The 56,253-nt window shown below is 63.3% G+C and carries 54 protein-coding genes (1 of these 54 only partly in view); 39 read left to right on the forward strand and 15 right to left on the reverse strand.

Annotated features, from left to right (window positions below; all coding sequences use genetic code 11):
• Both RA21_RS00005 and RA21_RS00010 read left to right on the forward strand, forming a co-directional pair.
• Positions 1-180 (forward strand): NAD(P)(+) transhydrogenase (Re/Si-specific) subunit beta (locus tag RA21_RS00005; RefSeq protein ID WP_039145368.1); only part of this gene is annotated, 180 nt, incomplete at its 5' end.
• 224 nt (positions 181-404) lie between these two features.
• Positions 405-1,685 (forward strand): DUF3422 family protein, encoded by a 1,281-nt coding sequence (locus tag RA21_RS00010; RefSeq protein WP_039145369.1) that lies wholly within the window; start codon positions 405-407, stop codon positions 1,683-1,685.
• 70 nt (positions 1,686-1,755) lie between these two features.
• On the opposite strand, the gene RA21_RS00015 is transcribed toward RA21_RS00010, so the two are convergent.
• From RA21_RS00015 to RA21_RS00025, 3 genes are all read right to left on the reverse strand, one after another.
• Positions 1,756-2,727: an ABC transporter permease gene (locus RA21_RS00015; protein WP_039145371.1), complete on the reverse strand. Its 972-nt coding sequence runs from the start codon at positions 2,725-2,727 to the stop codon at positions 1,756-1,758.
• Positions 2,720-3,727 carry an ABC transporter permease gene (locus RA21_RS00020; protein WP_019296023.1) on the reverse strand — a complete coding sequence of 336 codons (1,008 nt, stop codon included), beginning with the start codon at positions 3,725-3,727 and terminating at the stop codon, positions 2,720-2,722. The genes RA21_RS00015 and RA21_RS00020 overlap by 8 nt, the downstream gene beginning before the upstream one ends.
• A 146-nt stretch (positions 3,728-3,873) precedes the next feature.
• Positions 3,874-5,577 (reverse strand): peptide ABC transporter substrate-binding protein, encoded by a 1,704-nt coding sequence (locus RA21_RS00025; protein WP_039135918.1) that lies wholly within the window; start codon positions 5,575-5,577, stop codon positions 3,874-3,876.
• A gap of 338 nt (positions 5,578-5,915) precedes the next feature.
• On the opposite strand from RA21_RS00025, the gene RA21_RS00030 reads away from it, so the two are divergent.
• The 4 genes from RA21_RS00030 to RA21_RS00045 all read left to right on the forward strand — a co-directional run bounded on the left by RA21_RS00030 (position 5,916) and on the right by RA21_RS00045 (position 11,481).
• A complete protein-coding gene (locus RA21_RS00030) occupies positions 5,916-7,736 on the forward strand; it encodes an ABC transporter ATP-binding protein (protein ID WP_019296021.1) in 1,821 nt (606 codons plus the stop codon).
• 2 nt (positions 7,737-7,738) lie between these two features.
• Positions 7,739-8,920 (forward strand): acetylornithine deacetylase, encoded by a 1,182-nt coding sequence (argE, locus tag RA21_RS00035; RefSeq protein WP_039145372.1) that lies wholly within the window; start codon positions 7,739-7,741, stop codon positions 8,918-8,920.
• A gap of 196 nt (positions 8,921-9,116) precedes the next feature.
• The gene (locus RA21_RS00040; protein ID WP_039145374.1) at positions 9,117-10,283 is read left to right on the forward strand and encodes a M20 aminoacylase family protein; all 1,167 of its coding nucleotides are present in this window, start codon (positions 9,117-9,119) and stop codon (positions 10,281-10,283) included.
• A 34-nt stretch (positions 10,284-10,317) separates the two neighbouring features.
• Positions 10,318-11,481, forward strand: coding sequence for a M20 aminoacylase family protein (locus tag RA21_RS00045; RefSeq protein WP_039145376.1), 1,164 nt, complete (start codon positions 10,318-10,320; stop codon positions 11,479-11,481).
• A 95-nt stretch (positions 11,482-11,576) separates the two neighbouring features.
• On the opposite strand, the gene RA21_RS00050 is transcribed toward RA21_RS00045, so the two are convergent.
• From RA21_RS00050 to moaA, 3 genes are read right to left on the reverse strand one after another with little or no spacing between them, the layout of a single operon-like run.
• Positions 11,577-12,635, reverse strand: a complete 1,059-nt coding sequence (locus RA21_RS00050) for a glycosyltransferase family 4 protein (RefSeq protein WP_039145378.1) — start codon at positions 12,633-12,635, stop codon at positions 11,577-11,579.
• Positions 12,635-13,942: a 3-deoxy-D-manno-octulosonic acid transferase gene (locus RA21_RS00055; RefSeq protein WP_039145379.1), complete on the reverse strand. Its 1,308-nt coding sequence runs from the start codon at positions 13,940-13,942 to the stop codon at positions 12,635-12,637. The genes RA21_RS00050 and RA21_RS00055 overlap by 1 nt, the downstream gene beginning before the upstream one ends.
• A gap of 1 nt (position 13,943) precedes the next feature.
• Positions 13,944-14,954, reverse strand: a complete 1,011-nt coding sequence (gene moaA / locus RA21_RS00060; RefSeq protein ID WP_039145380.1) for a GTP 3',8-cyclase MoaA — start codon at positions 14,952-14,954, stop codon at positions 13,944-13,946.
• A 91-nt stretch (positions 14,955-15,045) separates the two neighbouring features.
• Between moaA and RA21_RS00065 the strand changes: the two genes are divergently transcribed.
• Positions 15,046-15,498 (forward strand): hypothetical protein, encoded by a 453-nt coding sequence (locus RA21_RS00065; protein WP_019296014.1) that lies wholly within the window; start codon positions 15,046-15,048, stop codon positions 15,496-15,498.
• 84 nt (positions 15,499-15,582) lie between these two features.
• Here RA21_RS00065 and RA21_RS00070 read toward each other — a convergent pair whose 3' ends face one another.
• From RA21_RS00070 to glmU, 4 genes are read right to left on the reverse strand one after another with little or no spacing between them, the layout of a single operon-like run.
• Complete coding sequence (locus tag RA21_RS00070) at positions 15,583-16,263, reverse strand: DNA alkylation repair protein (protein ID WP_039145383.1); 681 nt, start codon at positions 16,261-16,263, stop codon at positions 15,583-15,585.
• A gap of 21 nt (positions 16,264-16,284) precedes the next feature.
• A complete protein-coding gene (locus tag RA21_RS00075; RefSeq protein ID WP_039145385.1) occupies positions 16,285-16,827 on the reverse strand; it encodes a pyridoxamine 5'-phosphate oxidase family protein in 543 nt (180 codons plus the stop codon).
• Between the two features lie 3 nt (positions 16,828-16,830).
• Complete coding sequence (gene glmS, locus RA21_RS00080) at positions 16,831-18,654, reverse strand: glutamine--fructose-6-phosphate transaminase (isomerizing) (RefSeq protein ID WP_039145387.1); 1,824 nt, start codon at positions 18,652-18,654, stop codon at positions 16,831-16,833.
• Complete coding sequence (gene glmU / locus RA21_RS00085) at positions 18,654-20,009, reverse strand: bifunctional UDP-N-acetylglucosamine diphosphorylase/glucosamine-1-phosphate N-acetyltransferase GlmU (RefSeq protein WP_039145388.1); 1,356 nt, start codon at positions 20,007-20,009, stop codon at positions 18,654-18,656. Before glmU ends, glmS begins: the two co-directional genes overlap by 1 nt.
• A gap of 131 nt (positions 20,010-20,140) precedes the next feature.
• Here glmU and RA21_RS00090 point away from each other — a divergent pair, with 131 nt between their 5' ends.
• Positions 20,141-20,803 carry an HAD-IA family hydrolase gene (locus RA21_RS00090; RefSeq protein ID WP_039146389.1) on the forward strand — a complete coding sequence of 221 codons (663 nt, stop codon included), beginning with the start codon at positions 20,141-20,143 and terminating at the stop codon, positions 20,801-20,803.
• Positions 20,804-20,882: 79 nt separating this feature from the next.
• Positions 20,883-22,076: a DegT/DnrJ/EryC1/StrS family aminotransferase gene (locus RA21_RS00095; protein WP_039145390.1), complete on the forward strand. Its 1,194-nt coding sequence runs from the start codon at positions 20,883-20,885 to the stop codon at positions 22,074-22,076.
• Here RA21_RS00095 and RA21_RS00100 read toward each other — a convergent pair.
• Positions 22,064-22,522 (reverse strand): CreA family protein, encoded by a 459-nt coding sequence (locus tag RA21_RS00100; protein WP_039145393.1) that lies wholly within the window; start codon positions 22,520-22,522, stop codon positions 22,064-22,066. The two genes, RA21_RS00095 and RA21_RS00100, sit on opposite strands and share 13 nt — an antisense overlap.
• Positions 22,523-22,826: 304 nt before the next feature.
• Here RA21_RS00100 and RA21_RS00105 point away from each other — a divergent pair, with 304 nt between their 5' ends.
• A complete protein-coding gene (locus tag RA21_RS00105) occupies positions 22,827-23,987 on the forward strand; it encodes an isovaleryl-CoA dehydrogenase (RefSeq protein WP_019296006.1) in 1,161 nt (386 codons plus the stop codon).
• A gap of 96 nt (positions 23,988-24,083) precedes the next feature.
• Here RA21_RS00105 and RA21_RS00110 read toward each other — a convergent pair whose 3' ends face one another.
• On the reverse strand, positions 24,084-24,686 hold the full coding sequence (locus RA21_RS00110) for an OmpW/AlkL family protein (protein WP_039145395.1): 603 nt from the start codon (positions 24,684-24,686) through the stop codon (positions 24,084-24,086).
• 149 nt (positions 24,687-24,835) lie between these two features.
• Between RA21_RS00110 and RA21_RS00115 the strand changes: the two genes are divergently transcribed.
• From RA21_RS00115 to RA21_RS00255, 29 genes are all read left to right on the forward strand, one after another.
• Positions 24,836-26,362, forward strand: coding sequence for an AMP-binding protein (locus RA21_RS00115; protein ID WP_039145398.1), 1,527 nt, complete (start codon positions 24,836-24,838; stop codon positions 26,360-26,362).
• Positions 26,362-26,865, forward strand: a complete 504-nt coding sequence (locus RA21_RS00120; protein ID WP_039145400.1) for a hypothetical protein — start codon at positions 26,362-26,364, stop codon at positions 26,863-26,865. Before RA21_RS00115 ends, RA21_RS00120 begins: the two co-directional genes overlap by 1 nt.
• Before the next feature lie 100 nt (positions 26,866-26,965).
• Positions 26,966-28,570, forward strand: coding sequence for a carboxyl transferase domain-containing protein (locus RA21_RS00125; RefSeq protein WP_039145402.1), 1,605 nt, complete (start codon positions 26,966-26,968; stop codon positions 28,568-28,570).
• A 9-nt stretch (positions 28,571-28,579) separates the two neighbouring features.
• A complete protein-coding gene (locus tag RA21_RS00130) occupies positions 28,580-30,517 on the forward strand; it encodes an acetyl-CoA carboxylase biotin carboxylase subunit (protein WP_039145404.1) in 1,938 nt (645 codons plus the stop codon).
• Between the two features lie 78 nt (positions 30,518-30,595).
• The gene (locus tag RA21_RS00135) at positions 30,596-31,453 is read left to right on the forward strand and encodes a hydroxymethylglutaryl-CoA lyase (RefSeq protein ID WP_039145405.1); all 858 of its coding nucleotides are present in this window, start codon (positions 30,596-30,598) and stop codon (positions 31,451-31,453) included.
• Positions 31,454-31,473: 20 nt separating this feature from the next.
• The gene (locus RA21_RS00140) at positions 31,474-32,256 is read left to right on the forward strand and encodes a crotonase/enoyl-CoA hydratase family protein (RefSeq protein ID WP_039145406.1); all 783 of its coding nucleotides are present in this window, start codon (positions 31,474-31,476) and stop codon (positions 32,254-32,256) included.
• A 233-nt stretch (positions 32,257-32,489) separates the two neighbouring features.
• The gene (locus tag RA21_RS00145) at positions 32,490-32,855 is read left to right on the forward strand and encodes an NADH-quinone oxidoreductase subunit A (RefSeq protein WP_019295998.1); all 366 of its coding nucleotides are present in this window, start codon (positions 32,490-32,492) and stop codon (positions 32,853-32,855) included.
• Positions 32,846-33,379 (forward strand): NuoB/complex I 20 kDa subunit family protein, encoded by a 534-nt coding sequence (locus RA21_RS00150; RefSeq protein ID WP_019295997.1) that lies wholly within the window; start codon positions 32,846-32,848, stop codon positions 33,377-33,379. Before RA21_RS00145 ends, RA21_RS00150 begins: the two co-directional genes overlap by 10 nt.
• A gap of 18 nt (positions 33,380-33,397) precedes the next feature.
• Positions 33,398-34,003: an NADH-quinone oxidoreductase subunit C gene (locus tag RA21_RS00155; protein ID WP_039145407.1), complete on the forward strand. Its 606-nt coding sequence runs from the start codon at positions 33,398-33,400 to the stop codon at positions 34,001-34,003.
• A complete protein-coding gene (locus RA21_RS00160) occupies positions 34,003-35,226 on the forward strand; it encodes an NADH-quinone oxidoreductase subunit D (RefSeq protein WP_193386823.1) in 1,224 nt (407 codons plus the stop codon). The genes RA21_RS00155 and RA21_RS00160 overlap by 1 nt, the downstream gene beginning before the upstream one ends.
• 284 nt (positions 35,227-35,510) lie before the next feature.
• On the forward strand, positions 35,511-36,692 hold the full coding sequence (locus RA21_RS00165; protein WP_039145409.1) for an NADH-quinone oxidoreductase subunit E: 1,182 nt from the start codon (positions 35,511-35,513) through the stop codon (positions 36,690-36,692).
• 44 nt (positions 36,693-36,736) lie between these two features.
• A complete protein-coding gene (locus RA21_RS00170) occupies positions 36,737-36,964 on the forward strand; it encodes a DUF5337 domain-containing protein (RefSeq protein WP_019295993.1) in 228 nt (75 codons plus the stop codon).
• Between the two features lie 6 nt (positions 36,965-36,970).
• Positions 36,971-38,269, forward strand: coding sequence for an NADH-quinone oxidoreductase subunit NuoF (gene nuoF / locus RA21_RS00175; protein ID WP_039145411.1), 1,299 nt, complete (start codon positions 36,971-36,973; stop codon positions 38,267-38,269).
• Between the two features lie 3 nt (positions 38,270-38,272).
• Entirely contained in the window at positions 38,273-38,689 is a 417-nt protein-coding gene (locus RA21_RS00180; RefSeq protein ID WP_039145413.1) for an MAPEG family protein, read from the forward strand.
• A 2-nt stretch (positions 38,690-38,691) separates the two neighbouring features.
• Entirely contained in the window at positions 38,692-39,051 is a 360-nt protein-coding gene (locus RA21_RS00185; protein WP_237754595.1) for a hypothetical protein, read from the forward strand.
• Positions 39,052-39,152: 101 nt separating this feature from the next.
• Complete coding sequence (locus tag RA21_RS00190) at positions 39,153-39,557, forward strand: DUF5333 domain-containing protein (RefSeq protein WP_029204797.1); 405 nt, start codon at positions 39,153-39,155, stop codon at positions 39,555-39,557.
• Between the two features lie 3 nt (positions 39,558-39,560).
• Complete coding sequence (gene nuoG / locus RA21_RS00195; protein WP_039145415.1) at positions 39,561-41,585, forward strand: NADH-quinone oxidoreductase subunit NuoG; 2,025 nt, start codon at positions 39,561-39,563, stop codon at positions 41,583-41,585.
• Entirely contained in the window at positions 41,582-41,968 is a 387-nt protein-coding gene (locus RA21_RS00200; RefSeq protein WP_019295987.1) for a hypothetical protein, read from the forward strand. Before nuoG ends, RA21_RS00200 begins: the two co-directional genes overlap by 4 nt.
• A 6-nt stretch (positions 41,969-41,974) precedes the next feature.
• Positions 41,975-43,012 carry an NADH-quinone oxidoreductase subunit NuoH gene (gene nuoH / locus RA21_RS00205; RefSeq protein WP_039145417.1) on the forward strand — a complete coding sequence of 346 codons (1,038 nt, stop codon included), beginning with the start codon at positions 41,975-41,977 and terminating at the stop codon, positions 43,010-43,012.
• A gap of 3 nt (positions 43,013-43,015) precedes the next feature.
• The gene (nuoI, locus tag RA21_RS00210) at positions 43,016-43,510 is read left to right on the forward strand and encodes an NADH-quinone oxidoreductase subunit NuoI (RefSeq protein ID WP_019295985.1); all 495 of its coding nucleotides are present in this window, start codon (positions 43,016-43,018) and stop codon (positions 43,508-43,510) included.
• Positions 43,507-43,938, forward strand: a complete 432-nt coding sequence (locus RA21_RS00215; protein WP_019295984.1) for a carboxymuconolactone decarboxylase family protein — start codon at positions 43,507-43,509, stop codon at positions 43,936-43,938. The genes nuoI and RA21_RS00215 overlap by 4 nt, the downstream gene beginning before the upstream one ends.
• Complete coding sequence (locus RA21_RS00220; protein ID WP_039145419.1) at positions 43,935-44,537, forward strand: NADH-quinone oxidoreductase subunit J; 603 nt, start codon at positions 43,935-43,937, stop codon at positions 44,535-44,537. Before RA21_RS00215 ends, RA21_RS00220 begins: the two co-directional genes overlap by 4 nt.
• A 4-nt stretch (positions 44,538-44,541) precedes the next feature.
• Positions 44,542-44,847 (forward strand): NADH-quinone oxidoreductase subunit NuoK, encoded by a 306-nt coding sequence (gene nuoK / locus RA21_RS00225; RefSeq protein ID WP_008553673.1) that lies wholly within the window; start codon positions 44,542-44,544, stop codon positions 44,845-44,847.
• 6 nt (positions 44,848-44,853) lie between these two features.
• Complete coding sequence (gene nuoL / locus RA21_RS00230) at positions 44,854-46,986, forward strand: NADH-quinone oxidoreductase subunit L (protein WP_039145421.1); 2,133 nt, start codon at positions 44,854-44,856, stop codon at positions 46,984-46,986.
• Positions 46,986-48,536, forward strand: coding sequence for an NADH-quinone oxidoreductase subunit M (locus tag RA21_RS00235; RefSeq protein WP_039145423.1), 1,551 nt, complete (start codon positions 46,986-46,988; stop codon positions 48,534-48,536). Before nuoL ends, RA21_RS00235 begins: the two co-directional genes overlap by 1 nt.
• Positions 48,537-48,551: 15 nt before the next feature.
• Positions 48,552-49,991, forward strand: coding sequence for an NADH-quinone oxidoreductase subunit NuoN (nuoN, locus tag RA21_RS00240; protein ID WP_039145425.1), 1,440 nt, complete (start codon positions 48,552-48,554; stop codon positions 49,989-49,991).
• Positions 49,992-50,059: 68 nt separating this feature from the next.
• A complete protein-coding gene (locus tag RA21_RS00245) occupies positions 50,060-50,806 on the forward strand; it encodes a biotin--[acetyl-CoA-carboxylase] ligase (protein WP_019295978.1) in 747 nt (248 codons plus the stop codon).
• A 12-nt stretch (positions 50,807-50,818) separates the two neighbouring features.
• Positions 50,819-51,601: a type III pantothenate kinase gene (locus tag RA21_RS00250; RefSeq protein ID WP_019295977.1), complete on the forward strand. Its 783-nt coding sequence runs from the start codon at positions 50,819-50,821 to the stop codon at positions 51,599-51,601.
• Positions 51,598-53,265 carry a ribonuclease J gene (locus RA21_RS00255; RefSeq protein WP_039145426.1) on the forward strand — a complete coding sequence of 556 codons (1,668 nt, stop codon included), beginning with the start codon at positions 51,598-51,600 and terminating at the stop codon, positions 53,263-53,265. Before RA21_RS00250 ends, RA21_RS00255 begins: the two co-directional genes overlap by 4 nt.
• Positions 53,266-53,470: 205 nt before the next feature.
• Here RA21_RS00255 and RA21_RS00260 read toward each other — a convergent pair whose 3' ends face one another.
• The 3 genes from RA21_RS00260 to RA21_RS00270 all read right to left on the reverse strand — a co-directional run.
• Positions 53,471-53,665: an RSP_7527 family protein gene (locus RA21_RS00260; RefSeq protein ID WP_039145429.1), complete on the reverse strand. Its 195-nt coding sequence runs from the start codon at positions 53,663-53,665 to the stop codon at positions 53,471-53,473.
• A gap of 189 nt (positions 53,666-53,854) precedes the next feature.
• The gene (locus tag RA21_RS00265; protein ID WP_029204795.1) at positions 53,855-55,258 is read right to left on the reverse strand and encodes a DEAD/DEAH box helicase; all 1,404 of its coding nucleotides are present in this window, start codon (positions 55,256-55,258) and stop codon (positions 53,855-53,857) included.
• Positions 55,259-55,441: 183 nt separating this feature from the next.
• Positions 55,442-56,253: the 3' portion of a glycosyltransferase family 2 protein gene (locus RA21_RS00270; protein WP_039145431.1), read on the reverse strand. It continues 130 nt past the right edge of the window; 812 of the gene's 942 nt are visible here — the last part of the coding sequence; its start codon lies off the right edge, out of view; its stop codon occupies positions 55,442-55,444.

The raw sequence follows: 56,253 nt of genomic DNA on the forward strand, positions 1-56,253 counted from the left end.
CCGATCGCCGGCATGCCGGTGCTGGAGTGCTGGAAGGCGAAACAGGTGTTTGTCTCCAAACGCGGCCAGGGCACGGGGTATTCCGGCATCGAGAACCCCCTGTTCTTCAAGGAAAACACCCGCATGTTCTACGGCGACGCAAAGCAGAGCCTCGATACGCTGCTGGGCCTGGTTCAGTAAACAGGACATCAAACCAACAGAAAGGGCGCTCCATCCGGGGCGCCTTTTCCTTTGCCGCTTCTTCCTGGTCCCAAGTACCTCGGGGGAGGCCGCAGGCCGGGGGCAGCGCCCCCAGATGGTGCTTATGTATACCGTTGCATTCAGCTAACGTGTTGAAATAAAACATTTCTGTACATGTTTTCCCGGCTGCAGTATGGTCCGCGGCATTGCCCCGGAGACCAAGAATGCCGCCGATCCAGGATCACCCGCTGCGCTACCAGCTGACCAATGAGCTGCACGCCCGCCCGTTCCCGACCATGACCAGCCCTTGCACGGTGGTCTACCTGGCTGTGAAACAGCCGCAGGAAGCCGTGCACCGCGACCGGATGCAGGACATGCAGCACCTGATCCAGCTGCTGGACCGCCACGGCGCGCCGCATCCCAAACCGGGGGCAACCCATCACACTGCCCAGATCGGGCGGCACATGCTGAAGTGGGAGCAGCACACTGAGTTTGTCAGCTACACCGTTTACAGCGATGGGGTCAGTGCGCGCGCTTTTGATCCGGCGGATTTTGATGTCTTCCCGGTGGACTGGCTGGCTGAGGCGCCGGGCCAGCGGATCACCTCGGCGCTGATCCGGGTGGTGCCGCGCGCCGCGCCGGCGGTGCTGAAAACCACCATGCACGACTGGTTCGTGCCGGAAAGCCTGACCGCTTCGCAGGTGCTGGACGACAGCGCGGTGGTGGCCGGTGATTTCCGCATCGACCCGGCGGGCCATGTGCGCTTTGCCATCTTCCCAAACACCGATACCGGCGCCCAGCGGGTGGGCCGGATCGTTCAGCGGCTCTGCGAGATCGAGACCTACCGGGCGATGTCGATGCTGGGCTTTTCCCGCGCCCGCGGCCTGTCGCCGGTGATCGGCAAACTGGACAGCCGTCTCAGCGAGATGATGGCGGAGATGACAAGCGGCACCAAGCCTGCCGAGGAAATCCTGACCCAGCTGCTGGCAGTTTCGGCTGAGCTGGAGGCGATGGCGGCGCAATCCGCCTTCCGCTTCGGGGCGACCGGCGCTTATGACGCGCTGGTCAGCCAGCGCATCAGCCTGCTGCGGGAAGAACGCCACGAGGGGTTCCAGACCTTTGCCGAGTTCATGCTGCGACGGTTTGATCCTGCGATGCGGACGGTGAATTCCACCGAGAAACGGCTGGACACACTGGCCAGCCGGGCACGCCGGGCAGGGGAGCTGCTCAGGACCCGGGTGGATGTGGAACGCTCCGCCCAGAACCAGGCGCTGCTTGCCAGCATGGACCGCCGCGCCGACATTGCCTTGCGCCTGCAGCACACGGTCGAGGGATTGTCAGTGGTGGCAGTCAGCTATTACGCGGTGTCGCTGGTTTCCGACTTCCTGCTGCCGCTGGCCGAACGCTACGGGCTGACCAAGAAGGTGCTGATCGCAGCTGTTACCCTGCCGGTCATTGGCCTGGTGTGGCTTGGCATCCAGCGGATCCGCAAGAAGCTGCACTAAGCGCTGCTGCATCCGCGCAAAAGAAAAGGGCCGCCCGATGGGACGGCCCTTTGCCTTTCTACGTGTCTGTTCAACGGCCCCGGATCCGCGGGTCCAGCGCGTCGCGCAGACCATCGCCCAGGTAGTTCACGCTCAGCACCGTCAGCGAGATCGCCATGCCGGGCCAGAACACCCGCTCAGGATACTGCTGCAGGTAGTCGGTGGCATCAAACAGCAGCCGTCCCCAGGTCGGGAAGTCCGGCGGGAAGCCGAGGCCGAGGAACGACAAGGACGACTCGGTGATGATCGCGGTGGCAATGCCCAGGGTGGCCGAGACCATGATCGGCGACAGCACGTTGGGCAGGATGTGCCGGGTGATCAGCCCGCTGTTGGTGGTGCCGATGGAGCGCGCCGCCATCACGAACTCGCGCTCCTTCAGCGCCAGCACATCGCCGCGCACGATCCGTGCGGTGGGCATCCAGCTGGTCACCCCGATGGAGATCACGATCAGGATGAAAATCCCCTGTTCCGGCCCGAAAGCGGCGTTCAGCGGCTCACGGAACAGCAGCATCATGACCAAGAGCAGCGGCAGCAGCGGCAACGCCAGGAACAGGTCGGTCAGGCGCATCAGCGGTCCGTCCAGTTTCTTGAAGAAACCGGCCATCACCCCGATGAAGGAGCCTAGGAACAGCGCCAGCAGCATAGCCGTCAGCCCGACTGAGACCGAGGTTGCCCCGCCTGCCATCATCCGGGCCAGCATGTCGCGGCCCAGCTGGTCGGTGCCGAAGGGATGCGCCCAGCTCGGGCCCTGATTGCGGGCGCGGATGTCGATCTGGGTGGCCTCAAGGTCCCACACCAGCGGACCGGCATAGACCGCCAGGATGATCAGCAGGAACAGCGCCCCGCCCATCAGCGCGCAGCGGTGGGACTTGAACTGGTCCCAGACGTCCAGCCACTGGCTGCGCGGCGGCTGGTGCAGCTCTTCCATCTGCCCGGCGGCCGGAACCGCGGTCGAGGCCGGAGCCATGCCTTCATCCGGCACAAAGCGTTCCTTGTCAGTCATAGCGGATCCTCGGGTCAAGAATGCCGTACAGCACGTCGGCGATCAGGTTGAACAGCACGATCAGCACCGCAAAGATGAAAGTGAGCGTCTGCACCATCGGCAGATCGTTGGCCTGGATGGCGCCGATCAGCAGCTGGCCGATGCCGTTCACCTTGAACACCTGCTCGGTGATGATGGCGCCGCCAAAGATCGACGGGATCCCCAGCGCAATCACCGTGACCACCGGGATCATCGAATTGCGCAGGACGTGAACCATTACCACCACATATTCGCTGAGGCCCTTGGCGCGGGCGGTGCGGACATAATCCTGATTGAGGTTGTCCAGCATCGAGGCGCGCATGAAGCGGCTTAGCTGCGCGGTGATCTGCAACGCCAGCACCATCACAGGCATGATCATCTGCTTCAGCTGGTAGACAAAGCTGTCCCAGCTGTCGACCACATGGGTGGTGTCATAGATCGACGGGAACCAGCCCAGCTGCACCGAGAAAATCACGATGACCAGCACCCCCGAGAAGAACGGCGGCACCGAGAAGCCGACCATCGACACAAAGGTGCCCATCTGGTCGAACCAGCTGTACTGGCGGTAGGCGGAGTAGATGCCGATCGGCAGCGCGATCAGGATCGCAACCACATAGGCAGTGCCAACCACCCACAGGGTCTGCGGGATACGCTGGACCACGATGTCCATCACCGGCGAGCGGGTCTGCCAGGAGATCACCCGCAGCTGCCCTTCAGCAAGGCTGGTGCCGAAGATATTGTCGATCAGCACCTGCGGCTCGATCCAGAAGAACTGCACCAGCCATTTCCAGAACCGGATATGCATCGGCTCGCCCAGGCCCAGGGCCAGGCGCATCTTTTCTTTGACTTCTGCGGGGACGGTCAGGGGAACCTGCGCCATCGGGTCGCCGGGGGCGAGCTCCAGCAGCAGGAAGATCACGAGGCTGATGAACAGCAGTGTCGGAACTGCCAGGATCAGCCGCCGGATTGTAAAGGTCAGCATCTGCTAAGCGCCTTTGCAACTTGTATTGAATTCGGAACAGGCGGGGAGAAGGCCCCGCGTCCAGCCTCGCGCAGAGCTGCACGGCAGCTCTGGCAGATGGCAAGAGGCCCCGGCATCTGCCGGGGCCCCGGGAAGCAAGCCCGAGCTTACTTGATGCGGTACCAGTCAGCTGCGTTCCACAGCTCGCTGTCCCAGACGTTCAGGTCGACACCGCCCAGGGTGTTGGAATGCGCCGACAGGCGGCCGCGGTGAACCAGCGGGATCATACCGCCGTTTTCGACCATGATGTCGTTCAGGCGGCGGCCGATCTCGGCACGCGCTTCCAGACCGGCGGTCTTGCTCAGCTCGGCGTGCAACTGGTCGAACTCCTCGTTGCAGAAGCGCGAGATGTTCTCACCCTGCCACTGGGATTCCGGCTTCGGCGCCTTGTCGCACAGACCGTTGCCCAGGTAGGACTGCGGGTCGGTGCCGTCGAAGTTGTTGGCGTACATTTCAACGTCAGCATAGAAGCGCTGGAAGGTGTCGGGCGAGCCCGGGTCGCCGCCAAAGAAGACGGAGGCGTTCACGTTGCGCAGCTCGGTCTCGATGCCGATCTGGCTCCACCATTCCTTGATCAGTGCCTGGAAATCCTGGCGGACAGCGTTGGTCGAGGTCTGGTACAGGATCTTCATCGGCTTGCCGTCCGGGGTCTCCCGCACGCCGTCGCCATTGGTGTCCTTATAGCCCGCCTCTTCCAGCATTGCCTTGGCACCTTCGATGTCCTGCGTGTCGCACTGGAAGGTGTCAGAGGCAAATGCCGCAGGAGCAGGCACCCAGTTGCAGCTGACCTTGCCGGCCTTGCCGTAACCGATTTCCACCAGCAGCGGACGGTCGATGGCCATCGACATCGCCTTGTAGACCGCCGGGTCCTTCAGGAACGGGTGCGGATGCTTGGCGGTGGCGCGCTCGCCTTCCGGCAGCTCCGGCGACGGGTCGGTCTGGTTCAGCATGATGCGTTCAACCAGCGAACCGAAGCCCGCAACCGGCTTGCCTTTACCGCCTGCTTCCATCTGCGCAATCACTTCCGGCGCCAGCTGCAGGTTCCAGGCATAGTCGAACTCGCCGGTCTCCATCACTGCGCGGCCAGCCGCGGTTGCATCCCCGCCGCCCTTGAACAGCACCTTGGCAAACGCCGGCTTGGCCGGGTCTCGGTAGTTCTGGTTGGCGGACATGGTGATCACGTCGTTCGGCTTGAACTCATCCACCACAAACGGGCCGGTGCCGATCGGGCCAAAGTTGGCCTCAGTGCATTCCGGCGCCTTGGCGCCCATGCAGTTCTCGAACTGGGCCTTCTGCAGGATCGGGCTCTCGCCGCCGACAAACGGGCCGTAGGGGAAGGGGGTCGGTTTGTCGAAGGTGACCTTGACGGTCAGATCGTCCACGACCTCAACATTGGTGACACCCTGGAACTTGGTCAGCTGGGCACAGCCGCCTTCGGGATGCATGCAGTAGTCGGCGGTGAACTTCACGTCATGGGCGGTGAAGTCGGTGCCGTCGGACCATTTGATGCCCGGTGCAACTTTCCAGGTGATCGAGGTCAGGTCTTCGCTGACGCCGCCGTTTTCCACGGTCGGGATTTCCGACGCCAGATAGGGGATCATGTTGCCCTGCGGGTCATAGCGCGCCAGCGGCTCGATCACCAGCGAGGCCGATTGCACATCCTTGGTGCCGCTCGACAGGAACGGGTTCAGGATCGACGGCGCCTGCCAGTAAATGATGTTGACCTGGCCGTCGGACCCGCGCTCAGCAAAGGCTGCAGGCGCAAGCGAGGCCGCGGCAACGGCACCCATCAATAGGGATTTCAATTTCATCACACACTCCTTGTCGGACACGTTTCGTGTCTTTTTGTTGCCCGGGCCCGATCAGGCCCGGAGGGTTGCCGCATTGCTGCGGAAGTGTAGCTCTGGGCCTGCAAGCAAAGGGAAAACCTTGAGACTGTAACCTCTTAACACCTTGCCGGACGCACCGGCACGTGACAGCCTGCAGGCAACCACAGGGGTATCGAAACGCTTTTGCCGGGAAATTGCAAATTCCAATTTCGAAGGGGCCATGCATTATTTGCATGAGCATTTTTGTGCAAAGTAGAGTTAACTCCGGAACCTGAGGCCGTCTTTTCAGGCGGGCCAGGCAAGAAAAACAGGGAGCCGTCATGCTGGACAACGCCATTGCATCCATCAGAAATCTGCGGGTGGAGTTTCAGACCAAGGACGGCCCCGTGGTCGGGGTGGAGGATGTCTCCTTTGACGTGAGCCCCGGCGAAACCGTTTGTATCGTTGGCGAATCCGGCTCCGGCAAGTCGGTGTCCTCGCTGTCGCTGATGCGGCTGGTGGAGTTTGGCGGCGGCGAGATTGCGGGCGGCGAGCTGCTGTTCAACCGCCGCGAGGGCGGCGATACCAACCTTGCCACCTCCGAACAGGAGATGATGAAGCAGATTCGCGGCAACGAGATCGGCATGATCTTCCAGGAGCCGATGACCGCGCTCAACCCGGTGTTCACCGTCGGCCGCCAGCTGACCGAGGGCCTGCGCATCCACAAGAAGATGTCGCAGTCCCAGGCAGAGGAGCGGGCGCTGGAGCTCTTGCGCCAGGTCCGCATCCCGGAACCGGAACGCCGCCTGAAGCAGTATCCGCATGAACTCTCGGGCGGCATGCGCCAGCGGGTGGTGATCGCCATGGCGATGGCCTGCGAGCCGCGGCTATTGATTGCAGATGAACCGACCACCGCGCTGGATGTGACCATCCAGGCGGAGATTCTGGCGCTGATGGACCGGCTGAAGCGTGAGACCGGCACCGCGGTGATGTTCATCACCCATGACATGGCGGTGGTGGCCCAAATGGCCGACCGCGTCGTCGTCATGTTCCGCGGCAACAAGGTTGAGGAAGGCACCGTCGAGGAGATTTTCGAAAACCCCAAGCACGACTACACCAAGGCACTGCTGGCGGCGGTGCCGAAGCTGGGCGAGATGCGCGGCAAGCATTACCCCGAACCGATGAAGCTGATGGGTGTCGAGAACCAGAAGATCGAGCCGATCAAGGGCACCGACGAGGTGCTGCTGGATGTAAAGCACCTGACCACGCGCTTCCCGGTCAAGGGCGGCCTGCTGCGCCGCACCATTTCCAACGTGCACGCGGTGGAGGATGTGTCTTTCAAGGTGTTCAAGGGCCAGACCCTGTCGCTGGTCGGCGAATCCGGCTGTGGGAAATCCTCTGCCGGCCGCTCGATCCTGCGCCTGGTGGAGCCGCAATCCGGCCAAGTGAACTTCGAAGGCCGCGATGTGCTGCAGTTCAGCCCGTCCCAGATGCACAAGGCGCGCCAGGACATGCAAATGATCTTCCAGGATCCCTTTGCCTCCCTCAATCCGCAGATGCAGCTGATCGACCAGGTGGCGGAACCGATCCGGAACTATGGCCTCGCCTCCGGCTCCGAGTTGCACGACCGGGTTGCCAGCCTGTTTGACCGCGTCCATCTGCCGCGCAGCTTCATGCGCCGCTACCCGCATGAGATGTCCGGCGGCCAGCGCCAGCGGATCGCCATCGCCCGCGCGCTCGCCCTGAACCCCAAGCTGATCGTCGCGGACGAGGCTGTCTCCGCACTCGACGTCTCGGTGCAGGCGCAGGTGCTGAACCTGATGATGGAACTGCAGGCGGAACTGGGGCTGTCGTTCCTGTTCATCAGCCACGACATGGCGGTGGTGGAGCGGGTCTCCCATCAGGTCGGCGTCATGTACCTGGGCCGCATCGTCGAAATCGGCCCGCGTGAGCGCGTCTTTGAAAACCCGCTGCACGCCTATACCCAGGCGCTGATGAAGGCGGTGCCGATCGCCGATCCGCGCCAGCGCAAGTCTGAGAAGGAACTGAACTTCAAACCGATCCCGTCGCCGATTCACGAGGTCGGCTATCAGCCGGAGCCGTCGGAATACCTGGAGCTGGAGCCCGGCCATTTCGTGCTGACCACCGACAGCGGTTACTGATCATGGCAGAAAAACTGACCCCGCTGGAGATCATGGCGCAGCTGGTCTCCTTCCCGACGGTGAGCCGCGACACCAACCTGCCGCTGGTCGATTGGGTGCAGGACTATCTGTCGTCCCACGGCATCGAAAGCCACCGCTGGACAGACCCGGATCAGCCCCACAAAGCCGCCGTCTTTGCCCACGTTGGCCCGTGGGAAGAGGGCGCCGTGGTGCTGTCGGGCCATACTGATGTGGTGCCGGTCGACGGCCAGCCTTGGGAGACTGATCCCTTCACCGTGGTGGAGAAGGACGGCAAATACTTCGGCCGCGGCACCTGCGACATGAAGGGCTTTGACGCTCTCGCCATCTGGGCGCTGGTGGAGGCCCATACCGGGGGTGTCACCCGGCCGCTGCAACTGGCGCTGAGCTTTGACGAGGAGATCGGCTGCACCGGCGCCCCGCCGATGATCGAAGCGATGCAGAAAGTGCTGCCCAAGGGCTCGGCGGTGATCGTGGGCGAGCCTTCGATGATGCAGGCGGTCACCGGCCACAAGGGCGGCACCGGCTATGACACCCATCTGATAGGCTTTGAGGTGCACTCTTCGCTCATGCACACCGGCGTCAGCGCCATTATGCAGGGTGCGAAACTGATCGATTGGGCCAACCAGCAGAACGCCGCGAACATGGCCAGGGAGCCGGGTGAGATGCAGGCGATGTTCACTCCGCCCTGGACCACCTGCCACGTCGGCATGATCGAGGGCGGCACCGCCCACAACATCACCGCCAAGGACTGCCGCTTTCTGATGGATTTCCGGGTGGTGCCGGGCGAGCATGCCAGCGATTGGGAGGCGGCCTATCTGGCCAAGGTGCGCGAGGTCGAGGCGGAAATGCAGGCCATCCATCCGGAGGCCCGCATTGATGTGTCCAAGCACTTCGACGTGCCCGGACTGGTGCCGGAACAGAACGGCGAGGCTGAGGCGCTGGTGCGCCGGGTGACCGGCGACAACGGCTCTCATGTGGTCAGCTACGGCACCGAGGCGGGCCAGTTCCAGCAGGCCGGTTACTCGGCGGTGATCTGCGGTCCCGGCGACATCGCCCAGGCGCATCAGCCCAACGAGTATATCACGGTGGCCCAGTTCGAGGCGGGCCATGACTTCATGCGCAAGCTGGTGGAGAAACTGCGCGGCTACTTCCCGCTGCCTTGAAACCGCGCGTTTCGTGCTCAGATTGGTGCTGAAGGTGTATCAGGTGGTGCACAGACGGTGCACAGGGGGTGCACGCATGGCACCCCCGCTCTGGCGCGTTCCGCCACGTCCCGGCGGAGCCGGATACTTGCGAAGCTAAGTTTTTTCGCGGACAGTTTGCCGCAACGGAACCTGAAACAGTAAAGGGGAGGGGAAAATGCCGGCCAAGAACCGCTTTGCCGAGATGCACCAGGAGATCACAGCCTGGCGCCATCACCTGCACGAGAACCCCGAACTGATGTACGAGGTGCATGAAACCGCTGCCTTTGTGGTGGAGCGGCTCAAGGAGTTCGGCATCACCGATATCACCACCGGCGTCGGCCAGACCGGCGTGGTCGCGGTGATCGAAGGCAAGACCAACACCTCAGGCCGCGCCATCGGCCTGCGCGCCGACATGGACGCGCTGCCAATCCCCGAGGCCTCGGGTGTGGACTATGCCTCCAAGACGCCCGGCGTGATGCACGCCTGCGGCCACGACGGCCACACCTCGATCCTGCTGGGCGCGGCTAAGTACCTTGCAGAGACACGGAATTTCGACGGTAAGGCTGTGCTGATCTTCCAGCCGGCCGAAGAAGGCGGCGCCGGCGGCAAGGCGATGTGTGACGACGGCCTGATGGACCGCTGGGGTATTCAGGAGGTCTATGGCCTGCACAACATGCCCGGCCTTCCGGTGGGCGAATTTGCCATCCGCCCCGGCCCGTTGATGGCGTCCTCGGACGAATTCATCATCACCGTCACCGGCAAGGGCGGCCACGCCGCGGCCCCGCATGAGGCGATTGATACGACGCTAGTTGCCTCCCAGATCGTGGTTTCGCTGCACTCGATCGTGTCGCGCAACGTGGACCCGATCAAACGCGTGGTGCTGACCGTCGGCACCTTTGAAACCGACAGCACGGCGTCGAACGTGATTGCCCATACCGCCAGGCTGCAAGGCACCGTGCGCACGCTCGACCCCGAGTACCGCACCCAGGCCGAGGAATGGGTGCGCCGGGTTGCCGAAAGCACTGCTGCCGCGTTTGGTGCCACGGCTGGTGTCGAATGGGTTCCTGGCTATCCCGTTACAATCAATGATGAAAACGGCACTGCACATGCAGTGGAGGCGGCGCAGGTGGTCTCTGCAAAGGTCGATGCCGAGACCCCGCCGATCATGCCGTCCGAGGATTTCTCCTACATGCTGGAGCAGCGCCCCGGCGCATATATCTTCCTCGGCAACGGCGACACCCAGATGTGCCACCACCCGGCTTATGTCTTTGACGACGAAGCGATCCCGCTGGGATGCAGCTGGTTTGCCGAGCTGGTGGAACGAAGAATGCCCGCGGCCTGAGGCTGCGGGGAACAGATAACCAAAGGAGTGAGAAATGCCGGTCAAGAACCGCTTTGCCGAACTGCAGGATGAAATCACCGCCTGGCGCCGTGACATCCACGAAAACCCGGAAATCCTGTTCGAAACCCACCGCACCAGCGCCCTGGTGGCGGAGAAGCTGCAGGAATTCGGCTGCGACGAGGTGGTGACCGGCATCGGCCGCACCGGCGTGGTGGGCGTCATCAAGGGCAAGGCGGACACCTCCGGCAAGGTGATCGGCCTGCGCGCCGACATGGACGCGCTGCCGATCCATGAGCAGACCGGGCTGGACTATGCCTCCAAGACCCCCGGCGCGATGCATGCCTGCGGCCATGACGGCCACACCGCGATGCTGCTGGGCGCCGCCAAGTACCTGTCGGAAACCCGCAATTTCGACGGCACCGTGGTGGTGATCTTCCAGCCCGCCGAGGAAGGCGGCGGCGGCGCCAAGGTGATGTGCGACGACGGGCTGATGGACCGCTGGGGCGTGCAGGAAGTCTATGGCCTGCACAACTGGCCGGGCCAGCCGCTGGGATCCTTTGCCATCCGTCCGGGATCCTTCTTTGCCGCGACCGACCAGTTCGACATCACCTTTGAGGGCCGCGGCGGCCACGCTGCCAAGCCGCATGAGACCATCGACACCACCGTTCTGGCGGCCCAGGCCGTGCTGGCGCTGCAGACCATCGCCTCGCGCAATGCCGATCCGGTGCATCAGATCGTGGTATCCGTGACCTCCTTCGAGACCTCCTCCAAGGCGTTCAACGTGATCCCGCAGAAGGTGCAGATCAAGGGCACCGTGCGCACTATGTCGGGGGAGATGCGCGATCTGGCAGAAAAGCGCATCAACGAGGTTTGCACCGGCATTGCCGCGACCTTTGGCGGTACCGCGGACATCACCTATCACCGCGGCTATCCGGTGATGGTGAACCACGAGGAGCAGACCGAGTTCGCGGCCAAGGTGGCCGCCAGCGTGTCCGGCTCCTGCGGGGATGCGCCGCTGGTGATGGGCGGCGAAGACTTTGCCTTCATGCTGGAAGAGCGCCCCGGCGCCTATATCCTGATGGGCAACGGCGACACCGCGATGGTGCATCACCCGGAGTACAACTTCAACGACGACGCCATTCCTGCAGGCTGCAGCTGGTGGGCGGAAATCGTTGAACAGCGGATGCCGGCTGCCTGAATGATATTGGAGAGGGGGCTGTCTGCCCCCTCTTGAACCTGCGGCTCAATTCACCCCCGAGAATATTTTTGACCAGAAAGAAGCGGCGGCGGGCGTCAGTGCTCCAGCAATTCGCGGTAGATAGTGACGAGCGTTTCCGCTTCTTTCTCCAGCGCGAAGTTGGTCATGGCGTGTTTGCGCGCGGCCTCTGACCAAGCCTGCAGGCGGCCCTCGGTGGAGAGCACCGCGCTGATGGCCTCCACCATCTGGGTGGTTTCGCCCGGATCGATCAGCAGGCCGGTTTCCCCTGGCGCAATCAGTTCCTCAAAAGCACCGACGCGGGTGGCTACTGCAGGCACGCCGCAGGACATCGCTTCGAGCGGGGTGAGGCCGAACCCCTCCCATCGCTGCGGCGCCACGTAGAGGTCCAGCGCCTGATACCAGCGGGACACCTCCCAAACCGGCACTTCCGGCGGGAACCGCAGGCGGTCCGATAGGCCAGAGGCTTCCACCTTGGCGCGCAGTTCCTTCTCGAAAGCAACGTGTTTTTCGGTGGCGCGGCCCATCACGATGCCAACCGCCTTGGGGTGTGCTTTCAGCACCTCCAGCATGGCGTCGACAAAAACGTCGGTGCCTTTCTGCGCCCGGATACGGCCGTAGCAGCCGATCAGGAGCGCATCCTCCGGCAGGCCCAGTTCGCGGCGCAGCGCCGCCTTGTCAGCAGGTGGAGCGAACTCTTCGGTGTTGATCCCGTGGTGCACCACCTGCGCAGGTTTCTCCAGGTAGGCTGCGCCCTTGGCGGAGGTGGCGATCACCCGGTCCATCTGCGAGATCAGCCACTTGGTGTAGCCGGAGTGATGGCGCTGCGAGGCGGAGGTGAACAAGAGTTTCAGCCGCTTGCCCAGCAGGTATTTCAGCGCCAGGCCGCCTAGCATTTCCAGATTGCGCCGGGCGTGCCAGACGCGGGCGCCGGATGGGCCGTTCCGGCGCATCAGGATGAGCTGGGACACCGACAGATGCGGCATGTTCCCCGGCAGGCCGCTGCCCGCGGTGGCGATGGCGATCTGCTGGCGCTGCAGCGGCACCAGCCGCACGATAGTGGAGGTGACGCCGGACAGGCGGCGCTTGAAGTTCGGCGCAATGACTTCAATTTTTTTGGCGTCAACTTGTGCCATCACGGCCTCCTATCGGACAGCAGCGCCAGCAGGGCGTCCACTGTCTTGTCCAGTTGATCCGATTGGCGGGATATGAATTGCCCGGCGGCTTCACGGGCGGCCTGAAAGACCTCCGGCTGCTCCAGCCATTTGGCAACCTGATCTGATAGTTCCGCCGCTGAGCGCACTTCTGCCGCGGCACCTAGGGCGGACAGTTCGGCATAGGTCTCGGCGAAATTGTAGTGTCCCGTGCCGGTGATCACCGCCGCACCTGCCTGCATCGGTTCAAACGGGTTGTGGCCGCCGATTTCGCGCAAGGAGCCGCCCAGGAACACCAGCGGGCAGAGCGCGTACCATGTGCCGACCTCGCCCAGCGTGTCTGCCAGATAGACCTGGGTTTGGGTGCCGGGCAGCACGCCCTTGCTGCGCCGTGCGCAGCTGAGGCCCGTGTCCTTGATCAGCGTTTCAACCGCATCGCCGCGTTCCGGGTGGCGGGGGGCGAGCAGCAGGCAGAGGTCCGGGTGCTGTTTCAGCAGCGCCTCATAGGCGTCCAGCACGGTTTCCTCTTCGCCTTCATGAGTCGAGGAGGCGACCCAGACAGGCCGCTCGCCAATGCTGCTGCGCACCTTGGCGAGGGTGTCCTGATCCACCGGCAGCGGCGCGGAAACGGCCTTGAGATTGCTGCCGGGGCGGATGCGCTCCGGTGCGGCGCCCATCGCCTGCAGGTTGGCGGCGGTTTTCTGGTTCTGGGTCACCAGCAGAGTGAACTGGTCGAGGATATACCGCGCGGTATCCGGGCGCTTTGTCCAGCCCTGCACCGATTTGTCCGAGAGGCGCGCGTTCAGCAGCACCAGCGGGCAGCCGGTCTTGCGGGCGCGCACCAGCATCTGCGGCCACAGCTCGCTTTCTACAAATACCCCCAGATCAGGTTTCCAATGGGCGAGGAAGCGGTCCACGGCGGCGGCGGTGTCCAGCGGCGGGAATTGGTGGCGGCAGCGCGGCGGCATCCGCTTGGCGATCAGCTCAGCCGAGGTGGGGGTGCCGGAGGTGATCAGGAACTCCGCATCCGGCATCTGTTCGCCCAAACGGGCAATCAGGGTCAGCACCGACAGGCTTTCGCCGACCGAAGCCGCATGAAACCAGATCAGCTGCCCGGCCGGGCGGGGCAGGGAGGCGTGGCCGAGGCGTTCACGCACCCGTTCCTCTGGCAGGCCGTAGTCGCGCAGCTTGCCCGCGACCTTGCGCCAGGCGAGGGGGGCAATCAGCGCGCTGACGCCGCAGTACAGGGAGTAGAGCAGCGTCCGTTGCGCTGGAGCGGTCCCGGGCATGTCAGCCGCCGGTATGGCTCATGTGGCGGGACATCTGGCCGCCGGCCTCTTGCCGCGAATAATCAAAATCATGGCCGCGGGGCTTGTCGCCGATGGCGGCGCGGATCGCAGCCTCCAGCACGCCGGCGCCTTCCTCATTGGCGCGCAGGGGCGCCCGCAGGTCGGATTTGCCCTCCTGGCCGAGGCAGGTGTAGATCTCGCCGGTGCAGGTCACCCGCACCCGGTTGCAGCTTTCGCAGAAATTATGGGACAGCGGGGTGATGAAACCGATCTTCTGGCCGGTTTCCTCCAGCCGCACATAACGGGCCGGGCCGCCGGTGCGTTCGGCCAGATCGGTGACAGTGTAGTGGCTTTCGTATTCCTTGCGCACGTCCTTCAGCGACCAGTACTGGCCGATGCGCTCCATGGCGCCGATATCCTCGCCCATCGGCATCACCTCGATCCAGGTGAGGTCGAGGCCGCGTTCAGCGCACCATTCGGTGATGCGGGGCAGTTCTTCCTCGTTGAAGCCCTTAAGCGCCACCGCGTTGATCTTGACCTTGAGGCCTGCTTTCTGCGCCGCATCGATGCCCTTCATCACTTGGGGCAGGCGGCCCCAGCGGGTGACATCGGCAAACTTCTGTTCGTCCAGCGTGTCGAGCGAGATATTCACCCGGCGCACCCCTGCGGCATAGAGATCATCTGCGTATTTCACCAGCTGCGAGCCATTTGTGGTGAGCGTCAGCTCCTTCAGGGCGCCGGAGTCCAAATGGCGGCTCATCGACTGGAAGAAGGTCAGGATGCCGCGCCGCACCAATGGCTCGCCGCCGGTGATCCGCAGTTTCTCGACGCCCAGCCGGATGAAGGTGGAGCAGAGGCGGTCCAGTTCCTCCAGCGTCAGCAGATCCTTCTTGGGCAAAAAGGTCATGTTTTCCGACATGCAGTAAACGCAGCGGAAATCGCAGCGGTCGGTGACCGAGACGCGCAGGTAAGTGATTGCGCGGGCGAAGGGATCAATAAGCGGAGCCGTCATGCCTCCTAGGTAAAGCGGGGCACCGCCCGCGGCAAGGGGGAGACGGCATTTGTGACTGGCAAAGAGTTTCGCAGCTGGCTAGGGTCGCCTCATGCGTATGACAGTCATTTCCCTTGCTTCGATTTCCCTGCTGGCGGCCTGTAACGGGATCCAGCTGAACTCTTCCATTCTGAACGGTTCCGGCGGACCAGCGGCGGCTGAGCCGCAGGACCCGGTGCTGCAGCCCTCACCTGGCGTTGATGTTGCTCCGGCGGAGCCGCTGGCGCCAACGTCGCCTTCCGCGCCTTCGTTCCTCGGTTCCGCCACCACAGTGGCCTCGCTGGGCGATCCGTCGCTGCCGGGGTTGTGGATGGAAACGCCGCTGGTGGCAGCAGAGCAGCAGGCGCTGATCCGTTCCAACCGAAATACCCAAGTGGTGTTGACGCTGAAACCGATCCCGGGCGAGGCTTCCGGCGGCAGCCGCCTGTCGATTGGCGCAATGCGGGCGCTGGGCCTGCCGCTGACAGAACTGGCTGAGGTGCAGGTGCTGCCCCCCGCAGGTTGAGCCTCTAATCAATAGGGAAAGCGCCCGCTTGCTTCGGCGGGGCGGGCGCTGCCCGGCGGGTGCCGGGCGGGACCTTTTGCTGGCCTAGATATCTTTCAGGTATTTCGCCGCTTCCTTGCGGGCAAACCCCTTCATGTCTTGCCCATGTTCCGCCAGGAACGCGCGGGTGCGGTCTGCGTCGTGCTTACTGAGGTCGCGCAGCCACCAAGCCACTGCTTTCTGCATGAACCAGTCGCGGTCGGGCACATAAGCTGCGGCCCAGCCCAGGATGCGTTCGCGGGCTTGTTGATCAGCGGGCTTCAGATTGTTCATCTTGGCCCAGGGCAGGGTTGCGACCAGCGCCGCGCGGCGGGTCCACATGTGGTCCGATTGGCACCAGCTTTCTACCGCGTCCAGACGCGCCGGATCCGCCAGCAGCCGTTTAGAAATGGCAGAGCAGGCATGGTCGGCAATCGCCCAGCTGTCAAACTGCGGCACCCAGGACTGCAGCAGCTCCCAGACCGCCTGATCCTCCTTGATCCGCGCTTGTGTGAGCAGCTTGCCCGCGGCGATGCGGGCCTCGAAGATGTCGGTGTGCCACAGGGCGCGGGCCAGATCGACGCGCTCCGCCACGCTTAGGGACTGACGCCAGGATTTGGTCAGGTCGTTGGTGGCCGGGTTCGGCACCCCCAGAACTTCGCGCGCCTGCTTGTGATAGGCCGCCATCTGCTCTGCCCGGCCGGGTTCGGCCTGGGCTTTGAGCGCGTCAAGATAGGGATCAATCATGTGTTTCCTTGACCGCGACCGTCACACCGGCACGCCTGTCGGCTTGCCGTCGATGGTGGTCTGGTTCTTCTCTTCCCAATAGGCGCGGATTTCCGCGTCCGACTTCCCGTCCACCCATTTCTGCATGGTGTCGCGGTCGGACTGGTATTCCATGAAAGGCACCGCATAGCCGCAGGAGGTCTGAACCATATCGACCGAAACATCGAAAATCTGACGGGCGCTGCGGTGCGCGGGGAACAGGGCGGCCAGTTCTTCCCAGCCGTCATCACCCGCGTGCAGGACCTTGGCGGTGCCATAGGTGCGCAGGATCATCGGGCGGGTGGTGAAGGAGCACCACATCAGGGTCATCCGGTTCACCTCCATGAGGTGGCCCGCGGTTTCATTGCCGCTGCCGGTCAGGTTCATCCAGACAATCCGGTCCGGTCCCAGTACCCGCAGCGAGTCCATTCCCTTGGGGGAGATGTTCACGCGCCCCTCCGGTCCGGCCGAACCGGTGAAGAACATGTGCTGCTCTTCAATGAACTTGCGGTGGGCGTCTTCGATATGCGGGAACTGCTTGGCCATGGCTCACTCCACCGTTACTGATTTCGCGAGGTTGCGCGGCTGGTCCACGTCGGTGCCTTTGGCAACTGCGGTGTGATAGGCCAAGAGCTGCGCCGGAATGGCATAGAGGATCGGTGACAGCGCCTCTTTGACCTTTGGCATCCGGATCGCGCACCAGACGTCGTCGCCTGCCTCGTCAATGCCGTCCTGGTCGGAGATCATCAGCACCTTGCCCTTGCGGGCCAGCACTTCCTGCATGTTGGAAACCGACTTGTCGAACAGCGAGTCCTTGGGCGTCAGCACCACCACCGGCATGTTCTTGTCGATAAGCGCGATGGGGCCGTGCTTCAGCTCGCCGGAGGCATAAGCTTCGGCGTGGATGTAGCTGATTTCCTTCAGCTTCAAGGCGCCTTCCAGCGCCAGCGGAAACATCAGGCCACGGCCCAGAAACAGCACGTCGCGCGCTTCGCTGACCTTTTGCGCCGCCAGCCGGATCGCCTGGTTCTGCTCCAGCGCTGAGGACAGCACATTGGGCAACCCGCGGATTGCGGTGGCGTACTCCGCCATTTCATCGGCACTCAGATGGCCGCGGTCGCAGGCAGCCTTGAGCGCCAGCGCCAGCAGCACCGTCAGCTGGCAAGTGAACGCCTTGGTGGAGGCGACGCCGATTTCCGGCCCGGCAAAGATCGGCAGCGCCAGATCGCTTTCCCGCGCAATGGAACTTTCGGGGACGTTCACCACCGACAGGATCTTGTCCGCCTTTTCCTGGCAGTAGCGCAGCGCGGCCAGAGTGTCGGCAGTCTCACCCGATTGCGACACGAACAGCGCCAGCGTTTTGCCGGGGATCGGCGGTTCGCGGTAGCGGAACTCAGAGGCGATATCGACCTCGACCGGCAGGCGGGCGATTTGCTCGAACCAGTATTTGGCGGTGAGGCAGGCATAGAATGCGGTGCCGCAGGCAACCATGGTCAGCCGCTCGACTTGCGAGAAATCCACGCCTTCGCCGGGCAGGCGCACGGCGTTTTCCTCGACCGGCAGGTAATGACGGATCGCCTCAGCAATCACATGCGGCTGCTCGGCGATTTCCTTGGCCATGAAATGCTTGTGGCCGCCCTTGTCGACCTGCGAGGAGTCGATCTGGATGGTCTTGGTTTCGCGGTTCACCAACTCGCCATGGGCATTGCGGATTTCGGCGCCTGCGCGGGTGACAACAGCCCGGTCGCCTTCTTCCAGATAGGTGATCCGGTCGGTCAGCGGCGCCAATGCGATGGCGTCGGAGCCCACGAACATCTCGCCGTCGCCATGGCCGATTGCCAGCGGCGAGCCCTTGCGGGCCGCGACGATCAGGTCCTCTTCGCCATCAAACAGGAAGGCCAGGGCAAAGGCGCCCTCCAACTGGTCCAGCGTTTTGAAGGCGGCATCGACGGGGGTGTACCCCTCTTTCAAGTAGCGCTCCGTCATCAGGGCGACGGTTTCGGTATCGGTCTCGGTGCGGAACTCCATGCCGCAGTTCAGAAGCTCTGCGCGCAGTTCTTTGTAGTTCTCGATGATGCCGTTGTGCACCACTGCGACGGAACCGGCGCGGTGGGGGTGGGCGTTGCTGACCGACGGCGCGCCATGGGTGGCCCAGCGGGTGTGGCCGATGCCGGCCTTGCCGGCCAGCGGTTCGTGCACCAGAAGGTCGGAAAGGTTCACCAGTTTGCCCACTGCACGGCGGCGGCGCAGGGCGCCGTTGTTCACCGTGGCAATGCCTGCGCTGTCATAGCCGCGGTATTCCAGCCGCTTCAGCGCCTCGACCAGGATCGGGGCGGCCTCGTGATTGCCCAGTACGCCGACAATTCCGCACATCACATGGCTCCCTTCTGCAGGCGGGCCTTCTTGGCGCGCAGCATATCCATCAGCTTGCGCGCACGGCCCGGTTTGTTGTTCTGTTCGGCGCGGGCAATGGCCAGGTCGCCGTCTTCCACATTCTTGGTCACCACTGCGCCGGTTGCGGTCATCGCCTCGTTGCCGACCCGGACCGGAGCCACCAGCATGGTGTTCGACCCGATGAAGGCGCGGGCGCCGATCTCGGTGCGGTGCTTCATCACCCCGTCATAGTTGCAGGTAATCGTGCCTGCGCCAATATTCGTGGCCTCGCCGACAGAGGCATCGCCGATGTAGCTGAGGTGATTGACCTTGGCGCCCTCGGCAATCTCGGCGTTCTTGATCTCGACGAAGTTTCCGATGTGGGTGTTTTCCGCCAGCTCCGCACCGGGGCGCAGGCGTGCATACGGCCCGACCTTGGCGCCGCGGCTGACGTGGCAGCCCTCCAGATGCGAAAACGCCCGGATAAGCGCGCCGCTTTCCACGGTGACGCCGGGGCCGAACACCACGTTAGGTTCGATCACGGTGTCGCGGCCGATGAAAGTGTCAAAGGCCAGATAGACGGTTTCCGGCGCCATCAGGGTGACACCCAGCTCCATCAGGTCTTCCCGCGCCTGCGCCTGAAACAGCGCATCCGCCTGCGCCAGCTCGGCGCGCGAGTTTACGCCCAGCGTTTCTGCCTCATCACAGGACACGGCGGTGACGTTCAGACCCTCGCGCCGGGCCAGTTCCACCAGATCGGTCAGGTAGTATTCGCCCGATGCGTTTTCATTGCCGACCTTGGCAATCAGATCGAACATCGCGCTGGCCTTGCCCGCCATCAGGCCGGAGTTGCAGAAGGAAATCGCGCGCTCTGCCTCAGTGGCGTCCTTGAACTCGACAATCTTCTCCAGGCTGTCGCCGTCCATCACCAGGCGGCCATAGCGGCCCGGGTCGGCGGCCTGGAACCCCAGCACCACCAGGTCGGCGCGCTGGCGGGCCTCCACCATGCGTTCCAGTGTTTCGGCGCTGACAAAGGGCGTGTCGCCATAAAGCACAACCACATCGCCCGCGAACCCGTCCAGCGCAGTGCGGGCCTGATCGACCGCATGGGCGGTGCCAAGCTGTTCTTCCTGCAGGACAACTTCGGCCTCTTCGTCGATTTCGGCAACTGCCGCACGCACCTCATCCGCCCCGTGGCCCGCCACGATGATGGTGCGCTCCGGCGCCAGTGTGCGGCCCGCGGCCATCGCGTGCTCCAGCATCGGCGCCTGGGCAATCGGGTGCAGCACTTTCGGAAGATCGGAGTTCATCCGCGTGCCTTTTCCGGCCGCCAGGATGACAAGGGCAATGCTCATAATCGCTTTTCTCTTTGTCTTTTTAGCGCTCCCGTTTTATCCGCTAACAGGCGGGGCGCAAGGGATAGCGCCATCAAACAAGATTGCGGCCTGCAACATGCGGCGGCGGAAAAATGCCGAAAGGGCAGGACATGCGAACGGTTATCTTCGATCTGGACGGCACGCTGGCGGATACCTCGGGCGACCTTCTGGCGGCGGCCAACGCCTGTTTCCGGCAGATGGGGCTGGGCGATGTTCTGGACCGGCCGGAGGATGCTGCTGTTGCCCTGCGCGGCGGCCGCAACATGCTGGCAACCGGCCTGAAGCGGACAGGCAAGTTCGATCAGGCCACAGTTGATGAGTTCTATCCGGTGCTGCTGGAGGCCTACCGCGACGCCATCGACCACCACACCGTGCTCTATCCAGGCGCCATGGAGGCCGTGGAGATGCTGAAAACTGCAGGCTACGGCGTCGGCATCTGCACCAACAAGCCAGAGGGACTGGCGGACCAGCTGATGCGCAGCCTGGGTGTCAGGGATGCCTTTGCCTCGCTGGTTGGCGCCGACACTTTGCCGGTGCGCAAACCCGATCCGGAGCCGCTGTTTGAGGCTGCCCGCCGCGCAGGCGGCGACCCGGCCCGTACCCTGCTGGTGGGAGACAGCGATACCGACCGCAACACCTCGGCAAATGCCGGTGTGCCGTCGGTGCTGGTCACCTTCGGTCCCTCGGGCGATGATATGGCGGCGCTGAAGCCGGAGGCGCTGCTGCACCGGTTTGAGGACCTGCTGGAGGTCGCAGACCGGCTGATTGCGTGATCCCGCAACTTAGTTTCGGGATATTCATCTGTCCGGCTTCCCCCTTGACCGCTGGCCGCCCGCGGCTCACAAACGCCGCATGAGCGAAAAGTTTACCGGGTCATTCACCCAGCAGGAACCCATCCCCGAAGTCGCCATCGAGGCCGCGCTGGCGGTGCTCCGCAGCGGGCGGCTGCACCGCTATAACGTCGCAGAGGGCGAGGCGGGCGAAACCGCGCTGCTGGAGCGGGAGTTCGCAGCGCAGATGGGGGCGAAATACTGTCTGGCTGTAGCCTCTGGCGGCTATGCGCTGGCAACCTCGCTGCGCGCTGTCGGGGTGAAGCCTGGCGACAAGGTGCTGACCAACGCCTTCACCCTGGCGCCGGTGCCGGGATCCATTGCCTCTGTCGGGGCGGAGCCGGTGTTTGTCGAAGTCACCGAAGACCTGACCATTGATCTGGATGATCTGGCGGCCAAGGCGGATCAAGCCAAGGTGCTGATGCTGTCGCACATGCGCGGGCATCTGTGCGACATGGACCGGCTGATGGAGATCTGCGATGCCGCCGGTATCACCGTGATCGAGGACTGCGCCCATACCATGGGTGCTTCCTGGAACGGGGTGCTGTCGGGCCGCCATGGTGCGGTCGGCTGCTACTCCTGCCAGACCTACAAACATGTGAATTCCGGCGAGGGCGGGCTGCTCATCACCGATGACGAAGAAATCGCCGCCCGCGCCATCATGATGTCCGGCTCCTACATGCTCTATGGCCGCCATCTGGCCGCGCCGGGACCTGAGGTGTTCGAGCGGGTGAAATACGAGACTCCCAACATCTCGGGACGGATGGATAACCTGCGTGCTGCCATCCTGCGGCCGCAGCTGCGTGATCTGGATACGCAGGTGCAGCGCTGGAACGACCGATACCGTGCGGTGGAGGAGGGCCTGCGCGGCACGCCCGGCCTGACGGTGGTGGAGCGCCCCGCGCAGGAGGTTTACGTCGGCTCCTCAATCCAGTTTCTGCTGCTAGACTGGAGTGAGGAGGCGGTGCAGGAGGCCGTGCGCCGCTGTGCCGCCCGCGGGGTGGAGCTGAAGTGGTTCGGCACGCCGGAGCCCGTCGCCTTCACTTCCCGTTACGACAGCTGGCGCTATGCGGACACCCCGCGGTTGCCGCAGAGCGACCGCATCCTGGCAGGCATCATCGACATGCGGGTGCCGCTGACCTTTAGCCTGGAGGATTGCGCCCAGATCGCCCGCATCATCCGGGCCGAGGTCTCCGCCGTTTATCAATCCGCCTGAAAGAGCGGCACCGTCGAGATCGAAACCTTGGCGGACCCGTCGGTCAGCTCTGCCGCGTGGGCGGCATAGATCAGGGTCTGGTTGGCCTCATCAAAGATGCGTTTTACCCGCAGTGATTTCAGGATGATGGAGCGCGACGCGCGGAACACATCCTCGCCATCACGGCCGCGGTCGATTTCGCCCACAGTAATGGGACCGGACTGGCGGCAGGCGATGGAGGCATTCGAGGGGTCCTCGAACCAGTTGCCCTTGGACAGCCGGTCAATCAGCCCGCGCTCGAAATAGGCGATGTGGCAGGTTACGCCTTCGACCTTGGGGTCGGCGATGGCCTCGATGATGATATCATTTCCCACCCAGTCGACGCCGATTTTCCCGACCTCCTCGGCGGCAGCTGGCAGGCCAGCTAGGCAGAATGCTGCGGCCAGGACGGGGGTTGCTCGTGTCATTTGAAACTCCTCTGGATTTCTGGCGGGGCAGGATTTCCGCGTCTGTCTGTTAACGCCCGCACGCGGAAAAAGATCCCCACTCACTGAAATGCCAACCGGAATTCTACGAGAATTCCGGCCCGGAAGACACGTATTTTCCGTTCTGTTTTCCGTGCCGGAAAACGGTGCCTCCTCGTTCCGGCCGGTCTTCCGCTTTCGACGCTGCGTCCGGGGCAGCGGGACCGCCATTGACCCGAATCGAAGGCTCCTTTATTGAATTGAACAACTGTTCATATAATCGGCTCTGGCCTGGAGGATCTGCGGGATGTTCAACGCAAGCATGACTTTCGATCTTGGTGAGGACGTGAACGCGCTGCGCGATGTGGTTCACCGCTGGGCGCAGGAGCGCGTCAAGCCGATGGCGCAGGAAATCGACCAGAAGAACGAATTCCCGGCGGAGCTGTGGAAAGAGATGGGTGAGCTGGGTCTCCTGGGAATCACAGTGCCGGAAGAATTCGGCGGCGCCGGCATGTCCTACCTGGCCCATACCGTCGCGATTGAGGAGATCGCCCGTGCCAGCGCGTCCGTGTCGCTGTCCTACGGCGCGCATTCCAACCTCTGCGTCAACCAGATCAAGCTGAACGGCAACGCCGAGCAGAAAGCGAAATACCTGCCGCGGCTGCTGTCCGGCGAACACGTCGGCGCGCTGGCAATGTCCGAGGCGGGCGCGGGCTCCGACGTGGTGTCGATGAGCCTGCGCGCGGAAAAGCGCAACGATCACTTCCGCCTGAACGGCAACAAGTACTGGATCACCAACGGCCCCGACGCCGATACCCTGGTGGTCTACGCCAAGACCGATCCGGAAGCGGGCTCCAAGGGCATTACCGCCTTCCTGATCGAAAAGGAGTTCAAAGGCTTCTCCACCTCCAAGCATTTCGATAAGCTGGGGATGCGCGGCTCCAATACGGCTGAGCTGGTGTTTGAAGACGTGGAAGTCCCTTTCGAAAACATCCTGGGCGAAGAGGGCAAGGGCGTGCGCGTGCTGATGTCCGGCTTGGATTACGAACGCGTTGTGCTGGCTGGCATCGGTACCGGCATCATGGCCGCCTGCATGGACGAGATGATGCCCTACATGAAAGAGCGCAAGCAGTTCGGTCAGCCGATCGGGAACTTCCAGCTGATGCAGGCCAAGATCGCTGACATGTACACGGCGATGAACACCGCCCGGGCTTATGTCTATGAGGTTGCCAAGTCCTGCGACAAGGGCACCGTGACCCGTCAGGACGCCGCAGCCTGCTGCCTGTACGCGTCTGAGGTTGCGATGACTCAGGCCCATCAGGCGGTGCAGGCCTTTGGCGGCGCGGGCTACCTGTCCGACAACCCGGTGGGCCGCATCTTCCGCGATGCCAAGCTGATGGAGATCGGCGCGGGCACCAGCGAAATCCGCCGGATGCTGATCGGCCGCGAGCTGATGGGCACCATGTAAAAACAAAAAACCCGCGCATCCCAAGGGGCGCGCGGGGCTGAAACAGGCCCGGCGGCACGAGGCCAGCCGCCAGGCCGTAACCGGACCCTCTAAGGATCAGAAGCGGTGCACGTAAGCGAAGTTCACGACAACCGGGTCAATCTCTGCGGTGCCGATGCCGGCGCCGTTCAGGGTTGCGTCGGTGTCGATGTCCATCCAGCGGACGTTGAACCGCAGCGCGCCATTGTCGGAGATCTGGTAGTCGGCACCGGCGTTCACTGCGACGCCAAAGCTGTCGTCCAGCTTGAGCGTGCCAAGCGCGGTCTCTTCCTCAAAGAAGGTGGTGTAGTTCAGGCCAAGGCCGAGAAACGGCTTGATCACACCTTGGGTGGGGAAGTGGTAGTTGACCGACAGGGTCGGCGGCAGCTGCTTGGCAGACGCCGCGTAGGCGCCGTTCAGGTTGATGTCATGCTCAAACGGCGAGGCCGCCAGCAGCTCGACGCCCCAGTTGTCGCGGAAGAAGTATTCGACGGTCAGCGACAGCGCGGTGCCGTCATCAATGTCAGCCAGCGCGCCGGCCAGGGTGCCGTTGCCGGATTTCGGGTTCACGTTGGCGATGCCGACGCCAACGGTCCAGTCGCCCTGCTCCTGGGCAAGGGCAGGGGCGGCCATTGCGGCCAGGGCGGAGGTCAGCGCAAGCGCGGAAACCATGCGTTTCATGGGGTGCGTCCCTTTTCTTGTGTTTACCCGGCAGTGATGCACCCGCAGGCGGCTGAAAACTCTGATCTGAGTCAAAGCTGTCCGGTGCTACCTGTTGAAAACACAGCAAAATGCCGCATAGCCGCTATGCGTTTCAGGAATGTCTAAATATGCATGTTGAACGTAACATTCTGGGGTTTCGCGCAGACGGCAGCTGGGACATGCCAGAGCATCTCAACATGGCGGCGCAATGCCTGGCGCAGCCAGCCGATGCGCTGGCACTGATTGACATGACCGGCCCCGCGCGCCGGGACATTACTTATGGCGAACTGGCGGCAATGACAGACGGGCTGGCGCGCTATCTGCTCACCCGCATCCAGCCGGGCGACCGCGTGGGCGTGCTTCTCAGCCAGTCGCCCTGGTGCGCCGCCGCGCATCTGGCGGTGTGGAAGGCTGGCGGCATTTCGGTGCCGCTGTTCAAGCTGTTCAAACACGATGCGCTGGCCTCGCGCGCCGGCGACGCGGGCCTGCGGTTTGTTATCACCGATGCCGAGGGCGCGGAGCTGCTGGGGGATCTGGCCGAGGCCGTGATGGCCGACACAGCCGGGATTGACGGCGGCCCGGTGCCTTTCGCGGACACCACCCCGGAAACCCCTGCTGTTCTGATCTACACCTCCGGCACCACCGGCAGCCCCAAAGGCGCGCTGCACGGACACCGGGTGCTGACCGGCCATCTGCCGGGTGTCTCCATCAGCCACGACCACCTCGGCCAGCCCGGCGATGTCCTCTGGACCCCTGCGGACTGGGCCTGGATCGGCGGTCTGTTCGACGTGCTGATGCCGGGTCTGGCACTGGGTGTACCAGTGGTGGCCGCGCGGCTGGAAAAGTTCACACCCGAAGCCTGCGCGGATCTGATCGCCAAGGCCGGTGTCCGCAACATCTTCTTCCCGCCCACCGCGCTGCGGATGCTCAAGGCTGCGGGGCAGGGGCTCGACGGCCTGCGTTCCGTTGCCAGCGGCGGAGAGCCCCTGGGCGCGGAGATGCTCGCCTGGGGCCGGCGGCAGCTGGGCGTGACCATTAACGAGTTTTACGGCCAGACCGAATGCAACATGGTGGCCTCCTCCTGTGCCGCAGATTTCGAGCCGCGCCCGGGCTGCATCGGCAAGGCGGTGCTGGGGCATGATCTGGCGGTAATTGACGCGGCAGGCGACCCCACGGAGGATGAGGGCGATGTTGCCATCCGCCGCGGCTCGGCTTCGATGCTGCTGGAATACTGGAACCGGCCCGAGGAGACGGCGGCCAAGTTCCGCAAGGACTGGCTTGTAACCGGCGACCGCGGCATCTGGGAGGGCGACTACCTGCGCTTTGTCGGCCGCGAGGATGATGTGATCACCTCGGGCGGCTACCGTATCGGCCCGGCAGAGATCGAGGATTGCCTGCTTACTCATCCGGCGGTGGCCACAGTGGGGGTGGTGGGCAAGCCCGACCCCCTGCGCACCGAGATCGTCAAGGCCTATGTGGTGCTGAAACCCGGCGCCGCGGCCTCCGAGAGGGAACTGCAGGACTACGTCAAGGACCGGCTCGCACATTATTCCTACCCGCGCGAAGTGGCGTTCCTGGATGCGCTGCCGATGACGGTGACCGGCAAGGTGATCCGCAAGGAGCTGAAGGCGCAGGCGGCGGGGGAGGTGAGCTGATGAAACAGCCGGTCCTTTCCGTTGTTGCAGCCTGTGCTTGCGCTTTGGGCGCGTCCTTTCCTCTTACTGCGGCAGGTGAGGAGACCCCCGTTTTTGATACAGCCGGTTTTCTGAGCGCTTGCGCCAGCTTTGTCCCCGATGTCGGCTTTGCGGTTCCCATGGACACTCAATGCGTCTCGCAGGCCGTCCGCATGTGTAACATGAGCCAAGAAAACAAAGCTTTACAGTACTGCGTTGACAGCGCCGCGGCGTGGTTGGAGGCGGATGGAGAGCGCATCGTTAGCCAGATGCCCGGCTTCGACAAAAGTGTTCTTGATGACAACGGGCCTGCAGGTCTGTCCCTGCCCATACCTGCTTTGGGTGACGCTCCCGATTGTACCAAGATTTCAGACCCCAATTTGCCTTCCGAAGTAGTGTGCCGCTATTCGGAGGCACTTTCAGAATGGCTCAAACTAAGAGTTCTGATGCGCAGTGAGGATATGACCGGGGAGGCAAGCCAATGACCCCAGGTGTTGCATACCCGGCGTACGCTGCCCCAACCGGAATGAAAGATATTTCCCGTATAACGGGACACAGCCTAACCCCTACAATGGGAGAGTGGACATGAAACTCACATCCAAGGCGATGCCCTCCTCGGACGGCTTCAAGCAGAACCGCGAGGCGCATCTGGACGCGCTTGCGCAGATCAGCGAGGCGGCTGAGGCCGCGCGCATGGGCGGCGGCGAGAAATCCCGCGCCCGCCACGAAAGCCGCGGCAAGATGCTGCCGCGCCGCCGGGTGGCGAACCTGCTGGACCCCGGCTCCCCGTTCCTGGAGATCGGCGCCACCGCGGCGCATGCCATGTATGACGGTGCCGCGCCCGCAGCGGGCGTGATCGCGGGCATCGGCCGGGTGCACGGGCAGGAGGTGATGGTGGTCTGCAACGACGCCACCGTGAAGGGCGGCACCTATTACCCGATGACGGTCAAGAAACACCTGCGCGCGCAGGAGGTCGCCGAGGAAAACCATCTGCCCTGCATCTATCTGGTCGACAGCGGCGGCGCCAACCTGCCCAACCAGGACGAGGTCTTCCCCGACCGCGACCACTTCGGGCGCATCTTTTACAACCAGGCCCGGATGTCGGCCAAGGGCATCGCGCAGATCGCGGTGGTCATGGGCTCCTGCACCGCGGGCGGCGCCTATGTGCCGGCGATGTCGGATGTCACCATCATCGTGAAGGAGCAGGGCACCATCTTCCTGGCCGGCCCGCCGCTGGTGAAGGCTGCCACGGGCGAGGTCGTCAGCGCCGAGGACCTGGGCGGCGGCGATGTGCACACGCGCCTCTCAGGCGTGGCGGATTATCTGGCCGAGGATGACGCTCATGCGCTGGCGCTGGCGCGGCGCGCGGTGCAGTCGCTGAACATCACCAAGCCGCTGACTGTGAACTGGGCAAGTCCCGAGGAGCCCGCCTACGATCCTGAGGAAATCCTCGGCGTGGTGCCGGGCGACCTGCGCACGCCTTATGACATCCGCGAGGTGATCGCACGGCTGGTCGACGGCTCCCGCTTTGATGAGTTCAAGCCGCGCTTTGGCGAAACCCTGGTGACCGGCTTTGCCCACCTCAAGGGCTGCCCCATCGGCATCATCGCCAACAACGGGGTGCTGTTCTCCGAAGCCGCCCAGAAAGGCGCGCATTTCGTGGAACTGTGCAGCCAGCGCAAGATCCCGCTGGTGTTCCTGCAGAACATCACTGGCTTCATGGTCGGCCGGAAGTACGAAAACGAGGGCATCGCGCGTCACGGCGCCAAGATGGTGACGGCGGTGGCGACCACCAATGTGCCGAAGGTGACCATGCTGGTCGGCGGCTCCTTCGGTGCCGGCAACTACGGCATGTCGGGCCGCGCCTATTCCCCGCGCTTCCTGTGGACCTGGCCGAATTCCCGCATCTCGGTGATGGGCGGCGAGCAGGCTGCAGGCGTGCTGGCGACGGTGAAACGCGACGCCATCGAACGCCAGGGCGGCAGCTGGAGCACCGGGGAAGAAGCTGAGTTCAAGCGCCCCACTATCGAGATGTTCGAGGAGCAGAGCCACCCGCTTTATGCCTCCGCCCGCCTCTGGGATGACGGCATCATCGACCCGCGCAAATCCCGCGACGTGCTGGCCTTGTCGCTGAGCGCCGCCCTGAATGCCCCGATCGAAGACACGCGCTTCGGCGTCTTCCGGATGTGAGGATCTCCCATGTTTGACAAAATCCTGATTGCCAACCGCGGAGAGATTGCCTGCCGCGTGATGGAAACCGCCCGCGCCATGGGGGTGCGGACCGTGGCTGTTTACTCCGACGCCGATGCTGCCTCCAAACATGTGGCGCTGGCGGATGAGGCCGTGCATATCGGCGGCCCGGCCCCGGCGGACAGCTATTTGAAGGGCGACGAGATCATCCGCGTCGCACAGGAAACCGGCGCCCAGGCGATTCACCCGGGCTACGGCTTCCTGTCGGAAAACCCGAAATTCGTCGAGGCGGTGGAGGCTGCGGGCCTGACCTTTATTGGCCCCTCGGCGGATGCGATCCGCAAGATGGGCCTTAAGGACGCTGCCAAGGCGCTGATGGAGGAGGCCGGCGTGCCGGTGGTGCCGGGCTATCACGGCACCAACCAGGACCCGGAGTTCCTGGCCGGCGAGGCGGAGAAGATCGGCTATCCGGTGCTGATCAAGGCGGTTGCCGGCGGCGGCGGCAAGGGGATGCGGCTGGTTGAAAAGCCTGCCGAATTTGCCGATGCCCTGAAAAGTGCCCAGGGCGAGGCTACCACAGCCTTCGGCAACCCGGATGTCTTGATTGAGAAGTACATCCAGCAGCCCCGGCATATCGAGGTGCAGGTCTTTGGCGACGGGACCCACGCGGTGCATCTGTTCGAGCGCGACTGCTCGCTGCAGCGCCGCCATCAGAAGGTGATCGAGGAAGCCCCCGCGCCGGGCATGACCGCGGAAATGCGCGAGGCGATGGGCCAGGCCGGCGTGCGTGCGGCCGAAGCCATCGGCTACAAGGGCGCAGGCACGGTAGAGTTCATCGTCGACGGTTCTGACGGGCTGCGCACGGACGGGTTCTGGTTCATGGAAATGAACACACGCCTGCAGGTGGAGCATCCGGTAACGGAGCTGATCACCGGTGTTGACCTGGTGGAATGGCAGCTGCGGGTGGCCTCGGGCGAGAGCCTGCCTGCCAAGCAGGAAGACCTCACCATCACCGGCCACGCATTTGAGGCGCGGCTTTATGCCGAGGACGTGCCCAAGGGCTTCCTGCCCGCAACCGGCACGCTGACCCATCTGTCCTTCCCGGCAGAGGCCCGCGCCGACAGCGGTGTGCGGGCAGGGGACACCATTAGTCCCTGGTACGACCCGATGATTTCCAAGGTGATCGTGCATGGCTCCACCCGCAAGGTGGCGCTGTCGCGGCTGGCCCGCGCGCTGGAGGAAACGCAAGTTGGCGGAACCGTCACCAACCTGGCCTTCCTTGGCGCACTGGCGGCGCATGAGGGGTTTGCCAATGGCGAGGTAGACACCGGCCTGATTGCTCGCGATCTGGACGCGCTGACCGCGGCGCCGGTGGTGGAGCTGCGCCACAAGGCGGCGGCCGGCATGGTGGCGCTGGATCTGGTGGAGGCCGCAGTGGACACCGGCTTTACCCTTTGGGCGCCATTGCACCGGGCTGTCACCCTGTCCCATGCGGGCGAGGAGTTCACGGCGGATGTGCAGGTGGACGGGCCGGACCGGCAGCTTTGGACCATTGATGGCGAAACTGTCGTGGCCGAACGCAGCCAGGGCCAATGGCGCATTGGTGAGCGCCGGATGCCTGCGGTTTCTCAGTCGGGAACGCTGATCACCGTGCATGATGCCTATGGGCTGGAGTTCACCGCGATAGACCCGCTGGACCGCGATGCGGCCGCGGGCGGCGACAGCAACGTCATCGAGGCCCCGATGCCCGGTCTGGTCAAAGCGGTCTTTGCCGAGGCCAGTCAGGCGGTGAAAGAGGGCGACCGGCTTGCGATTCTGGAAGCGATGAAGATGGAGCACTCGCTTCTGGCGGCCCGCGACGGCGTGGTGGCCGAGGTTCTGGCTGCTGCCGGCGACCAGGTTGAGGCTGGCGCGGCGCTGGTGCGGCTGGAAGAAGAAGACGGCTGACCCGGGTCCGGGGCGGCACGCCTGCCGTCCCCGCTGCGGTTTGAGTATTTTTGGAAAGATGAAGCCGGAGGGCATTCCATGGGTGAATTTGCCGAAATCTTCGAGGTTGGCCCGCGCGACGGGCTGCAGAATGAAAAGCGCGAGATACCGGTTGCGGAAAAGGTGGCGCTGACCGACTGCCTGAGCCGCGCCGGGTTCAAGCGTATCGAAGTGGCCAGCTTCGTCTCGCCCAAATGGGTGCCTCAGATGGCGGGCAGCGCGGAGGTGCTGGCCGGAATAACCCGCGCCCCCGGTGTGCGCTATGCGGCGCTCACTCCCAACATGCGCGGCTACGAGGATGCGGTGGCTGCCAAGGCGGACGAGATTGCGGTCTTTGCCTCCGCTTCCGAAGGATTTTCCAAGGCCAACATCAATGCCACCATCGAGGAAAGCATCACCCGCTTCCTGCCCATTCTTGACGCGGCCAAGGAGATCGGCCTGCCGGTCCGGGGTTATGTCTCCTGCGTGACCGACTGCCCCTATGATGGGGCCACCCCGCCCCAGAAGGTGGCAGAGGTGGCCGAACGGCTGTTCTCGCTTGGCTGTTACGAGATTTCGCTGGGCGACACCATCGGGCAGGGCACACCGGAGGCGATCACTGCGATGCTCAAGGCAGTCACTGCGCGGGTGCCCGCGGCACAGCTGGCAGGCCACTACCACGATACCGCGGGCCGGGCGCTTGACAATATCGAGGCGTCGCTGGCGCAGGGTGTGCGGGTGTTTGATGCGGCCGTGGGCGGCTTGGGCGGCTGCCCCTATGCGCCGGGCGCGGCGGGCAATGTGGCAACGGAAGCGGTGCACAAGCGCCTAACGGAATTGGGCTATAACACTGGGCTGAACGCAGATGTGCTGGAAGAGGCCGCAGCACTCGCCCGGGCCATGCGCGGCCTGCAGTAAGAATTCAGCGGAGACACAAGATGTTCGAGACAATCACCCTGGACACCGACGCCCGCGGCGTCTGCACCCTGACCCTGAACCGGGCCGAGAAGCACAACGCCATGTCCGGCCAGATGCTGCAGGAACTTACCCTGGCGGCAAAGCGGCTGGCCGAGGATGACACGGTCCGGGTGGTGGTGCTGACCGGTGCTGGCAAAAGCTTTTGCGCAGGCGGCGACCTCGCTTGGATGCGGGCGCAGATGGATGCCGATGCCGAAACCCGTGCGCGCGAGGCGCGGGTGCTGGCGGAGATGCTGATGGCGCTCAACACCCTGCCGAAGCCGCTGATCGGCGCGGTGCAGGGCAACGCCTTCGGTGGCGGTGTCGGAATGGCGTCGGTTTGCGACGTCGCCATTGGCGCGGATCATCTGAAGATGGGGCTGACCGAGACCAAGCTGGGGCTGATTCCCGCCACCATCGGCCCCTATGTCATCGCCCGCATGGGCGAAGCCAAGGCGCGCCGGGTGTTCATGTCGGCGCGCCTGTTCGGTGCGGCAGAGGCCGTGGAGCTGGGTTTGCTGGCCAAGGCGGTGCCCGCTGAGCAGCTGGGTGAGGCGGTCGAGGCAGAGGTCGCGCCCTACCTGAACTGTGCTCCCGGGGCGGTGGCAGCGGCCAAGAAGCTGGCCCGCGATCTGGGGCCGCAGCTGGATGACAGCGTGATCGACCATACAATCAAGGCGCTTGTGGAGCGCTGGGAAGGGCCGGAGGCAGGCGAGGGGATCGCGGCGTTCTTTGAAAAACGCAAACCGGCATGGCAAAGCTGAAAAGCGGCATATCTGACTCACGTTTTCATGGCGGCTGCAGTTCCCCCTGCGGCCGCTTTTCTTATGAAAACGCTAGGGAATTATCCCTGTGTTGCAACAGTGCTTTTTCTATCCAAACCCCTGTGGATTAACCTCGCTTTAGTTGACGCTCCCCGGGCACGGGGGTATGCACAGTCCAAATCAACACGCCAATTGACGCCGCGCGGAAATCCGCCCGGGGAAAGGAGCTGCTCTTGGAAGAGATGTTGAGGGAATACCTGCCTATTCTGGTCTTCCTGGCCGTCGCGGCAGGTTTGGGGATTGTCCTTATCCTGGCAGCCGTCGTCCTGGCGGTCCGCAACCCGGACCCGGAAAAGGTCAGCGCCTATGAATGCGGTTTCAACGCTTTTGACGATGCCCGCATGAAATTCGATGTCCGGTTCTACCTGGTCTCGATTCTCTTCATCATTTTCGACCTGGAAATCGCTTTCCTGTTCCCTTGGGCTGTCGGTTTCAAGGACATCAGCGACCTCGGCTTCTGGTCGATGATGGTGTTCCTGGGGGTGCTGACCATCGGCTTTGCCTATGAATGGAAGAAAGGGGCCCTGGAATGGCAGTGATGACCGGACCCAATACGGCGGGCGTGGACAAGGAAGTTGTCACCCGGGCCATCAATGCCGAGCTTCAGGACAAGGGTTTCCTGCTCACCTCGGCTGAGGACATCATCAACTGGGCGCGCACCGGCTCCTTGCACTGGATGACCTTTGGTCTCGCCTGCTGCGCGGTGGAGATGATGCACACTTCGATGCCGCGTTATGATGCCGAACGTTTCGGCATCGCGCCGCGCGCCTCGCCGCGCCAGTCGGACGTGATGATCGTTGCGGGCACCCTCACCAACAAGATGGCGCCGGCCCTGCGCAAGGTCTACGACCAGATGCCCGAGCCGCGTTACGTGATTTCGATGGGCTCCTGCGCCAACGGCGGCGGCTATTACCACTACAGCTACTCCGTGGTGCGCGGCTGCGACCGGGTTGTGCCGGTCGACGTCTATGTGCCCGGCTGCCCGCCGACGGCTGAGGCGCTGCTTTATGGCCTGATGCAGCTGCAGCGCAAGATCCGCCGCACCGGCACCCTGGTGCGCTAAGGAGGGGGCGGAGACAACATGAGCGAAGCACTGAAAGAACTGGGCGCCCAGATCGAAGCCAAACGCCCCGATTGCGTGGTGGCCTGGGATGTGTCCTTTGATGAGCTGAACATCGACGTTACACCCTCGAACATCGCCGGTCTGGTGGAGTTTCTGAAGCTGGACGCCAACTGCAAGTTTTCGACCCTGGTGGACATCACCGCGGTGGATTACCCCGACCGCGCCAAGCGGTTCGACGTGGTCTACCACTTCCTGTCGATGTACCGGAACCAGCGCATCCGCCTGCGCGCCGCGGTGCGCGAAGATGAGATGGTGCCCTCGATCGTGGATGTGCACCCCTCGGCCAACTGGTTCGAGCGGGAAGTCTACGACATGTTCGGCATCCTGTTCTCCGGCCACCCGGACCTGCGCCGCCTGCTGACCGACTATGGCTTCCGCGGCTACCCGCTGCGCAAGGATTTCCCGACCACCGGTTACACCGAGGTCCGTTTTGACGAGGCGCAGAAGCGCGTGGTCTATGAGCCGGTGAAGCTGGTGCAGGAATACCGTCAGTTTGATTTCATGTCCCCGTGGGAAGGTGCCGAATACATCCTGCCTGGTGACGAGAAGGAGGGGGCGCAATGATGGACGGCTCCAAATTTGACGACGGCAGCGTCGACGCGCTGAGCGGCGAGCAGAAGATCCGCAACTTCAACATCAACTTCGGCCCGCAGCACCCTGCCGCGCATGGGGTTTTGCGTCTGGTGCTCGAACTCGACGGCGAGATCGTCGAGCGCTGCGACCCGCATATCGGCCTGCTGCACCGCGGCACCGAAAAGCTGATGGAAAGCCGCACCTACCTGCAGAACCTGCCGTATTTCGACCGCCTCGATTACGTGGCGCCGATGAACCAGGAACACGCCTGGTGTCTGGCCATCGAAAAGCTGACCGGCACCGAGGTGCCGCGCCGCGGCCAGCTGATCCGGGTGCTGTATTCGGAAATCGGCCGGGTGCTGAACCACCTGCTCAACGTCACCACGCAGGCGATGGACGTCGGCGCGCTGACCCCGCCGCTGTGGGGCTTTGAAGAGCGTGAAAAGCTGATGATCTTTTACGAGCGGGCCTGCGGCGCGCGCCTGCACGCGGCCTATTTCCGCCCCGGCGGCGTGCATCAGGATCTGCCGGACGAGCTGCTGGATGATATCGACCTCTGGGCAATGGAATTCCCCAAGGTGCTGGACGATATCGACGGTCTCCTGACCGAAAACCGCATTTTCAAGCAGCGCAACTGCGACATCGGTGTGGTGACTGAGAAGGACATCCAGGAATACGGCTTCTCCGGCGTCATGGTGCGCGGCTCCGGCCTCGCCTGGGACCTGCGCCGCGCGCAGCCCTATGAATGCTATGACGAGTTCGAATTCCAGGTGCCCGTCGGCAAGAACGGCGACTGCTACGACCGTTATCTCTGCCGGATGGAAGAGATGCGCCAGTCGACCTCGATCATCCGCCAGGCGATTGCCAAGCTGCGCGAAGCCACCGGCGATGTGCTGGCCCGCGGCAAGCTGACCCCGCCCAAGCGCGGCGACATGAAGACCTCGATGGAAAGCCTGATCCACCATTTCAAGCTGTACACCGAAGGTTTCCACGTCCCGGCGGGCGAGGTTTACGCCGCCGTCGAGGCGCCCAAGGGCGAGTTCGGCGTCTATCTGGTGGCGGACGGGTCCAACAAACCCTACCGCTCCAAGATCCGCGCGCCCGGGTTCCTGCATCTGCAGGCGATGGACCACGTTGCCAAGGGCCACCAGCTGGCCGACGTCGCCGCTATCATCGGCACCATGGACGTTGTGTTCGGGGAGATTGACAGGTGACCTCTGCCAAACTTGTCGAGTGTACAGAACACGGTCAGGTTCCGCCTGCCTTCGTATGTTCTCACCTCGTGTCGAGTCTTCGAGACGGGAAGGTCAGGGGTGTTTCCTGGCTAAGAGACGATGAAGGTCTAATAAACGCCTGGTGCGACGGTTGCGATGAATTTCTCCTGAGCCGCGGCGGAGAGTGGAATGACGAAACCGAAGGCTATGCAAAAATCACTCTGATATGTGAATCCTGCTTTGACCGGCTTCGTGAAACAAATCCGACGAAGGATGTGAACTAAATGCTCCGCCGTTTGCACCACGAACAACCCGACAGCTTTGCCTTCACCCCGGCCAACCAGGCCTGGGCAGAGGCGCAGATCACCAAATATCCTGAGGGCCGCCAGGCCTCTGCGGTCATTCCGCTTTTGTGGCGTGCGCAGGAGCAGGAAGGCTGGGTCACCAAACCCGCGATTGAGCACATCGCCGATATGCTCGGCATGGCCTATATCCGGGTGCTGGAGGTTTGCTCCTTCTACTTCATGTTCCAGATGCAACCGACGGGGTCCGTTGCCAATATCCAGATCTGCGGCACCACGTCCTGCATGATCTGCGGGGCTGAGGATCTGGTTGCCGTCTGCAAGGAAAAGATTGCCGAGAAGCCGCACACATTGTCGGCGGACGGCAAGTTCACCTGGGAAGAGGTCGAGTGCCTTGGCGCCTGCACCAACGCCCCGATGGCGCAGATCGGCAAGGATTACTACGAAGACCTGACCGTCGAGAGCTTCACCAGGCTTCTGGACGATCTGGCCGCAGGCAAGGTGGTTGCGCCGGGCCCGCAGAACGGCCGGTACGCGGCTGAGCCGAAATCGGGTCTGACTTCGCTGACCGAGTTTGACAGCGGCAAGACGCAGTACAACGCAAGCGCGCAGCTGGCGATGGATATCAAGGATGGTGTCAAGCGCATCCAGGGCGATGAAGTGCCGCTGCTGACCCCCTGGGTCGGCAAGGACGGCGTTGTTGCCGGCCGCGCTGCCGAAGGCCAGCCGCCGAAAGCCCCCGAGGCGCCCAAACCTGCTGTGAAGCAGGCGGAAGAAGCCGCCAAGGCCGCGCCGAAGAAGTCCGCCGCGGCTGAGCCCGCTTCGCCGGAAGGTGCTGCGGCTAAGCCTGAAGACGCTGCGGGAGAGGAAACCAAGCCGCTGGTGCTGAAAGAGGCCCTGGGCGGCCTGCCGGATGACCTGAAGCTGCTGAAGGGTGTTGGCCCGAAGCTGGAAGAGAAGCTTAACAGCCTTGGGTTCTTCCACTTCGAGCAGATTGCCGATTGGACCGAGGCTGAAGTCGCCTGGGTCGATGCGCGGCTCAAGTTCAAGGGCCGCATCACCCGCGACGGCTGGATCGAACAGGCCAAGCGGCTGCAGGTGGGCGATGAGACTGAATTTGCCAAACGCGCCAAGGCGGAAGGCATCTACAAAGACGACGAGTAACGGGCGGCGGCCCGGCCGGGCCGCTTCCTGGCGATAGGGAACAGATGAGCAAGGAACAGGACCAGGCCATTGCAGCAAAGGGCCGGCACATCGCATTGGTGATCGCCGGGACGATTTCGCTGTGGATCGTGGTCTCGCTGTTCATTGGCCCCATGCTGGGGCTGCCGGGGCGCTATGCGCTTTTGTTCGACTTCGCCGCGCTGGCGGGCATGATCTATGCCCTGGTCAACATATTTCAACTCTGGCGCATGCGCCGGGACAGCCAAAGGTAGGCACACATGCTGAAGGATCAGGACCGGATCTTTACCAACCTTTACGGGATGCACGAGCGCACACTGGCGGGCGCCAAGGCGCGCGGCCATTGGGACGGCACGGCCGGCATCATCGAAAAGGGCCGCGACTGGATCATTCAGACCATGAAGGACAGCGGTTTGCGCGGCCGTGGCGGCGCTGGCTTCCCGACCGGCCTCAAGTGGTCCTTCATGCCCAAGGAAAGCGACGGCCGCCCGGCATATCTGGTGATCAACGCCGATGAATCCGAGCCCGGCACCTGCAAGGACCGCGAGATCATGCGCCACGATCCGCACACGCTGATCGAGGGCGCGCTGATCGCCTCCTTCGCGATGAACGCGCATACCTGCTACATCTACCTGCGCGGCGAATACATCCGCGAGCGCGAGGCGCTGCAGGCCGCCATCGACGAATGCTATGACAAGGGCCTGTTGGGCAAGAACGCCGCTGGCTCCGGCTGGGACTTCGACGTTTTCCTGCACCACGGGGCAGGGGCCTATATCTGCGGCGAAGAAACCGCGCTGATCGAAAGCCTTGAAGGCAAGAAGGGCATGCCCCGGATGAAGCCGCCGTTCCCGGCAGGCGCGGGCCTTTACGGCTGCCCGACCACTGTGAACAACGTGGAGAGCATCGCGGTTGTGCCGACCATCCTGCGCCGCGGCGCCGACTGGTTTGCCTCCTTCGGGCGCCAGAACAACGCCGGCACCAAGCTGTTTGCGATCTCCGGCCACGTCAACAACCCCTGTGTTGTCGAAGAAGCGATGTCGATCGGGTTCGAGGAACTGATCGAGAAGCATTGCGGCGGCATCCGCGGCGGTTGGGACAACCTGCTGGCGGTGATCCCCGGCGGCTCCTCCGTCCCCTGCGTGCGCGGCGAGAACATGCGCGACGCGATCATGGACTTCGACTACCTGCGCGGCGAACTGGGCTCCGGCCTCGGCACCGCGGCGGTGATCGTGATGGACAAGCAGACCGACATCATCAAGGCGATCTGGCGCCTGTCCAAGTTCTACAAGCACGAGAGCTGCGGCCAGTGCACGCCCTGCCGCGAAGGCACCGGCTGGATGATGCGCGTCATGGACCGCCTGGTGAAGGGCGAGGCCGAGCTGGAAGAAATCGACATGCTGTGGGACGTGACCAAACAGGTCGAGGGCCACACCATCTGCGCCCTTGGCGACGCGGCGGCCTGGCCGATCCAGGGTCTGATCAAGAACTTCCGCGAGGAAATCGAGGACCGCATCCGGGCCCAGAAGACCGGGCGCATGGGCGCGATGGCGGCGGAATAACTGATGGACGCCTTTGCCGCATATTCCCACGCTCTGGCCGCGCTGGTGATCTTTACCCTGATCACCCTGGCGCTGTCGCCGTTTTCGGCGCTGGCCAAGCAGAAGGCGGGTCTCGCACCGGGGGCCACGCCGCGGGAGGACTATGCGGAAAAGGCCTACCGGCTGAACCGGGCCTATCTGAACGGCTGCGAGACGCTGCCGGCCTTCCTGACTGTGACACTGGTGGCAGTCCTGACGGGCGCGGCGGCGTTCTGGGTGAACCTGCTGGCCTCGCTGGCGGTGGTGTCCCGGGTCATCATGATTTTCATTCACCTGCAGGGCATCGGCAAACCGCACAGCGGCCCGCGCTCTGTTTTCTACGTTCTCGGCTGGGCCTGCATGGCGGGTCTGGCGATCCTGGCATTGGCGGCAGTATTTTGAGCATGATGAAGACATACCGGATGGCCGTGCCTGCGGCTTGCCTGGCGGCTCTGGCGCTGGTTTCGGCCTGCGGAACCTCCGTCACCAACAAGAACCGCGAATTGTATGACGGCGTGCCCTTCAAGGCGAAGGCCAAGCCGATCGACAAGAAAACCAACCCCGCAGTGTTCCAGATCGATATCAAGGGTGTTGACCGGTCCGTCAAAGGCGCGCGCGAAGCGGCGGCCCACAGTGGCACCAAATACTGCGTGGCCACCTATGGCTCGTCTGACATCGAATGGGCAAATGACCCGCGCAATGAGGACGTTCCGTTGACCATCACCGATGGCCGCGCTGTGTTCCAGGGGACTTGCACCCCGTGAGCGGATTTCCGGCATATCAGGGCCTTGCGGCCCGGCTGCTATTGCATAGCAGCAGCGTGCGCCTGCGCATGGGGGCTTCGAAACTGAAGGAGTCCCCTGCCATGCGTGCCCTGATTGCCGCTGTTCTGTCCGCTTTTGTTGCCCTGCCTGCCGCCGCGCTGGCGAAACCGTCGCTGCGCGACGTGCAGGAAATCGAGGACCCGCTGTTTGCCGTTGCCGTCGCCAAGGAAGTCTCGGACATCTGCGGCGATATTTCCCCGCGCTACCTGAAAGGGCTGGGCGAGTTGCGCCGGCTCAAAGCGCGGGCAAATGCGCTGGGGTACACGGACGCGGAAATCCGCGATTACATCGAATCTGATGCCGAAAAGGCCCGGATGCGCGCCAAGGGAGAGAAGCTCCTGGCGCAGAACGGGGTCATCTACGGCAAACCTGAAACATTCTGCGCCTATGGCCGCGCAGAGATTGAGAAAAACAGCGCGATCGGCGTGTTACTGAGGGCGAAATAGACCATGTCTGACCTCCGCAAGATCAACATTGACGGAACCGAGATCGAGGTGGATGGGGCAATGACCCTGATCCAGGCCTGTGAGGAGGCCGGCGTCGAGATCCCGCGCTTCTGCTACCATGAGCGGCTGTCGATTGCCGGCAACTGCCGCATGTGCCTGGTTGAAGTTGTCGGCGGCCCGCCCAAGCCCGCTGCCTCCTGCGCGATGCAGGTGCGCGATCTGCGCCCCGGCCCCGAAGGCCAGGCGCCGCAGGTGAAGACCAATTCGCCGATGGTCAAAAAGGCCCGGGAAGGCGTGATGGAATTCATGCTGATCAACCACCCGCTGGATTGCCCGATCTGCGACCAGGGCGGCGAATGCGACCTGCAGGACCAGGCGATGGCCTACGGCCTGTCGGGCAGCCGCTTCAAGGAAGCCAAGCGCGCGGTGGACGATCTGGACCTCGGCCCGCTGGTTGCCACCACCATGACCCGCTGCATCAGCTGCACCCGCTGCGTGCGCTTCACCACTGAGGTCGCGGGCATCACCCAGATGGGCCAGACCGGCCGCGGCGAGGATGCGGAGATTACCTCCTACCTGAACCAGACGCTTCAATCGAACTTGCAGGGCAACATCATCGACCTGTGCCCGGTGGGCGCGCTGACGTCGAAGCCTTACGCCTTTACCGCCCGTCCGTGGGAGCTGACCAAGACCGAAACCATCGACGTGATGGACGCGCTGGGGTCGAACATCCGTGTCGACACCAAAGGCCGCGAAGTGATGCGGATCCTGCCGCGCAACCACGACGGCGTGAACGAGGAGTGGATCAGCGACAAGACCCGCTTTGTCTGGGACGGGCTGCGCCGCCAGCGCCTTGACCGCCCTTATGTGCGCGTCGATGGCAAACTGAAGCCCGCCACCTGGGCAGAGGCTCTGTCTGCCGCCGCTACGGCCATGAAGGGCAGGAAGATTGCAGGCCTGATTGGCGATCTGGCCTCGGTTGAGGCAGCCTTTGCGCTGAAGCAGCTGGTTGAGGGGCTGGGCGGCAAGGTGGAATGCCGCACTGATAATGCCCGCCTGCCGATCGGCAACCGCGCGGGCTATGCCGGCACCGCCACCATCGAAGACCTCGATGACGCGGAAATGATCCTGCTGATCGGCACCAACCCGCGCGACGAGGCGCCGGTGCTGAATGCCCGCATCCGCAAGGCCTGGGCCAACGGCGCCGAAGTGGCGCTGATCGGCCCGGCGGCGGATCTGACTTATGAGTACTACCACGCTGGCACCGGTCGCGACGCCCTCAGCGACATGATCGCCAAGGGTGTCTCGGAAGAGACCCGCGACAACAAGAAAACCGTGATCATCGTGGGGCAGGGCGCCCTGCGCGAGGCCGACGGCCTGGCGGTGATGGCGGCGGCCCAGAAGATGGCGGAACTGTCCGGTTCCAAGCTGATGGTGCTGCATACTGCCGCGTCCCGCGTTGGCGCGATGGACATCGGTGCGGTAACCGAAGGCGGCATGGCAGCTGCCATCGACGGGGCGGAGGTGATCTATAACCTCGGCGCTGATGAGGTGGAAATCGAAGCCGGTGCATTCGTGATCTACCAGGGCAGCCACGGCGACCGCGGCGCGCACCGCGCTGATGTGATCCTGCCGGGCGCCGCCTATACCGAAGAAAACGGCTTGTTCGTGAACACCGAAGGCCGGCCGCAATTGGCTATGCGTGCTGCATTTGCGCCGGGTGAGGCCAAGGAAAACTGGGCCATCCTGCGCGCGCTCAGCGCCGAAGCAGATGCCAAGCTGGGCTATGACTCGCTGGCGCAGCTGCGTCAGGCCCTGGTCGCGGAAGTACCGCACCTGGCGCAGATCGACGAAGTGGCCGACAAAGACGGCGAGCCGCTGGAGCAGGACAAACTCGGCAACGCCGACTTCCTGCCCGCGATCAAGGATTTCTACCTGACCAACCCGATTGCCCGCGCATCGCAGCTGATGGCAGAGCTGTCGGCAGGTGTGAAGGCCCGCGGAAACGAGGCAATGGCCGCCGAATGATCCGCTTCGCCCTCATAACGCCTTTCCTGCTGGCCGCCTGCGCAATGGCCCCGGGCAGCGAAGGAGAGCGGCCCGCCCCGGTGTACGAAGGGGTGGAAACCAGCCTGCTGGAGGGCGATCTGGTGCAATTTCATGTCTCCATGCGCGGCGCTGCCGTGCCGGGCGACCTCGACAATTATGCGGAATGCGCCGCCGCGCAATATGCGCTGATCCGGGACTACGGGTTCGCGCGCCATGTGCGCACAACAACGAAACAGGCAGGGGGCAGCCGGACCGCGGACGCGGTCTACCTGATTTCGCCCTCTCTGCCGCGCGGATTGCGCACCATCGACGCCGAAGTCGTGGTCGCGGATTGCGCGGCGAACGGAATACCCACGGTGTGAGGACCTATGGCTGATTTCTTTAACACTCCAGGCGGCATCGCTGTTCTGATCCTGGCGCAAGTGCTTGCAGTTGTTGCCTTTGTGATGATCTCGCTCCTGTTCCTCGTCTACGGGGACCGCAAGATCTGGGCGGCGGTCCAGATGCGCCGGGGCCCGAACGTGGTGGGTGTCTACGGCCTGCTGCAGTCAGTGGCCGACGCACTGAAATACGTGGTCAAGGAAGTGGTGATCCCGGCGGGCGCCGACCGCACCGTCTTTATCCTGGCGCCGATGACCTCTTTCGTGCTGGCGATGATCGCTTGGGCGGTGATCCCCTTCAACGACGGCTGGGTCCTCTCGGACATCAACGTCGCCATCCTCTATGTCTTCGCGGTCTCCTCGCTTGAGGTTTACGGCGTGATCATGGGCGGCTGGGCTTCGAACTCGAAATACCCGTTCCTTGGGAGCTTGCGGTCTGCCGCGCAGATGATCTCCTACGAGGTCTCCATCGGCCTGATCATCATCGGCGTGATCATCTCCACCGGAAGCATGAATTTCGGCGACATCGTGCGCGCGCAGGACGGCGATCTGGGCCTCTTGAACTGGTACTGGATCCCGCATTTCCCGATGGTGTTCCTGTTCTTCATCTCGGCGCTGGCGGAAACCAACCGGCCGCCGTTCGACCTGCCGGAAGCGGAATCGGAGCTGGTGGCGGGCTACCAGGTGGAGTACTCGGCGACCCCGTTCCTGCTGTTCATGGCCGGTGAATACATCGCCATCTTCCTGATGTGCGCGCTGACAACCCTGTTGTTCTTCGGCGGCTGGCTGTCCCCGATCCCGGGCCTGCCCGATGGCGTGCTGTGGATGGTCGCCAAGATGGCGTTCTTCTTCTTCCTCTTCGCAATGGTAAAGGCGATCACCCCGCGCTACCGCTACGACCAGCTGATGCGCCTGGGCTGGAAAGTGTTCCTGCCATTCTCGCTGGCCTGGGTGGTCTTCGTGTCCTTTGCTGCAAAATTTGACTGGTTCTGGGGCATCTTCGCCCGCTGGACCGTGGGAGGCTAACTGATGGCGAACATCGACTACACCCGCGCCGCCAAATACTTCCTGCTGCAGGATTTCTGGGTCGGCTTCAAGCTGGGGCTGAAGTATTTCTTCGCCCCCAAGGCCACCCTGAACTACCCGCACGAGAAGGGCCCGCTGTCGCCCCGCTTCCGCGGTGAGCACGCGCTGCGCCGCTATCCGAACGGCGAGGAGCGCTGCATTGCCTGCAAACTGTGCGAGGCGGTTTGCCCGGCGCAGGCGATCACCATCGACGCGGAACCGCGCGAGGACGGCAGCCGCCGCACCACGCGCTATGACATCGACATGACCAAATGCATCTACTGCGGCTTCTGCCAGGAAGCCTGCCCGGTGGATGCGATTGTCGAAGGCCCGAACTTCGAGTTCGCCACCGAAACCCGCGAGGAGCTGTTCTACGACAAGGAGAAGCTGCTTTCGAACGGGGAGCGCTGGGAAGCCGAGATTGCCCGCAACCTGGAAATCGACGCGCCGTACCGATGACTGATCCCAAGAACCCTTTCGAGGCCATGATGGAACAGATGCAGGCTCAGGCCCAGCAGATGGCCAAGGCGTTCAACCCGGCGCTGGAGAACTTCTCGCCCTCCGAGGCGTTCAAGGAGTTCGAGGCGCTGTGGCCCACCATGCCCAAAGAGGTCATGGAAATGATGTTCGGCAACACCGTCAACAAGGACGGGCTGGATGCCAAGACCCGGCTGCTGCTGACTTTGGCCGGGCTGACAATGCAGGGCGCGCAGGCTGATTCAGCCGTACGCCAGACCGTGCGCCACGCCCTCGCGGCCGGCGCCAAGAAACAAGAGATCGTGGAAACGATCGGACAGATGTCGGTGTTTGCCGGCATTCCGGCCATGAACCGGGCGCTGGATCTGGCGCAGGGGGTCATGGACGACAAAAGGGACGATGAGACATGAGCGTTTTTGCCTTCTACCTCTTCGCCATCAGCGCCATCACCGGCGGGCTGTTCACCGTGATCAGCCGCCAGCCGGTGCATTCGGTGCTGTGGCTGATCCTGGCCTTCCTTTCCTCGGCCGGGCTGTTTGTGCTTCTGGGGGCGGAATTCGTCGCCATGCTGCTGGTCATCGTCTACGTGGGCGCAGTCGCGGTGCTGTTCCTGTTTGTGGTGATGATGCTGGATGTGGACTTTGCCGAGCTGAAGGCGGAGATGGCGCGCTACATGCCGTTGGCGCTGCTGATCGGCCTGGTCATCCTGATGCAATTCGTGATGGCCTTCGGCGTCTGGGAAACCGCCCACAAGGCGCCGGAACTGCTGGCCAATCCGGTGCCTGCGGACCGCCACAACACCGAGGCGCTCGGCCTCATCATCTATGATCAATATTTCCTTCTGTTCCAGCTGGCGGGCCTGATCCTGCTGGTGGCGATGATCGGCGCGATCGTGCTGACCCTGCGCCACCGCACCGATGTCAAGCGCCAGGACGTGGTTGCGCAGATGATGCGCGACCCGGCCGCCGCGATGGAACTCAAGGACGTGAAACCGGGGCAGGGGCTGTGATCCAATGATCGGACTTGAACATTATCTGACCGTCGCGGCGACGCTGTTCGTCATCGGCATTTTCGGGCTCTTCCTGAACCGCAAGAACGTGATCATCCTCCTGATGAGCATCGAGCTGATGCTCCTGGCGGTGAACATCAACCTGGTCGCATTCTCCAGCTTCCTGGGCGATCTGGTGGGGCAGGTCTTTACCCTGTTCGTGCTGACCGTGGCCGCGGCTGAGGCCGCCATCGGCCTGGCGATCCTGGTCTGCTTCTTCCGCAACCGCGGCACCATCGCCGTCGAAGACGTCAACGTGATGAAGGGCTAAAGACACATGGAAACCATCCTTCTCTTTGCCCCGCTGGTTGGCGCCATCATCTGCGGCTTCGGCCACAAGATGATCGGCGAGAAAGCCGCCACCGTGACCGCGACGGCGCTGTTGTTCCTGGCGGCGCTGCTTAGCTGGATCACCTTCCTGTCGTTTGACGGGGTGACCCAGAACATCGAGATTTTCCGCTGGATCGAAAGCGGCTCGCTGTCGACCTCCTGGGCGATCCGCCTGGACCGGCTGACCGCGATCATGCTGATCGTGATCACCACGGTCTCCTCGCTCGTGCACCTCTATTCCTTCGGCTACATGGACCATGACCCGCAGTGGAAAGAGGGCGAGAGCTACAAGCCGCGCTTCTTTGCCTACCTGTCGTTCTTCACCTTCGCGATGCTGATGCTGGTGACGTCGGACAACCTGGTGCAGATGTTCTTCGGCTGGGAAGGCGTCGGCGTGGCTTCCTACCTGCTGATCGGCTTCTACTACCGCAAACCGTCGGCCAATGCGGCGGCGATGAAGGCCTTTATCGTCAACCGCGTCGGCGACTTTGGCTTTGCGCTGGGTATCTTCGGCCTGTTCTTCCTGACCGACAGCATCAACCTGTCTGACATCTTTGCATCTGCGCCCACGCTGGCGGAAACCCAAGTGTCCTTCCTGTGGTCTGAGTGGAACGCGGCAAACCTGCTGGCCTTCCTGCTGTTTGTCGGCGCGATGGGCAAATCGGCGCAGCTGATCCTGCACACCTGGCTGCCGGACGCGATGGAAGGCCCGACCCCGGTGTCGGCGCTGATCCATGCCGCGACGATGGTGACCGCGGGCGTGTTCCTGGTCTGCCGCATGTCGCCGCTGATCGAGTTCGCGCCTGAGGCCGCGGCCTTCATCACCGCTCTTGGTGCGGCAACTGCCTTCTTTGCGGCCACGGTCGGTCTGGTTCAGAACGACATCAAACGCGTGATCGCCTATTCGACCTGCTCTCAGCTGGGCTACATGTTCGTGGCTGCAGGCGTTGGCATGTACTCGGCGGCGATGTTCCACCTGTTCACCCACGCTTTCTTCAAGGCGATGCTGTTCCTGGGCGCCGGTTCGGTGATCCACGCCATGCATCACGAGCAGGACATGCGGAACTACGGCGCGCTGCGCAAGAAAATCCCCTATACCTTCTGGGCGATGATGATCGGCACGCTGGCCATCACCGGCGTTGGCATCCCGCTGAGCGGCTGGGTTGGCTTTGCCGGCTTTGTCTCCAAGGATGCGATCATCGAAAGCGCCTATGCGGGCGGCTCGATGTTCGGCTTCTGGGCGCTGGTGATCGCGGCCTTCATGACCTCCTTCTACTCCTGGCGCCTGATCTTCATGACCTTCTATGGCGAGGCACGCGGCGACAAGCACACCCACGACCATGCCCATGAAAGCCCCTGGACCATGCTGGTGCCGCTGGGCGTGCTGGCCCTCGGCGCGATCTTCTCGGGCATGCTGTGGTACAGCAGCTTCTTCGGCCACGCTGATCAAGTCGGCAAGTTCTATGGCATCCCGGTGGCGGAAGCGTCTGCTGCCGCGCATGGCGAAGAAGGTGGTCACGGCGAAGAGGCCGCGCATGGCGACGACGCTGCGCACGGTGAAGAGGCTGCCCATGGCGAAGACGCCGCACACGGCGGTGAGCACCACTATGTGTTTGCCGGCAAGCCGGGCGAGGGCGCGCTGTATATCGGCAAGGACAACCACATCCTGGAGGATGCCCACGCGGCACCGAAATGGGTGAAACTGTCCCCCTTCGCCGCGATGCTGGGCGGCCTGGTGCTGGCGCTGTGGTTCTACATCTGGAACCCGTCGCTGCCCGCACGCCTGGCCAAGCAGCAGCGCCCGCTGTACCTGTTCCTGCTGAACAAATGGTACTTTGACGAGATCTACAACGTGATCTTCGTCAAGCCGGCCGTGGCGCTCGGCCGCTTCTTCTGGAAACGCGGCGATGGCAACACCATCGACGGTTTCCTGAACGGTCTGGCCATGGGCGTTGTGCCCTTCTTCACCCGTCTCGCTGGACGCGCACAGTCTGGTTACATCTTCACTTATGCCTTCTGGATGGTGCTGGGCATTGCAGCCCTTGTTACCTGGATGTCGATCGGCGGAGGAGCGCACTGATGGACAATCTCCTTTCTATTGTCACCTTCATCCCGGCGCTCGCGGCGGCCATCCTGGCCCTGTTCCTGCGCGGTGAGGATAAGGCGGCGCAGCGCAACGCCAAGTTTGTTGCGCTCTTTGCCACCACGATCACTTTCCTGGTGAGCCTTGGGATCTATTCCCAGTTCGACCCGGCCAACACCGGATTCCAGTTCGTCGAGGACCGGGCCTGGATCTTCGGGCTCAAGTACAAGATGGGTGTTGACGGCATCTCGGTTCTTTTCGTGATGCTGACCACCTTCATCATGCCGCTGACCATCCTGGCCAGCTGGTCGGTCACTGACCGGGTGAAGGAATACATGATCGCCTTCCTGCTGCTGGAGACCCTGATGCTGGGTGTCTTCATGGCGCTGGACCTGGTGCTGTTCTACCTGTTCTTCGAGGCGGGCCTCATTCCGATGTTCCTGATCATCGGCATCTGGGGCGGCAAGGAGCGGATCTACGCCTCCTTCAAGTTCTTCCTCTACACCTTCTTCGGCTCGGTTCTGATGCTGGTGGCGATGGTCTTCATGTATGTTGATGCCGGCACCACCGATATCGAGACCCTCTTGACCCACAGCTTCTCGGCGGCGTCGTTCGACGTGCTGGGACTGCACATCGTGGGCGGCGCCCAGACGCTGATGTTCCTGGCGTTCTTTGCCTCCTTCGCGGTGAAGATGCCGATGTGGCCGGTGCACACCTGGCTGCCGGACGCGCACGTTCAGGCGCCGACCGCAGGTTCCGTGGTGCTGGCGGCGATTCTGTTGAAGATGGGCGGCTACGGTTTCCTGCGCTTCTCCCTGCCGATGTTCCCGGTGGGCGCGGACGTGATGACCGATGTGGTCCTGTGGATGTCCGCGATTGCGGTGGTCTACACCTCGCTGGTGGCGATGGTGCAGGAGGACATGAAGAAGCTGATCGCCTATTCTTCGGTTGCGCACATGGGCTTTGTCACCATGGGCATCTTTGCCGCCAACCAGCAGGGCGTCGACGGCGCCATCTTCCAGATGCTGTCGCACGGGTTCATCTCCGCCGCGCTCTTCCTTTGCGTCGGCGTCATCTATGACCGGATGCACACCCGCGACATCGACGCCTATGGCGGATTGGTGATCCGGATGCCTGCCTACGCGCTGGTCTTCATGTTCTTCACCATGGGCAACGTCGGCCTGCCGGGCACCTCGGGCTTTGTCGGCGAGTTCCTGACTCTGATGGGCACGTTCCAGAAGAACACCTGGGTCACCGCAGTGGCCGCAACCGGCGTGATCTTCTCGGCCGGCTATGCATTGTGGCTCTACCGCCGCGTGGTGTTCGGCGACCTGATCAAGGGTAGCCTGATGGGCATCAAGGACATGTCCGCACGCGAGCGTTTCGTCTTTGCGCCGCTGGTCGTCATGACCCTGCTGCTGGGTGTCTATCCGTCGCTGGTCACCGACATCATCAGCCCCTCGACCGAGGCGCTGATTGCAAACTTCAACCAGTCTCTGGCTGCTGCGGACACTGCGCCCGCCGCGACCCAGATTGCTTCGCACTAAGGGAGCATCAGGCAGATGATCCAAGCTGATCTTACTGTAATCCTGCCAGAGATCGTTCTGGCGCTTTACGCCATGGCGGCGCTGATCGGCGCCGTCTACACCGGCAAGGACAAGCTGGCGGTGCCGATGGTCTGGGCCACGGCGGCACTGCTGGCGCTGGTCGCATTCTGGATCGCCTCCAGCCCGGAAGGCACCCAGACCGCGTTCAACGGCATGTTCATCGACGACGGCTTCTCGCGCTTTGCCAAAGTGGCGCTGCTCTTGGGCGCCTCCGCCGTGCTGCTGATAGGCCAGGAGTACATGGCGCGCCGCGGCATCCTGCGGTTCGAATACCCGGTCCTGGTGGCGCTGGCCGCTGTCGGCATGATGATGATGGTCTCCGCAGGCGACCTGATGTCCCTCTACATGGGGCTTGAGCTGCAGTCGCTGTCGCTCTACGTCGTGGCCGCCATGCGCCGCGACAGCGTCAGGTCGACCGAGGCGGGCCTCAAGTACTTCGTGCTGGGCGCATTGTCCTCCGGCCTGCTGCTTTATGGCGCCTCGCTGGTCTACGGCTTTGCCGGCACCACCCAGTTCGCGGGCATCATCCAGGTGGCAGAGCAGGGCCATATGTCCATCGGCATGCTGTTCGGCCTAGTCTTCATGATCTCGGGGCTTGCGTTCAAGGTTTCGGCGGTTCCATTCCACATGTGGACCCCGGATGTCTATGAGGGCTCGCCGACGCCTGTGACCGCCTTCTTTGCCACCGCACCCAAGGTGGCCGCGATGGGCCTCTTTGCCCGGGTGCTGTTTGACGCCTTTGGCGGTGCAATTGCCGACTGGCAGCAGATCATCGTGGTGCTGTCGGTGCTGTCGATGTTCCTGGGCGCCATTGCGGCAATCGGCCAGCGCGACATCAAACGGCTGATGGCCTTCTCCTCCATCGCCCACATGGGCTATGCGATGATCGGTCTGGCAGCAGGCACCGAACAGGGCATCACCGCGATGCTGGTGTACCTGGCGATCTACGTCACCATGAACATCGGCACCTTCTCCTTCATCCTGATGCTGGAGAAGGACGGCAAGCCGGTCACTGACATCCTGGCCCTGAACCAGTTCGCTGCACGCGAGCCGGGCAAGGCGCTGGCGGTGCTGATCCTGATGTTCTCCCTGGCAGGCGTGCCGCCGATGCTGGGCTTCTTTGCCAAGTTCGGCGTGTGGCAGGCGGGTGTTGATGCGGGCCTGATGACGCTGGTGATCGCCTCTGCCGTCGCTTCCGTCATCGGTGCTTTCTACTACCTGCGCATCGTGTTTTACATGTACTTCGGCACTGGCGAGGATGATGTGGAAGCGAAGGGCTCTCCGGTCCTGGGTGTGGCGCTGATGGCTTCTGCGGCGCTGATGCTGGTGGGCGTGGTCTACCAGTTCGGCATCGACGGCGCTGCCGCTGCTGCCGCAGCAACCCTTGTAAATTGATCTGCTTTTCAGGCAGGCTAAAGAGGCCCGGTCTTGTGACCGGGCCTTTCCGCATCTAAGGAGCGCACATGAGCTGGCCAGCAGGATATGGAAAACGGGTGCTTGATGAGGTGGACAGCACCCTGAACGAGGCCGCCCGCATCGCCGGGGAACTGGCAGGTCCTGAATGGATCCTGGCCCTGCGCCAGACGCAAGGGCGGGGCCGCCGCGGCCGCGACTGGAAGGATCCCAAGGGCAACTTCGCCGCCACCTTGGTGATGCGCCCCGAAGGCGCCCCGGATCAGGCGGCGCTGCGCAGCTTTGTCGCTGCCTTGGCGGTCTATGACGCCTGTGTCGCGGTCACTGGCCGCAGCGAGGGCCTGTCCCTGAAATGGCCGAACGATGTGCTGCTGAAGGGCGGCAAACTGGCGGGGATCCTTCTGGAAAGCGCCGGCAACGGCAAAGGCGTGAACCACCTGTTTGTCGGCATCGGCGTCAACCTGGTGGAAACGCCGATGAAGGAATGGCTGGAACCCGGCGCGGTCTGGCCCGTGTCGCTGTTGTCGGAGACCGGCGTGCAGGTCACGCCGGAGGAATTCCTGGAGGCCGTGGCCGAGGCCTTCGCCCGCTATGAGCAGCAGTTCGCAACCTACGGGTTCGAGCCGATCCGCACCGAATGGCTCGCGCGCGCGGCCAAGCTGGGCGAGGTGATCACGGCCAAGACTGCGTCGTCAGAGACCGAAGGCACCTTTGAAACGGTGGACGCCAGCGGCAACCTTGTCCTAAACACCGCCAAGGGCCGCGTCAGCATTCCCGCGGCCGACATCTATTTCTAGGAAGGAGCAGCAATGCTTCTGGCAGTTGATTGCGGCAATACCAACACCGTCTTCTCGATCTATGACGGCGAGAAGTTCATAGGTATGTGGCGCACCGCCACCGAATGGCAGCGCACGGCGGACCAGTACTACGTCTGGCTCAGCACGCTGATGCGGCTGCAGGGGATCGAGGCGGATATCACCGACATGATCATCTCTTCCACCGTGCCGCGGGTGGTGTTCAACCTGCGTGTGCTGGCGGACCGCTATTTCAACACACGTCCCCTGGTGGTGGGCAAACCCGAATGCTTGCTGCCCGTTGCGGTGCGGGTGGACGAGGGCACCGCGGTCGGCCCCGACCGGCTGGTCAACACGGTTTCAGGGTTTGACACCTATGGCGGAAACCTGATCGTGGTGGACTTTGGCACCGCCACAACCTTCGACGTGGTGGCAGAAGACGGCGCCTATGTCGGCGGGGTGATCGCGCCCGGCGTGAACCTGAGCCTTGAGGCGCTGCACCAGGCCGCAGCTGCGCTGCCCCATGTGGATATTTCCAAGCCGCAGAACGTGATCGGAACCAATACCGTTGCCTGCATGCAATCCGGTGTGTTCTGGGGCTATGTCGGCCTCGTGCGCGAGATCTGCGAACGCATCAAGGCGGAACGCGCGGTGCCGATGAAAGTAATCTCAACCGGCGGGCTGGCGCCATTGTTCCAGCAATCTGCCGATCTGTTTGACGCATATGAGGATGATCTCACCATGCATGGGCTGCAGATCATCCATAAATACAACAAGGAAAACGGTACTGACGCATGAGCAGTGATAGATTGATCTACCTGCCCCTCGGCGGGGCGGGTGAAATTGGCATGAACGCCTATGTTTATGGCTACGGCCCGCAGGGCAAGGAACGGCTGATCCTGGTCGACCTTGGCGTGACATTCCCGGACATGGACACCACCCCGGGCGTCGACCTGATCATGCCCGACATCACCTGGCTGAAGGAGCGCGCCGACCGGCTGGAAGGCATCTTCATCACCCACGGGCACGAGGACCACATCGGCGCCATTGCCCATCTTTATGCGCATCTGAATGTGCCGGTCTATGCCCGCGCCTTCACCGCCAACCTGGCGCGCCGCAAGATGGAAGAGGCGGGCCACGACCCGGCAAATGTGCATACTGTGCAGGCCTGGCCGGAGGTAACCAAGCTTGGCCCCTTTACCATCGGCGTTGCGCCGATGAGCCACTCAATCCCCGAAAGCGGCGCGCTGGTGATCGACAGCCCGGCAGGCCGCGTGGTGCATACCGGCGACTTCAAGCTGGACTCAAACCCGCTGGTGGGTGAGCCCTTTGATCCGGAGATGTGGGCGGAGATCGCCAAGGATGGCATCCAGGCGCTGGTCTGCGATTCCACCAATGTGTTCTCGCAGCACCCGGGCCGTTCGGAATCTGAACTTCCGGAAGAGATCACCAAGCTGTTCTCCGAGGCCAAGGGGCTGGTTGCGGCCACCACATTTGCGTCCAACGTCGCACGGGTGAAAACCCTGGCAGAAGCCGGTGTGAAGGCGGGCCGCTCCGTGGTGCTGCTGGGCCGTGCCATGCGCCGGATGATCGAGGCTGCGGTAGAAACCGGCGTGCTGGTCGACTTCCCCAAGGTGATCAGCCCGGAGGACGCCGCCAACGTGCCGCGCGACAACCTGATGCTGATCACCACCGGCAGCCAGGGCGAGCGCCGTGCCGCCACCGCGCAGCTGGCGCGCGGCAAATACCGCGGGCTGGAGCTGAAAGAGGGCGATCTGTTCCTGTTCTCCTCCAAGACGATCCCGGGCAACGAAAAGGGCGTTATCCGTATCATCAACCAGTTCTCCGAAATGGGTGTGGATGTGGTCGATGACAGCTCCGGCCTCTACCACGTCTCCGGCCACGCCAACGGCCCGGACCTGGAGGTTGTTCACAACCTGCTGAAGCCCAAGATGCTGATCCCGATGCACGGCGAGCACCGCCACCTGCGCCAGCACGCCCGCCTGGGCGAGGAGAAGGGCATCGCTAGCGCCGTGGTGGTGAACGGCATGATGATGGACCTGACCGGCGATGCGCCCAAGGTGACCGAGTGGATCGAGACCGGCCGCACTTATCTGGACGGTTCTGTCAAATACGGCGCGCTGGATGGCATCGTGCGCGACCGCATCCGCATGGCGCTGAATGGACATGTGCTGGTGACGGTGATCCTCGATGAAGAAGACGAACCGCTGGGCGAGCCCTGGTGCGATCTCAAGGGGCTGCCCGAGACCGGCACCTCCAACGCGGCGCTGGTCGAGGTGCTGGAGGAGGACCTGAACCAGTTCCTGATGCGCGCCGGCGCCAAGACCCTGCGCGATGACGACAGGCTGGAGCAGGAGCTGCGCCGCATCACCCGCCAGACCGCGCAGGCCGAGATCGGCAAGAAGCCCGAGGTGACGGTGGTGGTCAGCCGCATGCGCTGACCCAGCGGGAAGGGCAGGTCGGTTCTCCCGCCCGGGCCATGCCGCATCAAAGATGCAGAAGGCCCCGTTGGGCCGCGCTGCACGCCCTGACGGGCCTGCGGTGCGGACGCCGGACGCACCCCCCTGAAAAAAGAAACGCCGCGGCCCGTCTGGGCACGCGGCGTTTTCAATTCTGGCCGCTGCTTCCGCGGGAGCGGCGGAAGCCTCAGCCGTGCAGCGGGCGGGCGCAGCTGGGGCAGGAAACCACCTTGCGCGGGGCGCTGAACAGGGCGCCGAACAGGCGGCGCACCATGGCGGCAAAGGCCTGTGCACGCAGCTCATGCGCGCGGGCCTCGATGGCCTGGAACTGGGAAATGGTCAGAGTTTTGGTGTCGTTGGTATTCATGGCGTAGCCCATCATCAATGGCGCGTTTCGTGTTGATGGATGCAATACGCCGGTTTGAGCGGATTGACGCCACACAAGATCGAAGACCCGTTATGCTGCAAGCGCAAAGGTAACCATGCTGCATGTGCATTGCGGGCAGGCCTGAATGCCACAAAAAAAGGCCGCCCCGGGGGCGGCCTGATCTTTCTGCCTGCTGCTGAGGTATCAGCTGGCGCGGCGCTCGGCAAAGCTGAGCGCGATAAAGCTCGGCAGGTGGTCGCCCATGCCAACCACAGCCTTGTCGTCACGCTTGCCGTGTTTGCCGCCGCGGCCAGAGGAACGCTCCTGCTTCTGCGCGGGCTTTTCATCCCTGCGGCGCTCGCGGCTCTCGTCCTTGCGGCTTTCACGTGTTTCCGCGTCTGCCTTGTCTGCTTTTTCCGCTTTGGCAGGGCGGGCAGGTTTTTCTTTCTTGGGCTCCGGCTTGACCGGGTTCTCCAGCCGCGGAATTTCCTTCTGAATCAGGCCTTCCACTGCGGCCAGCGCCTTGTCGTCGCGCGGGATGCAGATGGTGATTGCCTTGCCCTCGCGGCCGGCACGGCCGGTGCGGCCGATGCGGTGGACGTAGTCTTCTGCGTGGCCTGGAACGTCAAAGTTGAACACATGGCTGACGCTCGGCACGTCCAGACCGCGTGCAGCCACATCAGAGGCTACCAGAATGCGCAGGTTGCCTTCGCGGAATGCGTCCAAGGTCTTGGTGCGCTGGCTTTGATCCAGGTCACCGTGGATGGCAGCCGCGTCATAGCCGTATTTCTTGAGCGATTTCGCGCAGATATCCACATCCGTCTTGCGGTTGCAGAAGATGATGCCGTTGGTCAGCTTGTCGCCCTCAGCGTCGATCAGGGCGCGCAGCACCTTGCGTTTCTCGCTGCCCTCGCGGTCACGCCGCGACGCCTTGAACTGCACAACGGCCTGTTCGATGGTCTCCGACGCGGTGGCCTGGCGGGCCACTTCGATACGGGCCGGGCCGGACAGGAAGGTGTTGGTGATCCGTTCGATCTCCGGTGCCATGGTGGCGGAGAAGAACAGGGTCTGGCGGGTAAACGGCGTCAGCGAGAAGATGCGCTCGATATCCGGGATGAAGCCCATGTCGAGCATCCGGTCGGCCTCGTCCACCACCATGATCTGCACACCGGTGAGCAGCAGCTTGCCGCGCTCGAAATGGTCCAGCAGACGGCCCGGGGTGGCGATCAGCACGTCGACACCCTTGTCGATCAGCGCGTCCTGCTCCTTGAAGGAGACCCCGCCGATCAGCAGCGCCTTGGTGAGCTTCACATGCTTGGCGTAGGTGTCGAAGTTTTCCGCCACCTGGGCGGCCAGCTCGCGGGTGGGGCACAGCACCAGGCTGCGCGGCATCCGGGCGCGGGCGCGGCCGCGGGCCAGAAGCGTGATCATCGGCAGCGTGAACGACGCGGTCTTGCCGGTGCCGGTCTGGGCGATTCCCAGAACATCGCGCCCCTCCAGCGCAGGCGGAATGGCTCCTGCCTGAATCGGGGTGGGGGTTTCGTACCCGGCTTCCTCAATAGCTTTGAGGACCTTGGGATTAAGGTTCAGATCGGTGAATTTTGTCATATGCATCCGTCATTGCGGACACTGACCTGGCCCGCGCGTGTGTGTTGCAGCCGGCTCCGCAAAAGGTCATGCGGTGTGGCAGCTGCCGGCTCGTGGCGGGGCATAGCAAAATCCCATGCTGAGGTCAATTAATGCCGGATTTTGCAAGGTTTTCGTTGCCAGGATCGGCAAAATGGAAACAAATCAGCCGAAACCGGGGAAGTGTTTTTGCCGTTTCTCCTCCAGGCCGAGGGGGCGATTCCTCAAAAGGCCGCGCTCCTGCAGCTTGCGGTAGACCGCCGGGTCCTTGGCGCTGATTTCGTCAAAGAAACTGCGCAGGCCGTTTTCACCGTGTTCCTCCTCGATCAGCGACAGCAGCTCATGCGTGTTGAGCCCGCCCATGATCCGGGCATAACCCGGACCAAGCTCTGGCCGGTAGGAGCCGCGTTCCAGGCGGTACCGGTAGACGGATTGCCAATGCTCCCAGCTGGCCGCATGGCAATGGCACAGGTCGGCCTGAACCAGTTCGTGGCTTTCAGCAAGGGTCCCACCCTCCTGAAACAGGTTATGAATCCGCAGTTCGGCGTTGGGCAGGCCAGTTCTTGCTATGACCTTGCCCGCGGTATGGCTCAGGAAACCGCCTTTGAGAAAACCGCCAAAGGCCGGGTAAACCGCCCGGACTTCCGCCTCCCGCTCAGGCCCCTTGGGGATCATCGCCTTGAATTCGCCCTCGCGTCCCGCCAAGGCCTCCAGCGGACGCACCCGGGCGCTTAGGACGCCCTGCGGCAGTGCAGCCAGCATCTGCCCCAGATCGCAGGACGGCCACAGGAATTCATCCACGTCAATATGTGCGATCCATTCCGTCTGGATTCGCTCATAAGCGTGGGTTGCATTCAGTGTCTGGCGGACCTGGTGCTTGACCGGACGGTGCTTCTTGAGCCGCTTCCAATGGCTGGCGTCACAGGTGGTGACCCTGACCTTGGGATGCTGTTTCAGGTGCGCATAGGCTTCCGGGT

Origin of the sequence: Leisingera sp. ANG-DT, from assembly GCF_000813785.1 — a bacterium.
Lineage (GTDB): Bacteria > Pseudomonadota > Alphaproteobacteria > Rhodobacterales > Rhodobacteraceae > Leisingera.

Bases quoted from the DNA above. Each gene is read 5' to 3' on its own strand.
- RA21_RS00165 (WP_039145409.1), top strand. From the start codon at position 35,511: ATGCTCCGCCGTTTGCACCACGAACAACCCGACAGCTTTGCCTTCACC.
- RA21_RS00075 (WP_039145385.1), bottom strand. From the start codon at position 16,827: ATGGCCAAGCAGTTCCCGCATATCGAAGACGCCCACCGCAAGTTCATT.
- RA21_RS00215 (WP_019295984.1), top strand. From the start codon at position 43,507: ATGACTGATCCCAAGAACCCTTTCGAGGCCATGATGGAACAGATGCAG.
- nuoK (WP_008553673.1), top strand. From the start codon at position 44,542: ATGATCGGACTTGAACATTATCTGACCGTCGCGGCGACGCTGTTCGTC.
- RA21_RS00115 (WP_039145398.1), top strand. From the start codon at position 24,836: ATGCATGTTGAACGTAACATTCTGGGGTTTCGCGCAGACGGCAGCTGG.
- RA21_RS00045 (WP_039145376.1), top strand. From the start codon at position 10,318: ATGCCGGTCAAGAACCGCTTTGCCGAACTGCAGGATGAAATCACCGCC.
- RA21_RS00140 (WP_039145406.1), top strand. From the start codon at position 31,474: ATGTTCGAGACAATCACCCTGGACACCGACGCCCGCGGCGTCTGCACC.
- RA21_RS00135 (WP_039145405.1), top strand. From the start codon at position 30,596: ATGGGTGAATTTGCCGAAATCTTCGAGGTTGGCCCGCGCGACGGGCTG.
- RA21_RS00070 (WP_039145383.1), bottom strand. From the start codon at position 16,263: ATGATTGATCCCTATCTTGACGCGCTCAAAGCCCAGGCCGAACCCGGC.
- RA21_RS00100 (WP_039145393.1), bottom strand. From the start codon at position 22,522: ATGACACGAGCAACCCCCGTCCTGGCCGCAGCATTCTGCCTAGCTGGC.
- RA21_RS00110 (WP_039145395.1), bottom strand. From the start codon at position 24,686: ATGAAACGCATGGTTTCCGCGCTTGCGCTGACCTCCGCCCTGGCCGCA.
- RA21_RS00200 (WP_019295987.1), top strand. From the start codon at position 41,582: ATGATCCGCTTCGCCCTCATAACGCCTTTCCTGCTGGCCGCCTGCGCA.
- RA21_RS00190 (WP_029204797.1), top strand. From the start codon at position 39,153: ATGCGTGCCCTGATTGCCGCTGTTCTGTCCGCTTTTGTTGCCCTGCCT.
- RA21_RS00250 (WP_019295977.1), top strand. From the start codon at position 50,819: ATGCTTCTGGCAGTTGATTGCGGCAATACCAACACCGTCTTCTCGATC.
- RA21_RS00065 (WP_019296014.1), top strand. From the start codon at position 15,046: ATGCGTATGACAGTCATTTCCCTTGCTTCGATTTCCCTGCTGGCGGCC.
- RA21_RS00220 (WP_039145419.1), top strand. From the start codon at position 43,935: ATGAGCGTTTTTGCCTTCTACCTCTTCGCCATCAGCGCCATCACCGGC.
- nuoI (WP_019295985.1), top strand. From the start codon at position 43,016: ATGGCGAACATCGACTACACCCGCGCCGCCAAATACTTCCTGCTGCAG.
- RA21_RS00170 (WP_019295993.1), top strand. From the start codon at position 36,737: ATGAGCAAGGAACAGGACCAGGCCATTGCAGCAAAGGGCCGGCACATC.
- RA21_RS00105 (WP_019296006.1), top strand. From the start codon at position 22,827: ATGTTCAACGCAAGCATGACTTTCGATCTTGGTGAGGACGTGAACGCG.
- RA21_RS00125 (WP_039145402.1), top strand. From the start codon at position 26,966: ATGAAACTCACATCCAAGGCGATGCCCTCCTCGGACGGCTTCAAGCAG.
- RA21_RS00030 (WP_019296021.1), top strand. From the start codon at position 5,916: ATGCTGGACAACGCCATTGCATCCATCAGAAATCTGCGGGTGGAGTTT.
- moaA (WP_039145380.1), bottom strand. From the start codon at position 14,954: ATGACGGCTCCGCTTATTGATCCCTTCGCCCGCGCAATCACTTACCTG.
- RA21_RS00180 (WP_039145413.1), top strand. From the start codon at position 38,273: ATGGACGCCTTTGCCGCATATTCCCACGCTCTGGCCGCGCTGGTGATC.
- RA21_RS00185 (WP_237754595.1), top strand. From the start codon at position 38,692: ATGATGAAGACATACCGGATGGCCGTGCCTGCGGCTTGCCTGGCGGCT.
- RA21_RS00020 (WP_019296023.1), bottom strand. From the start codon at position 3,727: ATGCTGACCTTTACAATCCGGCGGCTGATCCTGGCAGTTCCGACACTG.
- glmU (WP_039145388.1), bottom strand. From the start codon at position 20,009: ATGAGCATTGCCCTTGTCATCCTGGCGGCCGGAAAAGGCACGCGGATG.
- RA21_RS00235 (WP_039145423.1), top strand. From the start codon at position 46,986: ATGGACAATCTCCTTTCTATTGTCACCTTCATCCCGGCGCTCGCGGCG.
- nuoF (WP_039145411.1), top strand. From the start codon at position 36,971: ATGCTGAAGGATCAGGACCGGATCTTTACCAACCTTTACGGGATGCAC.
- RA21_RS00025 (WP_039135918.1), bottom strand. From the start codon at position 5,577: ATGAAATTGAAATCCCTATTGATGGGTGCCGTTGCCGCGGCCTCGCTT.
- RA21_RS00130 (WP_039145404.1), top strand. From the start codon at position 28,580: ATGTTTGACAAAATCCTGATTGCCAACCGCGGAGAGATTGCCTGCCGC.
- RA21_RS00155 (WP_039145407.1), top strand. From the start codon at position 33,398: ATGAGCGAAGCACTGAAAGAACTGGGCGCCCAGATCGAAGCCAAACGC.
- RA21_RS00095 (WP_039145390.1), top strand. From the start codon at position 20,883: ATGAGCGAAAAGTTTACCGGGTCATTCACCCAGCAGGAACCCATCCCC.
- nuoN (WP_039145425.1), top strand. From the start codon at position 48,552: ATGATCCAAGCTGATCTTACTGTAATCCTGCCAGAGATCGTTCTGGCG.
- RA21_RS00255 (WP_039145426.1), top strand. From the start codon at position 51,598: ATGAGCAGTGATAGATTGATCTACCTGCCCCTCGGCGGGGCGGGTGAA.
- glmS (WP_039145387.1), bottom strand. From the start codon at position 18,654: ATGTGCGGAATTGTCGGCGTACTGGGCAATCACGAGGCCGCCCCGATC.
- nuoG (WP_039145415.1), top strand. From the start codon at position 39,561: ATGTCTGACCTCCGCAAGATCAACATTGACGGAACCGAGATCGAGGTG.
- RA21_RS00010 (WP_039145369.1), top strand. From the start codon at position 405: ATGCCGCCGATCCAGGATCACCCGCTGCGCTACCAGCTGACCAATGAG.
- RA21_RS00160 (WP_193386823.1), top strand. From the start codon at position 34,003: ATGGACGGCTCCAAATTTGACGACGGCAGCGTCGACGCGCTGAGCGGC.
- nuoL (WP_039145421.1), top strand. From the start codon at position 44,854: ATGGAAACCATCCTTCTCTTTGCCCCGCTGGTTGGCGCCATCATCTGC.
- RA21_RS00050 (WP_039145378.1), bottom strand. From the start codon at position 12,635: ATGGCACAAGTTGACGCCAAAAAAATTGAAGTCATTGCGCCGAACTTC.
- RA21_RS00040 (WP_039145374.1), top strand. From the start codon at position 9,117: ATGCCGGCCAAGAACCGCTTTGCCGAGATGCACCAGGAGATCACAGCC.
- RA21_RS00260 (WP_039145429.1), bottom strand. From the start codon at position 53,665: ATGATGGGCTACGCCATGAATACCAACGACACCAAAACTCTGACCATT.
- RA21_RS00265 (WP_029204795.1), bottom strand. From the start codon at position 55,258: ATGACAAAATTCACCGATCTGAACCTTAATCCCAAGGTCCTCAAAGCT.
- RA21_RS00120 (WP_039145400.1), top strand. From the start codon at position 26,362: ATGAAACAGCCGGTCCTTTCCGTTGTTGCAGCCTGTGCTTGCGCTTTG.
- RA21_RS00055 (WP_039145379.1), bottom strand. From the start codon at position 13,942: ATGCCCGGGACCGCTCCAGCGCAACGGACGCTGCTCTACTCCCTGTAC.
- argE (WP_039145372.1), top strand. From the start codon at position 7,739: ATGGCAGAAAAACTGACCCCGCTGGAGATCATGGCGCAGCTGGTCTCC.
- RA21_RS00015 (WP_039145371.1), bottom strand. From the start codon at position 2,727: ATGACTGACAAGGAACGCTTTGTGCCGGATGAAGGCATGGCTCCGGCC.
- RA21_RS00245 (WP_019295978.1), top strand. From the start codon at position 50,060: ATGAGCTGGCCAGCAGGATATGGAAAACGGGTGCTTGATGAGGTGGAC.
- RA21_RS00150 (WP_019295997.1), top strand. From the start codon at position 32,846: ATGGCAGTGATGACCGGACCCAATACGGCGGGCGTGGACAAGGAAGTT.
- RA21_RS00090 (WP_039146389.1), top strand. From the start codon at position 20,141: ATGCGAACGGTTATCTTCGATCTGGACGGCACGCTGGCGGATACCTCG.
- nuoH (WP_039145417.1), top strand. From the start codon at position 41,975: ATGGCTGATTTCTTTAACACTCCAGGCGGCATCGCTGTTCTGATCCTG.